This is a genomic window from Flavobacterium piscis (assembly GCF_031457575.1).
Lineage (GTDB): Bacteria > Bacteroidota > Bacteroidia > Flavobacteriales > Flavobacteriaceae > Flavobacterium > Flavobacterium piscis_A.
This window is the reverse complement of record NZ_JAVDWQ010000009.1, coordinates 115343-173013: the sequence shown is the minus strand read 5'-3', so window position 1 is coordinate 173013 and position 57671 is coordinate 115343. Positions and strand designations below refer to the sequence as shown.

General features: G+C 32.8%; 56 protein-coding genes and 2 pseudogenes (2 of these 58 running past the window's edge). 26 read left to right on the top strand and 32 right to left on the bottom strand.

Annotated elements, in window-relative coordinates; genetic code table 11:
- Window positions 1-541 carry the beginning of a RecQ family ATP-dependent DNA helicase gene (locus tag J2W48_RS14315; protein WP_310282317.1) on the bottom strand. It extends 4280 nt beyond the left edge of the window, so 541 of the gene's 4821 nt are visible here — the first part of the coding sequence; it begins with the start codon at window positions 539-541; its stop codon lies off the left edge, out of view.
- Between the two features lie 998 nt (window positions 542-1539).
- On the opposite strand from J2W48_RS14315, the gene J2W48_RS14310 reads away from it, so the two are divergent.
- On the top strand, window positions 1540-2088 hold the full coding sequence (locus tag J2W48_RS14310; protein WP_310282316.1) for a type 1 glutamine amidotransferase domain-containing protein: 549 nt from the start codon (window positions 1540-1542) through the stop codon (window positions 2086-2088).
- Window positions 2089-2200: 112 nt separating this feature from the next.
- On the opposite strand, the gene J2W48_RS14305 is transcribed toward J2W48_RS14310, so the two are convergent.
- Both J2W48_RS14305 and J2W48_RS14300 read right to left on the bottom strand, forming a co-directional pair.
- A complete protein-coding gene (locus J2W48_RS14305; RefSeq protein ID WP_310282315.1) occupies window positions 2201-2347 on the bottom strand; it encodes a hypothetical protein in 147 nt (48 codons plus the stop codon).
- Between the two features lie 186 nt (window positions 2348-2533).
- Window positions 2534-3586, bottom strand: a complete 1053-nt coding sequence (locus tag J2W48_RS14300; RefSeq protein ID WP_310282314.1) for a DUF5694 domain-containing protein — start codon at window positions 3584-3586, stop codon at window positions 2534-2536.
- A gap of 342 nt (window positions 3587-3928) precedes the next feature.
- On the opposite strand from J2W48_RS14300, the gene J2W48_RS14295 reads away from it, so the two are divergent.
- The 4 genes from J2W48_RS14295 (at window position 3929) to J2W48_RS14280 (ending at window position 5260) form a co-directional block, all read left to right on the top strand.
- Entirely contained in the window at window positions 3929-4075 is a 147-nt protein-coding gene (locus J2W48_RS14295; RefSeq protein ID WP_310282360.1) for a hypothetical protein, read from the top strand.
- 20 nt (window positions 4076-4095) lie between these two features.
- Window positions 4096-4167, top strand: coding sequence for a hypothetical protein (locus J2W48_RS14290; RefSeq protein WP_310282359.1), 72 nt, complete (start codon window positions 4096-4098; stop codon window positions 4165-4167).
- A 71-nt stretch (window positions 4168-4238) separates the two neighbouring features.
- Complete coding sequence (locus J2W48_RS14285; RefSeq protein WP_310282313.1) at window positions 4239-4493, top strand: hypothetical protein; 255 nt, start codon at window positions 4239-4241, stop codon at window positions 4491-4493.
- Between the two features lie 221 nt (window positions 4494-4714).
- The gene (locus J2W48_RS14280; protein WP_310282312.1) at window positions 4715-5260 is read left to right on the top strand and encodes a hypothetical protein; all 546 of its coding nucleotides are present in this window, start codon (window positions 4715-4717) and stop codon (window positions 5258-5260) included.
- A 328-nt stretch (window positions 5261-5588) separates the two neighbouring features.
- Here the strand turns inward: J2W48_RS14280 and J2W48_RS14275 are convergent, their stop codons facing one another.
- Window positions 5589-5798 (bottom strand): helix-turn-helix transcriptional regulator, encoded by a 210-nt coding sequence (locus J2W48_RS14275; RefSeq protein WP_310282311.1) that lies wholly within the window; start codon window positions 5796-5798, stop codon window positions 5589-5591.
- Between the two features lie 143 nt (window positions 5799-5941).
- Here J2W48_RS14275 and J2W48_RS14270 point away from each other — a divergent pair, with 143 nt between their 5' ends.
- Window positions 5942-6139, top strand: a complete 198-nt coding sequence (locus J2W48_RS14270; protein WP_310282310.1) for a hypothetical protein — start codon at window positions 5942-5944, stop codon at window positions 6137-6139.
- 525 nt (window positions 6140-6664) lie between these two features.
- On the opposite strand, the gene J2W48_RS14265 is transcribed toward J2W48_RS14270, so the two are convergent.
- The 5 genes from J2W48_RS14265 to J2W48_RS14245 all read right to left on the bottom strand — a co-directional run bounded on the left by J2W48_RS14265 (window position 6665) and on the right by J2W48_RS14245 (window position 15123).
- Window positions 6665-7768, bottom strand: a complete 1104-nt coding sequence (locus J2W48_RS14265; RefSeq protein WP_310282309.1) for a hypothetical protein — start codon at window positions 7766-7768, stop codon at window positions 6665-6667.
- Window positions 7769-7916: 148 nt separating this feature from the next.
- The gene (locus J2W48_RS14260) at window positions 7917-8891 is read right to left on the bottom strand and encodes a hypothetical protein (protein WP_310282308.1); all 975 of its coding nucleotides are present in this window, start codon (window positions 8889-8891) and stop codon (window positions 7917-7919) included.
- Between the two features lie 482 nt (window positions 8892-9373).
- Window positions 9374-10453, bottom strand: coding sequence for an efflux RND transporter periplasmic adaptor subunit (locus J2W48_RS14255; RefSeq protein WP_310282307.1), 1080 nt, complete (start codon window positions 10451-10453; stop codon window positions 9374-9376).
- Entirely contained in the window at window positions 10443-13727 is a 3285-nt protein-coding gene (locus J2W48_RS14250) for an efflux RND transporter permease subunit (protein ID WP_310282306.1), read from the bottom strand. Before J2W48_RS14250 ends, J2W48_RS14255 begins: the two co-directional genes overlap by 11 nt.
- 10 nt (window positions 13728-13737) lie before the next feature.
- The gene (locus tag J2W48_RS14245; protein ID WP_310282305.1) at window positions 13738-15123 is read right to left on the bottom strand and encodes a TolC family protein; all 1386 of its coding nucleotides are present in this window, start codon (window positions 15121-15123) and stop codon (window positions 13738-13740) included.
- Between the two features lie 163 nt (window positions 15124-15286).
- Between J2W48_RS14245 and J2W48_RS14240 the strand changes: the two genes are divergently transcribed.
- Both J2W48_RS14240 and J2W48_RS14235 read left to right on the top strand, forming a co-directional pair.
- On the top strand, window positions 15287-16321 hold the full coding sequence (locus J2W48_RS14240) for a sensor histidine kinase (RefSeq protein WP_310282304.1): 1035 nt from the start codon (window positions 15287-15289) through the stop codon (window positions 16319-16321).
- Window positions 16321-17031 (top strand): LytR/AlgR family response regulator transcription factor, encoded by a 711-nt coding sequence (locus J2W48_RS14235; RefSeq protein WP_310282303.1) that lies wholly within the window; start codon window positions 16321-16323, stop codon window positions 17029-17031. Before J2W48_RS14240 ends, J2W48_RS14235 begins: the two co-directional genes overlap by 1 nt.
- 90 nt (window positions 17032-17121) lie before the next feature.
- Here J2W48_RS14235 and J2W48_RS14230 read toward each other — a convergent pair whose 3' ends face one another.
- From J2W48_RS14230 to J2W48_RS14210, 5 genes are all read right to left on the bottom strand, one after another.
- Window positions 17122-17853 (bottom strand): DUF4386 domain-containing protein, encoded by a 732-nt coding sequence (locus tag J2W48_RS14230; protein ID WP_310282302.1) that lies wholly within the window; start codon window positions 17851-17853, stop codon window positions 17122-17124.
- Between the two features lie 127 nt (window positions 17854-17980).
- A complete protein-coding gene (locus J2W48_RS14225) occupies window positions 17981-18745 on the bottom strand; it encodes an SDR family oxidoreductase (RefSeq protein WP_310282301.1) in 765 nt (254 codons plus the stop codon).
- Between the two features lie 99 nt (window positions 18746-18844).
- A complete protein-coding gene (locus J2W48_RS14220) occupies window positions 18845-19768 on the bottom strand; it encodes a helix-turn-helix domain-containing protein (protein ID WP_310282300.1) in 924 nt (307 codons plus the stop codon).
- A gap of 378 nt (window positions 19769-20146) precedes the next feature.
- Entirely contained in the window at window positions 20147-20710 is a 564-nt protein-coding gene (locus J2W48_RS14215) for a 2'-5' RNA ligase family protein (protein WP_310282299.1), read from the bottom strand.
- A gap of 1 nt (window position 20711) precedes the next feature.
- Entirely contained in the window at window positions 20712-21026 is a 315-nt protein-coding gene (locus tag J2W48_RS14210) for a hypothetical protein (protein WP_310282298.1), read from the bottom strand.
- A 179-nt stretch (window positions 21027-21205) separates the two neighbouring features.
- On the opposite strand from J2W48_RS14210, the gene J2W48_RS14205 reads away from it, so the two are divergent.
- Together J2W48_RS14205 and J2W48_RS14200 are read left to right on the top strand one after the other, a co-directional pair.
- Window positions 21206-21367: a DUF1328 domain-containing protein gene (locus J2W48_RS14205; protein ID WP_310282297.1), complete on the top strand. Its 162-nt coding sequence runs from the start codon at window positions 21206-21208 to the stop codon at window positions 21365-21367.
- Between the two features lie 79 nt (window positions 21368-21446).
- On the top strand, window positions 21447-22094 hold the full coding sequence (locus J2W48_RS14200) for a DUF5661 family protein (RefSeq protein ID WP_310282296.1): 648 nt from the start codon (window positions 21447-21449) through the stop codon (window positions 22092-22094).
- A 231-nt stretch (window positions 22095-22325) separates the two neighbouring features.
- On the opposite strand, the gene J2W48_RS14195 is transcribed toward J2W48_RS14200, so the two are convergent.
- Window positions 22326-22982 (bottom strand): endonuclease III domain-containing protein, encoded by a 657-nt coding sequence (locus tag J2W48_RS14195; RefSeq protein ID WP_310282295.1) that lies wholly within the window; start codon window positions 22980-22982, stop codon window positions 22326-22328.
- A 438-nt stretch (window positions 22983-23420) separates the two neighbouring features.
- Between J2W48_RS14195 and bcp the strand changes: the two genes are divergently transcribed.
- Window positions 23421-23873 carry a thioredoxin-dependent thiol peroxidase gene (gene bcp / locus J2W48_RS14190; protein WP_310282294.1) on the top strand — a complete coding sequence of 151 codons (453 nt, stop codon included), beginning with the start codon at window positions 23421-23423 and terminating at the stop codon, window positions 23871-23873.
- Between the two features lie 133 nt (window positions 23874-24006).
- Here bcp and J2W48_RS14185 read toward each other — a convergent pair whose 3' ends face one another.
- The 7 genes from J2W48_RS14185 to J2W48_RS14155 all read right to left on the bottom strand — a co-directional run bounded on the left by J2W48_RS14185 (window position 24007) and on the right by J2W48_RS14155 (window position 33470).
- Window positions 24007-26730: a DNA gyrase/topoisomerase IV subunit A gene (locus J2W48_RS14185; RefSeq protein WP_310282293.1), complete on the bottom strand. Its 2724-nt coding sequence runs from the start codon at window positions 26728-26730 to the stop codon at window positions 24007-24009.
- Window positions 26731-26751: 21 nt separating this feature from the next.
- Complete coding sequence (locus tag J2W48_RS14180; RefSeq protein ID WP_310282292.1) at window positions 26752-26874, bottom strand: hypothetical protein; 123 nt, start codon at window positions 26872-26874, stop codon at window positions 26752-26754.
- A gap of 3 nt (window positions 26875-26877) precedes the next feature.
- Complete coding sequence (locus tag J2W48_RS14175; RefSeq protein WP_310282291.1) at window positions 26878-28746, bottom strand: DNA topoisomerase IV subunit B; 1869 nt, start codon at window positions 28744-28746, stop codon at window positions 26878-26880.
- A 161-nt stretch (window positions 28747-28907) separates the two neighbouring features.
- Complete coding sequence (pncB, locus tag J2W48_RS14170; RefSeq protein WP_310282290.1) at window positions 28908-30083, bottom strand: nicotinate phosphoribosyltransferase; 1176 nt, start codon at window positions 30081-30083, stop codon at window positions 28908-28910.
- A 110-nt stretch (window positions 30084-30193) separates the two neighbouring features.
- A complete protein-coding gene (locus J2W48_RS14165) occupies window positions 30194-31180 on the bottom strand; it encodes a transglutaminase domain-containing protein (RefSeq protein WP_310282289.1) in 987 nt (328 codons plus the stop codon).
- Window positions 31181-31183: 3 nt separating this feature from the next.
- Window positions 31184-31708, bottom strand: coding sequence for an NADPH-dependent FMN reductase (locus tag J2W48_RS14160; protein ID WP_310282288.1), 525 nt, complete (start codon window positions 31706-31708; stop codon window positions 31184-31186).
- Window positions 31709-32012: 304 nt separating this feature from the next.
- The gene (locus J2W48_RS14155; RefSeq protein WP_310282287.1) at window positions 32013-33470 is read right to left on the bottom strand and encodes a TonB-dependent receptor; all 1458 of its coding nucleotides are present in this window, start codon (window positions 33468-33470) and stop codon (window positions 32013-32015) included.
- 91 nt (window positions 33471-33561) lie between these two features.
- On the opposite strand from J2W48_RS14155, the gene J2W48_RS14150 reads away from it, so the two are divergent.
- On the top strand, window positions 33562-34326 hold the full coding sequence (locus J2W48_RS14150; protein ID WP_310282286.1) for an MBL fold metallo-hydrolase: 765 nt from the start codon (window positions 33562-33564) through the stop codon (window positions 34324-34326).
- A 12-nt stretch (window positions 34327-34338) separates the two neighbouring features.
- Window positions 34339-34842: a hypothetical protein gene (locus tag J2W48_RS14145; protein WP_310282285.1), complete on the top strand. Its 504-nt coding sequence runs from the start codon at window positions 34339-34341 to the stop codon at window positions 34840-34842.
- A 68-nt stretch (window positions 34843-34910) separates the two neighbouring features.
- Here J2W48_RS14145 and J2W48_RS14140 read toward each other — a convergent pair whose 3' ends face one another.
- The 4 genes from J2W48_RS14140 to J2W48_RS14125 all read right to left on the bottom strand — a co-directional run bounded on the left by J2W48_RS14140 (window position 34911) and on the right by J2W48_RS14125 (window position 39306).
- Window positions 34911-35552, bottom strand: a complete 642-nt coding sequence (locus J2W48_RS14140; RefSeq protein WP_310282284.1) for an alpha/beta hydrolase — start codon at window positions 35550-35552, stop codon at window positions 34911-34913.
- Between the two features lie 175 nt (window positions 35553-35727).
- On the bottom strand, window positions 35728-36054 hold the full coding sequence (locus tag J2W48_RS14135; protein ID WP_310282283.1) for a hypothetical protein: 327 nt from the start codon (window positions 36052-36054) through the stop codon (window positions 35728-35730).
- 5 nt (window positions 36055-36059) lie between these two features.
- A complete protein-coding gene (locus J2W48_RS14130) occupies window positions 36060-37313 on the bottom strand; it encodes a dihydroorotase (protein ID WP_310282282.1) in 1254 nt (417 codons plus the stop codon).
- 64 nt (window positions 37314-37377) lie between these two features.
- Window positions 37378-39306 carry a BatA domain-containing protein gene (locus J2W48_RS14125; protein WP_310282281.1) on the bottom strand — a complete coding sequence of 643 codons (1929 nt, stop codon included), beginning with the start codon at window positions 39304-39306 and terminating at the stop codon, window positions 37378-37380.
- A 270-nt stretch (window positions 39307-39576) separates the two neighbouring features.
- On the opposite strand from J2W48_RS14125, the gene J2W48_RS14120 reads away from it, so the two are divergent.
- The gene (locus J2W48_RS14120; protein WP_310282280.1) at window positions 39577-40689 is read left to right on the top strand and encodes a lactonase family protein; all 1113 of its coding nucleotides are present in this window, start codon (window positions 39577-39579) and stop codon (window positions 40687-40689) included.
- Between the two features lie 119 nt (window positions 40690-40808).
- On the opposite strand, the gene J2W48_RS14115 is transcribed toward J2W48_RS14120, so the two are convergent.
- From J2W48_RS14115 to J2W48_RS14105, 3 genes and pseudogenes are all read right to left on the bottom strand, one after another.
- On the bottom strand, window positions 40809-42161 hold the full coding sequence (locus J2W48_RS14115) for a DEAD/DEAH box helicase (RefSeq protein WP_310282279.1): 1353 nt from the start codon (window positions 42159-42161) through the stop codon (window positions 40809-40811).
- 324 nt (window positions 42162-42485) lie between these two features.
- Window positions 42486-42701 carry a glycosyltransferase gene (locus J2W48_RS14110; RefSeq protein WP_310282278.1) on the bottom strand — a complete coding sequence of 72 codons (216 nt, stop codon included), beginning with the start codon at window positions 42699-42701 and terminating at the stop codon, window positions 42486-42488.
- Window positions 42658-42918: pseudogene (locus J2W48_RS14105) on the bottom strand (DUF2400 family protein); the annotation flags it as partial. The gene J2W48_RS14110 and the pseudogene J2W48_RS14105, both read right to left, overlap by 44 nt.
- 92 nt (window positions 42919-43010) lie before the next feature.
- Between J2W48_RS14105 and J2W48_RS14100 the strand changes: the two are divergent.
- The 4 genes from J2W48_RS14100 (at window position 43011) to J2W48_RS14085 (ending at window position 48371) form a co-directional block, all read left to right on the top strand.
- Window positions 43011-43775: a TIGR02757 family protein gene (locus tag J2W48_RS14100; protein WP_310282358.1), complete on the top strand. Its 765-nt coding sequence runs from the start codon at window positions 43011-43013 to the stop codon at window positions 43773-43775.
- An 86-nt stretch (window positions 43776-43861) separates the two neighbouring features.
- A complete protein-coding gene (locus J2W48_RS14095) occupies window positions 43862-44617 on the top strand; it encodes a LytR/AlgR family response regulator transcription factor (protein ID WP_310282277.1) in 756 nt (251 codons plus the stop codon).
- The gene (locus J2W48_RS14090; RefSeq protein ID WP_310282276.1) at window positions 44595-47621 is read left to right on the top strand and encodes a histidine kinase; all 3027 of its coding nucleotides are present in this window, start codon (window positions 44595-44597) and stop codon (window positions 47619-47621) included. The genes J2W48_RS14095 and J2W48_RS14090 overlap by 23 nt, the downstream gene beginning before the upstream one ends.
- A 102-nt stretch (window positions 47622-47723) precedes the next feature.
- Entirely contained in the window at window positions 47724-48371 is a 648-nt protein-coding gene (locus J2W48_RS14085) for a hypothetical protein (RefSeq protein ID WP_310282275.1), read from the top strand.
- Window positions 48372-48503: 132 nt separating this feature from the next.
- Here the strand turns inward: J2W48_RS14085 and J2W48_RS14080 are convergent, their stop codons facing one another.
- Window positions 48504-48719, bottom strand: coding sequence for a helix-turn-helix domain-containing protein (locus J2W48_RS14080; RefSeq protein ID WP_310282274.1), 216 nt, complete (start codon window positions 48717-48719; stop codon window positions 48504-48506).
- A 635-nt stretch (window positions 48720-49354) separates the two neighbouring features.
- On the opposite strand from J2W48_RS14080, the gene J2W48_RS14075 reads away from it, so the two are divergent.
- The 5 genes from J2W48_RS14075 to J2W48_RS14055 all read left to right on the top strand — a co-directional run bounded on the left by J2W48_RS14075 (window position 49355) and on the right by J2W48_RS14055 (window position 52461).
- Entirely contained in the window at window positions 49355-49876 is a 522-nt protein-coding gene (locus J2W48_RS14075; RefSeq protein WP_073243755.1) for a hypothetical protein, read from the top strand.
- A gap of 120 nt (window positions 49877-49996) precedes the next feature.
- Window positions 49997-50449 carry a hypothetical protein gene (locus J2W48_RS14070; protein WP_310282273.1) on the top strand — a complete coding sequence of 151 codons (453 nt, stop codon included), beginning with the start codon at window positions 49997-49999 and terminating at the stop codon, window positions 50447-50449.
- Window positions 50442-51017 carry a hypothetical protein gene (locus J2W48_RS14065; RefSeq protein ID WP_310282272.1) on the top strand — a complete coding sequence of 192 codons (576 nt, stop codon included), beginning with the start codon at window positions 50442-50444 and terminating at the stop codon, window positions 51015-51017. The genes J2W48_RS14070 and J2W48_RS14065 overlap by 8 nt, the downstream gene beginning before the upstream one ends.
- 17 nt (window positions 51018-51034) lie before the next feature.
- Complete coding sequence (locus J2W48_RS14060; RefSeq protein WP_310282271.1) at window positions 51035-51280, top strand: hypothetical protein; 246 nt, start codon at window positions 51035-51037, stop codon at window positions 51278-51280.
- Window positions 51277-52461, top strand: a complete 1185-nt coding sequence (locus J2W48_RS14055) for an FISUMP domain-containing protein (RefSeq protein WP_310282270.1) — start codon at window positions 51277-51279, stop codon at window positions 52459-52461. Before J2W48_RS14060 ends, J2W48_RS14055 begins: the two co-directional genes overlap by 4 nt.
- Window positions 52462-52549: 88 nt before the next feature.
- On the opposite strand, the gene J2W48_RS14050 is transcribed toward J2W48_RS14055, so the two are convergent.
- On the bottom strand, window positions 52550-53179 hold the full coding sequence (locus J2W48_RS14050) for a recombinase family protein (protein ID WP_310282269.1): 630 nt from the start codon (window positions 53177-53179) through the stop codon (window positions 52550-52552).
- Window positions 53180-53380: 201 nt separating this feature from the next.
- Between J2W48_RS14050 and J2W48_RS14045 the strand changes: the two genes are divergently transcribed.
- From J2W48_RS14045 to J2W48_RS14035, 3 genes are all read left to right on the top strand, one after another.
- A complete protein-coding gene (locus J2W48_RS14045) occupies window positions 53381-53770 on the top strand; it encodes a hypothetical protein (RefSeq protein WP_310282268.1) in 390 nt (129 codons plus the stop codon).
- Window positions 53771-54408: 638 nt separating this feature from the next.
- Window positions 54409-55815, top strand: coding sequence for a hypothetical protein (locus J2W48_RS14040; RefSeq protein ID WP_310282267.1), 1407 nt, complete (start codon window positions 54409-54411; stop codon window positions 55813-55815).
- A gap of 67 nt (window positions 55816-55882) precedes the next feature.
- Window positions 55883-57634 carry a recombinase family protein gene (locus J2W48_RS14035; protein ID WP_310282266.1) on the top strand — a complete coding sequence of 584 codons (1752 nt, stop codon included), beginning with the start codon at window positions 55883-55885 and terminating at the stop codon, window positions 57632-57634.
- 31 nt (window positions 57635-57665) lie between these two features.
- Here J2W48_RS14035 and J2W48_RS14030 read toward each other — a convergent pair.
- Window positions 57666-57671: pseudogene (locus J2W48_RS14030) on the bottom strand (DUF2400 domain-containing protein) (its annotated part continues 501 nt past the right edge of the window); the annotation flags it as partial.

The following is a 57671-nucleotide window of genomic DNA, read 5'->3' as shown; positions in this document are numbered from 1 at the left end:
CAACTTGTTTACAAATTTCATTTTCAAATTTTTGGTGAATCAGTTTTTCCAGGTCAGTATTTTCACTTGTATATGATATAAAACGGAAAAAGGAGTGGAATTCCTTTTTGTCATTCAGTAGCAAAAAGAAAATTTGTTTAAGTGTTTCATCAGATTGTTTGAACGCTGCAATTTCATCATTAAACAAGTCTTTTGTTTTGATGGAATCATTCAAAGGATTGTTTGTGTCTTCTGATTGTAGCTTGTCATCTTTTAATAAGGCATGATAAGGCTTGGTCGGAAAAAGCAACGGAGAAAGAAACAACGTATCAATAATGTTTGAAGAATTTATTTCAGCATCAGTGAGTGCTTTACCGATATACTTTATGTCGTGATTGAAAATGTTGTGTCCGCAAATAAATTGCGTTCCGTTCAAAAACTGGATGAAGTCAGCAACCGAAGTTTTGTGAAAGGAACTTCCATCACCCTTGACACTCCCAATGTCAAGAATCTTTTGGCTCTTTGGCTCAATCTCGGTATCAATGAATGCAATTGACTTCACGCTCAGTTATTCAGATTTTATTTGTTGTCATTTTTGATGTTTCCATTGCCTTTTTTGTATTTGCCTAACGTTTGGCAACTAAGAAGCTGCGGCGATCGGAGATGAATATTCTCTGTTACCGTAGACGAAGTTATGAAAAATACTGGTTCTATTCACTGAAAGCCAGCAGTTTTGATTAGATGCGGTTATAGCAAGGCCATTATCTTTTCAGCCATTTCTTCCAGTCTTCAGTGACTTTGTCCCATAATTCTCTGGAAATTTTCCGTTTTTGTCATGGTAAGTAAAGTCTTTTCCTAAATCGTTTACGTTACATATGAGTGGAATTGACGGTTTGCTAATAATTACAATATGATATTCATTGGTAAACGTATCAGCATTAAAAGGAAATACGTTGTAAGGACCTGATTCATCAATTTTGATTAAGGGTTGAGGCAAACTTCCCTGACAAAAAAGGAATAACGGTTTGGCGATATTTTCCTCTCCGATTTTCGATTTAATTAAATGTCGACATTTTCATTATTAAATACGATTTGAAAATGTCTGTAACCGTAATTTTCTGCTTCGCGTTGTGCAAGGGCAGAAATAGATAAAAAAATAAAAAAGATTTTCGAAGCAAACTTCATATTAAATAATTTTATCGGAGTATTTATGTGTAGTGTTTCCAATAACGTTTCGCTGGTAGGCGACGTTGCGGAAATATAGTATTCAAAGTTATTCTCTTTTTACTTTCATAGGTGATATTTCTCGTTTTCCTGGAATGCCTTTTTATTTTCGTACTCACTAATTTATACAATTATTTTCTTGGCTTTCATACTATAAAATACTAAACTAAATTGATATCAATCTTATATAATTTCAATTTAATTTTTAATAAAAATTTGAAATCCAATTAATTAACTTTTGTTAAAGAAAGGTTTAACATGGTATGTTTTCGCTGGCTGTTTGAAATAACTAATTTTAGATAAATCAAATTAATAACGTTTTAAATACTTAAAATTATGGAAAAGAATATAGCCATATTAGCCACAGACGGTTTTGAAGAAACAGAATTATCATCGCCTAAAGCCTATCTGGAAGAGCAAGGCTGGAATGCAGATATCATCAGTTTGAAATCGGGAACTATCAAATCCTGGAAAGACGGTAATTGGAGCAAGGAATATAATGTTGATGTAGTATTAGATCAGGCAAATGAAGCAGATTACGATGCTTTGGTTCTTCCAGGAGGAGTTATAAATCCTGATTTATTGAGAAGAGAAGAGGCTGCAGTAAATTTTGTACGTTCCTTTTTTAAAAGTAAAAAACCAGTAGCGGCTATTTGTCATGGCCCTCAAATTCTGGTAGATGCTGATGTTTTGGAAGGTCGAAAAGTAACTTCATTCTTCTCTGTTAAAAACGATTTGAAAAATGCCGGAGCACAGTGGGAAGACTCAGAAGTAGTCGTAGACAATGGATTGGTGACCAGCCGAAACCCTAATGATTTGCCCGCTTTTAATAAAAAAATGGTGGAAGAAATTAAAGAAGGAAAACACGAGCGTCAGACAGTGTAAAAGATGTTTTTTAATTAGATTTATCAAGTTACAAAAAATGCAAGATCAATTTTGGTCTTGCATTTTTTGTAATTGCCAGTTTAATTACTCATAATTACATAACTATATAAAATCATTCATTTGTTTTGATGCAATAATCTAAACTTTCAATCACGATATCTCTATAAGTCTGCCTTGTAAAAACATCAATCCAGTCTACGACTGTAGCAGTTATAAAATGTGGTAAAGTTTGGTCACGAATTACGTATCCTTCTTTCATTTTTAAGTTTTTTTATAAATATAATGTATTTGTGTTTATTGCCGTTTAAAACGTTTTGTAAAAAAGTCGGGAGACTTTGAGAGATTTAGAATTATAATAGCATTAAAAAAATTGCGCAAAGTCAGAGACATTTGCGCAGCTTTTCATAAGTAACTCTTCGGAGAGCGGGGCATTTGAAGACAAGTTCTATTCAATTTCATTTATATTTCTTACTGTTACATTCGGCATTTTCTCGAATATATCCTGCATATATTTTCTATGATTAGCGCCAGCAACAACAACCACTTTTTTCGTGCCCAAAGCTCTGGCTCGATTTAAAACATTCTCACACATTCCTTTATTTCTCATTAACCACCAATGTATTTGGGATAATATTTCTTCTTTGGGAAAGTTTTTTATCTCATACATTTCTGGAAAATAAAAATCTCCTGAGGCAAAAATGGCAGATGCTTCATCGGTGTTAAACCATTCCGTTATAGTTTTTGAATTTTTTTCAACGCTGGCATTTTTTTCAAACCCTTTATCTCTTTGAGTTAGTATTACTTTTAACTCATTTGCATAAGAGGCAAGGGTATCTTTTTTGAAAGGTTCAAATTTGTTATAGAATGCCAAAGCAGATGCAGACCAATTCAAATCAAAATCTTGACAATCCATAGGAAGCAATTCCTGAATTTTCATTTCCTGCATCATTGGAAATGCGATTAGTGCATACTCAGAAGTTTTGAGTCTTTTCATACTTCGCCCTGTAACATCTAATTGTGGACTAAGTAATTTATTGACATAGTTTTCAAGTTCAATATTAGGTGTTTTCTGTAGATGGCTGAAAACTTGCCAAAATTGATAATGACCATTTGAAACATCTTGATTAAGATAATAAGCGTGAGCTAAATCTGCTTTTAACTGATAGTCTTTAGGATTTAGGAATGATAATTTTCTTAGACTATCAATTGTCTTTGGAAGTGCCTCTGTTGTTATAGTTCTATTTTTTCTAAGTATTTCCAGGCGTTTTAAATTGTCCTGTTTACACCAATAATCCATAACAAGCCGCTCATCTTCTTTGCTCAAAAATTCTCCGAAAAAAGCAGTCGGATTAAATTTTCTGATTTTACTATGAATACTTGAAAAATCTTGCTGAGGATAATTACCGTAGTTATGTGAAACACCTATCAGTAATATGTCAACCTTTTGAGCATATACGTTAATCGATATTAAGAGAAATAGAAAAAAAGAATACTTCATATTTTGTCCGTCTTATTTGTTATGGTCATTTGTCAGTTCTTTTGCATTGCCACCAACTTGTATATACCAGCCATAAAATAGCTCCAATTCACCCAATTTGGGTTCGCTTTGTGCCATAAAGCTGCGGGGTGTTTATTTAGCTAATATAGGAAAAACTTTTACAAATTATCAGAAGAATTTTATTTGTGAGATAGAGTAAATCCGATCGCCCAAGCTCCCGCACGAATCCTTTCGTGTGGCTTTTGAAATCTAATTTTCTTGCTTACCTCTCAATTAATTAGTCTGATAATTAAAAAGTAAATAATTCTATATATTTACAGAATAATCTTATTTTTTTTCATAATGAGTAGAAATTACAAATTTCATAATCCTGAAGGATTGTATTTTATAAGTTTTGCAGTAGTTGGCTGGCTGGATGTGTTTACCCGGAATGAATATAAAGATTTGTTTATTGAAAGCATTCTTTATTGTCAAAAAACAAAGGATTAAAAATTCATGCATGGTGTATCATGAGTAATCATGTGCATTTAGTTTTCCGTAGTATAAATGGCCAAAAACCTAAATTATTAGTAGTGACTTAAAAAGGTTTACAAGTAATTCAATAGTAAAAAGCATACAGGAAAATCCGAAAGAGAGTCGAAAAGAATTTCTGTTGGATTTTTTTAGAAAAGAAGCTGAAAAAAGTTCAAATGTAAAACATTACCAATTTTGGCGTTATGATAACAAACCAATAGAATTGTGGAGCAATAAAGTAATTCAGCAAAAAATAGACTATGTTCATAACAATCCAGTAGAAGCTGGCTTAGTATATAAATCTGAAGACTATATATACAGCAGTGCTATTGATTATTCCGGAAAGAAAGGACTTATTGAGGATATAGTTGTATTTAGAATGTTTGAATTATAAGAGATTCTAAAATTACTACTGGTTCTTTAAAGTGTTCTTCTCGTACGCTGCCGCACGAATCCTTTCGTGTGGCTTTTTGTCTTTTTATACTATGAATGTTTGGGTCATAAAGGTCTTATTGATGATATAGTTTAGAATGTTTGAGGTATAAGAAATTCTGTTTTCATAAGCCCACACGAAAGGATTCGTGCGGGAGCGGGGGAGGTTTTGGTAATTCAAAGGTGTTACATTTTAAATTTGCTACTGTTGGTAAAAAAACTGTTTACATTAGATTAATTAAGACTGGTAATATTGAAAGTGAAACAAAAGCTATTACTGTTAATGTTGAAAAAGGAAATAGTGTCAGAATTACGGGACTTAAAATTATTTCTTTTGACGGTATAAATACTGCCTGGGATCCAGAATATCAAATATCGGATCCTAATAATCTAGCAGATGTTCGTTTTTCTTTCAGCAAAAGTATGTCAGTAAATCCTTTTGATGGTAATGGTAATTGGGATGTATGGTATATTAGTTCAACAAAAGAAAATCAAGGAGATCTTACATGGTCATTTCTTACAGAAGATTTATACATAGATCCTAACGGATATATTTCATTTTCTATTTATGATCAGGATCAATCTAATTTAGTTCAGATACTGAATTACTCTGTTAATGTGCCTCATATTTATTTAAGTCCATATATTTCAACAAAGCCTAGTTCAATAAATGTATCTTTTCCAGAGAGTAAAGTAGAATTTATTCTCAATTTGGAATGGTCTAATTAAAGTTAATAAATGTAGTTTAAAACATTCCTTTGTTTTCGATACAATCTAAACTTTCTATAACTATATCTCTATAGGCTTGCCTTGTAATAATATCAATCCAGTCTACGGCTGTAGCAGTTATAAAATGTGGTAAAGTTTGGTCACGAATTACATATCCGATAGCGCAGAATTATATTCTGTGTCCGCACAGTAAAGAAAAATAGTTACCTTTTAATTCTGAAAATAATCAAACAATTTTACAATACTACATCTAAATGATTTTCTAAACCTGCATAATTTTGTATTGAATTATGACATTCGTATTAGACAATTCAACATGCTTTGTTTGCTATTTGTCCTTATTTGAAATTAATAGGTCACAAATATCCACTTCTAAAAACCCGGCAATCTTTTGTAGGTCTTTAAGATGGGGTTGGGATTTATTAATACACCAATTTGAAACAGTATGCTCATTCTTTTCAAGTTGAGCAGCCAGTTCCTTTTGACTTACACCTTTTCGTACCAACACCTCTTTTATTTTGTTAATTTTCTCGTCCATAGTTCAAAAATAGTGAATGCATGTCAGTTATACACTAATGAAAGGATAGATTTCATTAATGAAATAATAAAATGTAAATTTGCTTTGCATTAATGTAATTTTGTTTTACATTTACCTTGTCGTTTAATAACAAAAATATAACTATGAGTACTCAATACACAAAAGCAGATTTAGAAAGGATTGTAATGGTTCAATTGGAAAATTTGAACGCAATACACGATCTCTTAAGCATTATGAAAGTTCAGAATGAATTATTGCATAATGCCAATAAAAAATTGAAGGATGAAACAGCTGATTTTAAGACAAAACAATATCAACATTCAGCAAGAGGTCGTAAATGATAACATTATTTGATTTGCCTTTTGGTTTTTATTTTTTTGCTTATTTTATTATTTACGTTTCTGCCATTCTTTGTGTTCACGAGCGAGACGTCCGATAGCGCAGAATTGTATTCTGTGCCCGCACAGTAAAGAAAAATAGTTACCTTTTAATTCTGAAATATCAAACAATTTAGCAATACTACATCTAAATCATTTTCTAAACCTGCATAATTTTGTATTGAATTATGACATTAGTATTAGACAATTCAACATGCTTTGTTTGCCATACCTTGTGGGCACAGAATACAATTCTGCGCTAACGTTGTGCAGATCTGCGCGATCGGGTTGGTCACGAATTACGTATCCTTCTTTCATTTTAAGTTTTTTATAAATATAATGTATTTGTGTTTATTGCTGTTTAAAAATGTTTTGTAAAAAGTCGGAGACTTTTTAGAGATTTAGGATATAATGACTTAAAAAAATTGCGCAAAGTCAGAGACATTTGCGCAGCTTTTCATGAGAACACTTCGTAGAGCTGGGCGCCGCTTAGTTTTTATGAAACGTCATTAATTTACCATCCTTGTCGATGCGGAATGAATAATAATCACCATCAAAATAAATTCCTCTTTCGCCTTGTCGCTTAAACTCAATTCCTGGTTTAGTATCAAAATGTCGATTAATTTCTTTTTCAGCTATTCCTAGGACAATTTTAATCAAGCTTTTAATATCTTTTAATCTATATTGAAAAACTGTTTTTATTTCAAATCTTTCGCCAATTTTTGTTTCATTAACATGTCTCATGAAAATGTGGACAAATCTTTCAAAATCCCACCAAATCGGAATTTTTCCGCTAGTTAATCTATGAGTTTCAAAATGTATCGCAAATTGAACAAGAATTGAAAGTGCAGCTTTTTGATCGATTCCCATTTTTTTCCATTTTTCGGAACTTTTTTCAAGTTCTTGCTTAATAATTTGAATTTTATCTACCGCATTTTGATCAATTAACTTTTTTAACTCTTCAAGTTCTTCATCGGTTATTGTTCCGTGTTCAAGTTTGCTATTCAAATAATAATAGTTAAGTTCGGGTTTTATTTGGCTAGTTTTAGAATCTCTAAATAAAGCAATTTCTTCAGGCTTAATAATTCTATTTTCATATTTTCTATATAAAATAGCATTATGTTGATTCATTTCTTCTTTAATTAATTTATAGCCGTTTTTAAGACGTTGATTATTTAACCACAACATCATATCATCAGCATCGTCTTCTTTTGTAAACGAAGAATTAATAGTCATTGGTGTTGGTAAATCGCGTAATTCAGTTTTGATGAATTTATTCTCTGCAGGGGCATTAAATCCTAAAATTTCAATTATGTTTGAAGTTTCTAGACCATCAAATTTTAAATACTCTTTGTTTTCATGTGATATTTCTGGAGAGTCGGAAGCAATAAATTTAATTAAACCGTGAGTATGTTCATGATTTGGATTATTGACAATATGCTGGTTTTCAGCACGCTCTTTAGGGGTGTAATAAAATTTTCCCACGATATATGGACCATATTTTTTATGTGAATCCGAATTAAATCGAAATGTCACCGAAACTATTTTGTCAAATTGCCCAGTATTTTTGTAAATATTTTCTTTTGAGTACATAGTTCAATAAATGTGTAGTGGCCGTTAGGGCTGCTTTTTAATTTTAAGAATCATTTATAATTTGGTTAAAACTAATTAATTTTAGTCCTCCAGCTTGCGCTCGCGCCAGCAGAGGGGAACTATGCTTTTATTTATTTAGTATTTAATATTATGATTTCCTCTGGGTTTCTATTGTTTTGTGAGTATGGGTTTCTTCTGATTTTAGATTTTTAGTTCGGCTAACACATTCATTATATTTAGAAATCCAGTTTGATAATATTCTACCGAAAATTAACAAAACACTATCTATATCACTTTGGCACCCTTCATTTCCTTTATAAATGGCAAAAATAATTCCTTCAGGAGGACAACTTTCACATACATTAGGGATTGGCGAACAAACAATTGAATGTACTTCTGAATCAATATTAATTTGTCTGCAAATAAATTTATCAAAATTTAAAACTTCGAGTAATGCTGTTTGAATTTGAAAACCTTCTATTTCAGTTGAATTAATTTCAAATAAAGATTCAGGTAAATAATCATTAATTGATAAATCATCACGGAATAAAAAAGTTTTTTCATTATTTACAGTAAAATCGCGTTCGGATTTTGGGTCTAAAATATCTTTTAAATACACTCCAACAGTAAACTTGGTCTTATCAACTTCTAAAAAATAATTTGGACTTTCAACTAAATCATTTAAAACATTTTTTAGTCCCAAATTTAAATCTTGACGACATAGTAAATTATCAGATGTAGCAAATAAAACTGGACAAGTGTTTGAATTAAGTGATTGTATTGAAAGATCTATATATTCATAAATCTTACTTTTACGATTATATTTTTCTTTTAATTCTTTTAACTCTTCTGTAGCGGTTAAATGATTTAGTATTGAAATAGGAAAATTCTTTTCTTTTGTAAGTCTTCGAAATTCAATGTATATGAATATTGAAATTCCAAAAACAAATATTCCAATATGCTTATAATCGATTATTTGAGGTGTTGAATTAATTTCTTTGATTGAAAGCCCGAAATAACCACCACTTACTAATAGAATAAGTGATTTGACTAAAGCAATAAAGACAGAATCACTTTTTTCATACCTGAAATATTTGTCGAGTTTTGAATAAAGGTCATTCATTTTTAAATATATTTTAGTTTTCTAATTCGATGAAAGAATAGCTACTAACTTGTATACATATGTAACAAACCTTCGACAATCTACCCAAAATTAGATGTAAACACACAGGTTTATTTCGTATTATTCTTTTTCAAATATATTTCTTTTTTCTTATTAATTACTAGGCAAGGCTTATTTACAAAATCTTAGTAGTATTTTTTTAGATTCCCGTGAACGCAATCTTGTCAAAAAAACAAATTCATTTTCGTAAAAATATCAATTTCCCATTTTAAACAACCAAGTACTTATACCTGATTTATTCCTCATAAACCCTAAATCCCTAGCCCTGATCGCAGCGGCATCCTTTTATGGTCTCGTTTTTTTCTAACGAGACCATAAAAGATATAGCGGAGAGCAGGAATCAGCTCCTAAAAAAAAATGCTGCAAAACCTAAGTCTCACAGCACTTTCGAACAAATCAATAATTAATTAAATGAGTACAGGTTATTCCTTTATAATATCACCTTCCTTAATTTCTTCGCTGGCGATTTTTACCAGTATGTCTTTGCGGTTCAAATCACCGAATATTTCAATTTTATCGTCAATTTCCCTTCCTTTTTTGACATCGATTCTTGTTGCTTTATGATTGACTACCTTAATTACAAAAGTCCCTTCGGCAGAATTCACCAATGCCGATTTCGGAATTACAAACGTGCTGTCTTTTGCGTTAAGCGGCAGTAAAACTTCGGCTACCATTCCGGGTAATAAATCTCCTTTTGTGTTGTGTACGTCCATTTCTACACGCTCAGAGCGCAGTTTCAAATCCAATGCCCCGGACATTCTCGTGATGGTTGCTTTAAAAGTTTCCGGCAATGATTTTACGTTAAAACTCATTTCATCTCCATTATGTAAATATCCCGTATACAATTCGGGAACGGAAACCGCCAAACGCAATTTGTTTTGCTGCTGAATCGTCAACAATGGCGAACTTGAAGCAGGACCCACAAAGGTTCCTAAATTCACGTTTCTGGATGCCACAACACCATCAAAAGGAGCACGGATTTCTAGATAACCTTTCATGATCGACACTTCTTTATGTGCTGCAACTGCTGCCTGATATTGTGCGTAATCCGAATTTTTCTTTCCGCTTGCCATTTCGAGATCGTTTTTAGAAATCGTTCCTTCGACCTTGCTCGTTTCGTACAAACGGTTGTAGGTGCTTTTGCTAGTGGCATGAATCGCTTCCATCGATCTTAATCTTGATTCGGCAGCAGCCAGCTGTGAACTGATTTCCGGTGCTTCTAAAACGATCAAAAGCTGTCCTTTAGTGACTTTCGAACCAATATCTACTTTTAATATTTTTACGAAACTGCTCACTTTTGCATATAAATCTACTTGCTGAAAACCGGTTAATTCGGCAGGCAAACGTAATTCAGTTGTCAGTTTTTCTTTTTGCAAAAGAAACGTTTCTGTTTTAGGTTCAATTTCGGTTGTAACAGTTTCTTCTTTTTTAGAATTACAACTGTTAAGGAAAAATAGTGCTGCAAAAAACAGCGTGGTCGATTGTATAATTTTATTTTGCATTTTTCGGATTTAATGATGAAATATAATGGATACTTTCTTCGTCTTCAGGATCTAAAGAAACAGATTGTGTGGTGGTATGTTCCTGTGCCCAGGCAAAAATCAATGGTAAGATCAGCAATACGGCAAAGGTCGAAAATAATAACCCGCCAATAACGGCTCTTCCTAATGGTGAAACCTGATCACCGCCTTCGCCATGACCAATCGCCATGGGTAACATTCCAGCAATCATCGCCACAGAAGTCATAATAATGGGACGAAGCCTTAAAGCTGCAGCTTCACGTGCTGATTCCAAGGCATTACCATTTATTTTTCGCAATTGCTCAGCATTGGTTATTAATAAAACGGCATTGGCAATCGAAACCCCAACCGACATAATAATTCCCATATACGATTGTAAATTTAGCGTTGAACCGGTAATAGTAAGCATTAATAACGCTCCTAAAACTACCGCAGGAACCGTTGTTAAAATGACCAAAGAAACTTTGAACGACTGAAAATTAGCGGCCAACATTAAGAAGATTACAAAGATGGCGACCAATAACCCAACTTGTAAACTGCTTAATGTTTCGCTTAATACTTTACTCATTCCAATAGGTTCAACGAATAGTCCGCGTGGTAACTTGCCCAATGAACTTATTGTTTTAGAAACGTCTTCTGTCGCCGTACCCAAATCGGTTTGGTGAATGTTTGCAGTAACCGTAATATAAGGCATCGCTCCTAAATTGTCATTTTCACCGCTAACAAAACCGGGTGTAATTTTAGCTACGTCACTCAAAACAGGACGCAACGAATTTTTCAATACCGGAATTTCTCCCATATCCGTTTTGCTTTTCATTTGATTCAAAGGAACCTGCACCTGCACCGAAACTGATAACCCCGTTTTTTCATCAATCCATGTATTTTTTTCGGTGTACCTTGAAGATGAGGTAGAGGCAATTAACGAACGTGAAATATCATTCATATCCACACCCAATTCGGCAGCACGGGTTCGGTCAATATCAATATTCATAGCCGGATAATGAATTGGCTGCCCAATTTGCACATCCCTGAAATAATCTATTTTCTTTAGTTTCCCGACAATTTGATTAGCGTAAGTTTCATTTCGTTTTTTGTCTTTTCCTGCAATTCGAATTTCAACAGGAGTAGGAGAGCCCTGACTCAATACTTTATCCGTCAATTCAATCGGTTCAAAAGTAACTTTTACATCAGGAAGGATTTTTTTGATTCTGGCCCTAAAATCATCTTTAAAGTCATCCATATCTACGTGATACTCTTTCAGGCTTACCTGAAAAACCGCTTCGTGCGATCCCGCCATAAACAAATAAATTGGGTTAATGGAGAACAAAGAAGGGTGCTGGCCTACATAAACAGAGGATATTCCGATGTGTTCATTACCTACCATTTTCTTCAATTCTTTTAATATCAGTATAGCTTCTTCTTCGGTACGTTCCAAACGTGTCCCGTCGGGAGCGCGCATTCGCAATTGAAACTGAGTTGAATTTACTTTAGGGAAAACATCTTTTCCAATGAAAGTAAGAAATAGCACAGCCAAAAGTGTAATTCCAATCAGATAAGTTAAACCAGCTGCTTTTTTGTATGGAAATAAACGATCGAGGGTTTTCATAAATCGGATTCGGAATTTTTCAAAATGACTTATTTTTCCATCATTATTAAAATCTTCTCGTTCCACCATTACTTTTTTCTGGCGGATTAAATCTTTTTCCGATTCAGGAGTTAATCCGCAGGCATTAAATTCTGCTTCATCATCTGTAATATTTAGTGTGTGTTCGTGTTTTGGATGCTCTTTCATCAGCCAGTTCGCCATTACAGGTACAAAAGTCTGAGAAAGTAAAAATGAAATTACCATCGAGAATCCAATGGCTAATGCCAATGGTAAAAACAAAGCCCCCGGAATTCCAACCATGGTAAAAGCGGGTGCAAAAACCGCCAAAATACAAAGCAGGATCAATAATTTAGGCAAAGCAATTTCCTGACAGGCATCCCAAATGGCGAGTGCCTTGGGTTTTCCCATATCAAGATGCTGATGAATATTTTCGATAGTTACCGTACTTTCATCTACTAAAATTCCAATCGCCAAAGCCAGTCCGCTCAACGACATTAAGTTGATGGTTTGCCCGAATAATTTCAGGAATAAAACGCCCGAAATAATCGAAATCGGAATCGTTAAAATTACAATTAAAGCGGCACGTCTGTCCCCAAGGAAAAGTAAAACCATTAATCCTGTCAGAACTGCTCCAATAATTCCTTCGGTAATCAAACTTTTAACCGAATTGATAACATAAACCGACTGGTCAAATTCATAAGATAATTGTACGTCTTCAGGAAGTGTACTCTGAATTTTAGGCAATTCCGATTTTAATTTCTGAACAACATCCCAGGTCGAAGCATCTCCCGCTTTGGCTATACTGATATAAACCGAGCGTTTTCCATTAACCAAAGCATAGCCTTGCGTAATATCGGCACCGTCTTTTACACTCGCTACATCGCCTAAAGTCAGGTTTTGAACACTTCCTTTAAATAACGGAATCTTCTCGAAATCCTTAATATCCTTAATCGTATTATTGGTTGGCGTAATGTAATTTTTATCGCCAATTCGAACATTTCCGGAAGGAGCGGTTTGGTTGTTCACACGAATCGCTTCCACAATTTGATCGGGTGTCATATTGTGCGAACGCAATAAATCAGGATCTACGTTAATCTCTACCGTTCTTGGGCTTCCGCCAAAAGGAGCCGGTGATAATAAACCGGGAATAGAAGTAAACGAGGCACGAACATAAACATTCGCTAAATCCTGTAATTCATTGTTAGAACGTATTTTACTGCTTAAAACCAATTGTCCGATTGGCAATGACGAAGCATCAAAACGAATGATAAACGGCGGTTGTGTTCCCGGAGGAAAAACGGCCTGAATTCTATTGGACAAAGCACTCAATTCGGCAGCTGCCTGAGCCATATTCGTGTTTTCATAGTAGGTTAATTTCATAATCATTAACCCCTGGATATTCTTGGTTTCTACCGATTTTACGCCATTGGCAAAAGGCAGGATATTGACATAATTCTTGGCAAAATAAGCCTCCATCTGATCAGGGGTATACCCTCCAAAAGGATGCGCAATATAGATTACCGGCAAATTCATTTTCGGAAGAATATCAACCTTGATGTCCTTGATAGCGCCAATTCCGAAGAAAAATAAACCTGCCACCAATACCAATATGGAGATGGGTTTGCGAAGTGCAAAACGTATTAAATTCATCTGGTTTTAATTAAAATTCATTTATAAATAAGTCAAAATTGCCCGTTGCTGCCGCTTTCAGCAAAAAAGACTGCCATACATTATTGTTGACAATATCACGATCGATTTCGGCGCGGTTCAACGTGTAAATCGTTTGGGTCAAATCTGTCAGGTCGGTTAAGCCGTTTTTGTATAAAGTCGATTTCTGGAGATACGCTCTTTCTGCTGCATCAACCTGAATGGGCGCTTCGGCAAAATTCTCCAAAGTGATTTTGATTTTATCTTCGGCAAAATTCAGTTGCGATTTCAATTCCCTGTCCGCCTGATTATATTCTTCCCGCAAAGCTTGCGAAACAAATTTCTGAGCGCTTACTTGTTTGCTCATTCTAAACGGAGTTGTCAGATTCCAGCTGATTCCAATTCCAACCAAATAATTAGATCGGTCCGGATTTACGCCATCCCGGTAATTTCTGGTAAAAGCAGTCTGATCTGTCGCATACGATGAATCAAATCCAGACGCCCTGGTTTGCAAAACACCAAAAGCAGTCATCGTTGGATAATAAAAACGCTTATACAATGTGACTTGCTGATTGCTGTACTCAATTTTTGTTTTATAAAATTGAAGCAGGGGATGCAAACTGTCAGTAGTTTTTTCAGCCAGTAAAAGTGCTTTCGGAATGTCATTTACAAACAGCGTGTCAGTCATAAAATCCTGAGGTGCAACGCCCATCAAATCAACTAATTTGTTGTTTTGTTCTTTGACGAAATTCTTCGCCAGGTTCAATGCAATTTTTGCCTTAGAAACTTCGGCAGTAGCCAGTGTAGAATCGACTCCGGCTAATAATCCATTTTTTACACGAACAACGGCAGTTCTTTTAAAAACCTCGGCACGGCTTAAATTTTTTTGTTGTGAAATCAGTAATCTTTGGCTTGCCAATAAATTAAGATAAGCAGCAGAAATTTTGATTTGCTGTTGAAATTGTTCCTGTTTCAAATCATTTTCACGGCTTTGCACATCAATTTTTGCCAGATTAATTTTCTTCTGGATTTTTCCGAAAGTAAAAAAATCCCAGTTCATATTGATTAAATACAATGCCCCAAAAGCTGAATTCCAGTTTTGTTCCGGAAGCGGCAATCCAGATGAAGCAACCCCAAGGCCTCCAAAACCGTAAAGTGGGCCATTTTGCCCGTTGACAGTTCCATAATCCTGCTGTGCTGACAAATTAAGATTAGGTAAATAATCGCGTTTGGATTGTTTGAGAGTCTCCCGCGAAGCATTATTGTAGCTGTTTTTTGCTTTGATGAAACCATAGTTTTCCAATCCTGTTTTTACAGCTTCTTTTAAAGACAGGGTTTGTGAAAAACCAAAGCGGGCAAAAATCAGGAAGAATAATAAAGTAATTTTTTTAAAATACATAAAACTCAAAGTATGAAATTATGTACCAAAATTATTGCTCCTGAGTCGATATAAGCTTTCTTAAATGATGTACTGCAATGATAAATGACCAATTGAATTTGTCATTTATTGGGAATGAAAATTAAAAAATTGTGGTTAATTTGTACACTATTTAAGTAGTAAAATGAATAAAAAAAGGGACAACATATTGGATAACAAATGGTGGCAGGAAATTGCTGTTGTTGCCTTTTCATTTACGATCTACACCCTGAAAAATGACTGGATGTTATTTAGTTCTTTTATTTCCATTTTGATGGGTGTTTTTTTCTACTTTATATTGTATTTGCATGCTCAGTTCAATCGTTTCTTTCTATTGCCAATATTGTTTAAACAGCAAAGACCATTAACCTATATTTTTTTGACGCTTATTGCAGTATTGCTATTTTCGATTGCTTTATATCAAATTACGACTTTAGATCTGTTTGCGAAATGTTATTTGTATCAAAACTCGCATCAACGGAGTTATGTCTATCAATTGGCGAGCGTTTTGGGGACATTGGTTTGTATTTTGAGTCCGATAATTGTTTTCAAATTCTATCGGATCCATAAAAAACAAACAGACGAGACTTTGTTGTTCAGCCAAATGCAGTTGAATTCACTGAAAGGGCAATTGAATCCTCATTTTTTATTCAATACGTTTAATACACTTTACGGAATCAGTTTAGAATTTCCGGAAAGAACGCCTGATTTGATTATGAAAGTATCAAAGTTAATGCGTTATCAATTGGAAAGCAACAGGAAACAATGCGTTTCATTAGAAGAGGAACTGGAATTTATAAACAGTTATGTGCAACTCGAAAAAGAGAGGGTTGGTTATCGATGTGATATTACGTATGATTGTAAAATTGACAATGAAAACGCCTATAAAGTGTCGCCAATGCTATTGATTGCTTTTATCGAAAATGCTTTCAAACACGGAACTTGCGCTATAGAAAAATGTTACGTTCGTATTTTTATTACGGTAGAAAATGGTTTGTTGCATTTGCACGTCGTCAATTCTATTCCGAAGAAAACCGATGTTGTTTCGACAAAAATTGGCTTAAAAAATACCATAGAACGTTTGAATCTGATTTACGGTAAAGAATATAAATTGGATATCAAAGATGATAAGAATACCTATATAGTAGATTTGAAACTGCAACTGAAAAAGTTCGTGTAATGAAAGAATCTAAAAAATGTATTATTGTGGATGATGAGCCGGCAGCACATTATGTTTTGGCGAATTACATCAAACAAAATCCGCAGTTAGAACTTGTTTTTCAAGGCTATAATGGTATTGAAGCAATGGATTATCTGCGTGAAAATAAAGTTGATCTGATGTTTTTGGATATCAATATGCCGGAAATATCAGGAATGGAGCTATTGAAAATTATCCCAACACATCCAAAAACGATTCTAACAACCGCTTATTCAGAATTTGCATTGGAAAGTTATGATTATGGTGTGATAGATTATTTACTAAAACCTATTTATTTCCCCAGGTTTTTAAAGGCAATTGAACGTTTTTTCTCCACCGAAATCATAAAACCGGAACCCGAAGAAGTTATTCCGGATACTATAAGCCTAAAAATTGATGGGTATTTGATTGATATAGAATTAAATCAGCTTTTGTATGCACAGAGTTTTGGTAATTATGTGAAACTGCATACCATAAAAAGAACCTATCTGGCCTCTGTTACCACAATTGAATTGGAAAAATGCCTGCCTGAAAAAAACTTTATGCGTATTCATAAATCGTATATCGTTGCTTTGGATAAAATTGAAGAGAGCGATAAAGATTTTGTGCTGATAAAAAAAGAAAAACTTCCTATTGGAATTACTTACAGAAGAGAACTGACTGACCATCTGAAGAATAAAAATAATGTATAAGAGTTCAGAAATAAGTGCTTACTAATTCAATTTATTTCAAAAAAGAAGCCTGCTAAGATTCATTTCCTGCAGGCTTTTTTGATTCTGGTTTTATTTACGATTTGAAACGGCAAACTTTTGTTTCCAGACGGTGAGATTTACACCCTTAAAAATCAGCCATAGACTAAGTGCTAATTCTGCAATAACGCGGGGCATTAATAATAGGATACTGGAAAGTTGTGGAGCCAGAATCAATGTGAAACTATTTGCCAAATAACATAATCCGGCGATTGACATCAGAACTCCAAATACTTTTGGAAAATAACCTGATTTGTAAAGTAAATAACCTTCGATTAGGCATACAAACCCAAAAAAGATTAATCCGGCACCAAACCCAAAGTTATGCAGTTTGATGGAAAGATAGGATAATGTATGCAGTTGATCCGGACTAAAGGATTTTAAATATTCAGCATCTCCCAGAAAAAATAAAGCAGCTAACAAGTTTAATTTGTTGGCAACTAAAACGGCAGTTTGTATCAAATTAAAAGACAAGTTAAGCAGGGCAAGTTTTTTGTTAACAGGTCTAAGCAGGAAATAAAGTATGACCATTACCGGAAGATCACAAACCTGCATAATCAAATCGGCGGTAATACCAATTTTCCATAAAAAATCCGAATGAATAATATTATTTGCTGTAGCTGTTGCATCTCCGGAAACAACTAATTTATTCCGGACAAAAGTTTCAGCAAAGAAACCTGCAATTATAATAATCAAATACAGTAGCCCGGCTATTCTGGCATAGAGCTGTGGTGAAGTTTCAAAATTCTTAAGGTTAAGTTTCATGTAGGTTGGTTTAGCTATTTTGTTAAGACGTCTAAAACGGCAAATTGTTACCTGAATTTTAAAATTTTAAAAACAATAAACCCGACAGACTTAAAAATCTGCCGGGTTCAATTTATAAAAGGAAAGATTATAAATTTATTCCGCCTGAAACTTCAATACGCTGTGCATTTACCCAGCGTGCATCCTCAGTACATAAAAAAGCAACTACTCCGCCTATATCATCAGGTAAACCAACTCTTCCCAAAGCAGTCAATGAAGCTATGTTTTTATTTAATTGCTCATTATCACGAACAACACCACCACCAAAATCAGTTTCGATTGCACCGGGAGCCACTACATTGGCTTTGATTTTTCTTTCTCCTAATTCTTTTGCCTGATATTTTGTAAGTGTTTCAATAGCGCCTTTCATAGAAGCATAGGCTGAATATCCGGGAAATGAAAATCTTGCCAAACCTGTAGAGATATTAATGATTCCTCCGCCATCATTCATTATATTCAATGCTTTTTGAGTTAAGAAAAAAGGACCTTTAAGATGAATATTAGTCAATTGGTCAAACTCTTCTTCAGTTGTTCCGATGAACGAATTATGAATTCCGATGCCGGCGTTGTTAACCAGAAAATCAAATTTATCAGTTTTAAATGTATTTTTTAAAGCCGATGAAACTCCTTCAAAAAAAGAATCAAACGTACTGGAATCCGCTACATTCAATTGGATAGATGCAGCTTTCTGACCTAAAGCTTCAATTTCTTGTACGATATTATCAGCCTCGTCTTTTTTACTGTTGTAGGTAATGATCACGTCAATTCCTTTTTTTGCAATCGCAATTGCCATATTTTTCCCCAAACCTCTGCTTCCGCCTGTTACCAGGGCGATTTTTGTATTTACTTCCATCTTAAATTTTGTTTTAAATTGATAAGACAAAGATAGGAGTAGGGCAGTTTGGGAGAATTGTAAATATCAAACCGAAGTTTGCGAAATTCAAATCCAAAATTAATTCCGGAAAGCCAATGGGGTAAAGGAGGTTTGTTTTTTAAAGAAATTGGAAAAATGCGCCAATTCTTCAAAACCTAAAGAATAGGCAATCTCAGAGATATTCCAGTCGGTTTGTTTTAAAAGGATTTTAGCTTCATTTGTTAATCTGCAGGAGATTAATTCGGTTGTTGTTTTTCCGGTATTTTCTTTTAAAACTTTGTTTAAATGATTGACATGAACTGATAATCTTTCAGCGAAATCTTTGGCCGTTCTGAGTTCTAATCGCTGATTTGGCGAGTTAATAGGGAATTGTCTTTCTAATAATTCTGCAAATAAAGAAGAGACTCTGGCAGCCGAATTATGTTTGGAATATAATGCCGTGACAGGCTGTAGTTTTTGCCCAAAGTGAATAAGTTCCGATACAAAGTTCCGAATCAAATCATATTTATAAATATAATCTGAGTTGATTTCTTTTTGTATTTTGTTGAAAATCAACTCCACTTCAATAACTTCATCATCAGTAAGCTGAAAAATCGGATAACCGTCAGAAGCAAAAATAGGAAGCCCGTCCAAATCAATTCCACTCTTGTTTTTGGATAAAAAATCACTGGTAAAAACACAAAACTGCCCAGATTGATTAGTGTTTTGAGGAATATAATTGTACGGGATTTTTGGCGTAGCAAATAAAAGCCCCTGCTTTTCAATTTCTATAATTTTATCAGCATATTCGGCTCTGTTTTTACCTTTAATCAAACTTATTTTGTAGTAGGCTCTTCGGTCATAAGGCATTGCAGGTTTGTCTTTCATTTTTTTTAAAAGTTCTTTAATATCGAATACATTAAAATGGCCAATTTCTTTTTTAATGCCATTGGGTAATAAAGAACCCGGCTCTATTGATGAACCTTCGGTAATATCCTGATAAAAGGAGTCTAATGATTTCATAAGTATGAATTGTAAAATTCAAATATACAAAATCAAATCAGAGTTTCAGGATTCGGGGTTTCTAAGTTTCAGGGTCACTAATTTGGCTTTCATCCGCAGCTCAGGTTTCACGTTTCAGGTGTTTGCGTTTTTTGTACGCAGATTTATGCAGATTTTTATTTATCATTTTTTTCTCATTTTCAACGAAAGGAGAAATTACTGGAAACTCCGTAAAGACAATCGCCAATCTTTGTCGAGTTACGAGTGAGATTTCTCCCAAAAGGCGAAGATGATATACTTAATAGTGATAAAATGATAAAAAACTTTGCGGCCTTGGGTTTATGCTAAAAATAAATATAAATATTTTTGAAAAAATGAGCCTGATAAAAAAGACTGCTGTTAAAACAAACTTCCCTGAACAAACTCCGGCTGGGCATTTCCATTAAACGAAAAAGTACCAATTATAAAAAACTGCTTTTTAGTAGGATCAAGTTCCCTTAAAACAATTTCTTTACAGGAAAAACTAATAGCAATTGTTGTAAATAGCTGCGATGCTATTTTAAGGTTTTCAGGGGTTAATTTTCGACCAATAGACAAATGTGGATCGTCACTTTTTTTAAGATTTAAAGGTTTCAAAGACTGTTGTGTTTTTTTTAGAACAGGCTTTAAATTGATTTTGGAATCTTCATCAGGGGCAATAAAGAAAGCACCACTGTTTTCATAAGATCCAAAATGGTCTAAATAAACCTGAAATGGCGTAAAAGTATCACAGATTTTATAAAGCTTTTGTTTGAACTTGTCAATTTGTGATTCATCAATCGTGAATTCACAAATCGTAATATGCGCCACAGAATTGCAGCTGTTATACCAATCTATTTTGCTTTTTAAAAAATCCTTCATTATTTTGACAGAATCAATAACATCCTGCGAAGGATAAATGGCAACTGAATATTTTTTTTCCATTTTAAAGCTTTCCTTTTTTATGCAAACGATCGTATATTTCAGATTGGAGCAATCCGCTTCCACCACCAAAATGTTCTATAACTTCTGTATCTGGCTGTGCTTCTAAACAAAATGCAGTAAATTCTTTTTCCACAGTATTTTCAATTCCGGAACTCAACAAAACAAAATCCAGCTTGTTTTCCAGAAAGTAATCCTGAGCCAGTTTTTCATCATTAAAAGCAACAGCATTCCAATTTTCTTTAGCATTCACTAGTCGGAGTAAAATTTCAAGTATCGGCTGATTTTTACCCAATAATAAAAATTCGTATTTTTTCATGAAAGTGATATTTACAATACAAAAATAGTTTATAAAATACAGATGCAGCTTAATCCAGATTAAGATAATTACTATTCGATTGAGATAAAAAAATAATGTTTTGAGTTAATTAATTGCTTATAAATGTAGGAAATTTGATTAGCAAACAAAATCAATTAATCAACTAAAATAACAAAATTATGTTACGTTGGACAGTCATTTTCATAATTCTTGCCATTGTGGCCGGGATTTTCGGTTTCGGAGGTATTGCCTCCGGAGCAGCAAGTATAGCTAAAATTTTATTCTTTATATTTATAATATTATTCATATTATCCCTTATTAGCGGAAGAAGAAAAATTTAGAAAACATAAAAGTAAACGAACTAAACGACACATATATCCAGGTAGATGTGTCGTTTAATATTTTAAATCAATATGGATTATGGGAACTAAGAGCGGTACATATCAGGATACATATATTAGAAGGAATGATGAATTTGTAAGTTTAAAAGAAGATGTGACAGATTTTTGTGAAAAATATATTAAACCAATACATCCTGATAATTGGGACTGGTCAGTACGTGATTTTGAAAATCCTGAAAACGAACCTACTGTTGCTGAAGCCAGGGCTATCGCAAATGTTGTTTTTAGGGATTTGAACGAAAAAACCAATACAGAAGTCGATCTTTCGACAATGAATAATGTGGAAGTTATTAAGGCTTATTTAAATCCGGAAAGCAAATATGAAGAGTTTAACATGGAGGAGTTTGCTTTTGCCTTAAAAGTCGAATTGGAGCATGGAAAAATTAAGGATGTAAATGTGACCAATAATCATCCGTTTTTAACAGCTATGATTGCATTGTCCCACATGACCGAAACCCTCACTTATTATAAAAGATTAAAAATCATGGAAGCGGAAGGGGAAATCTATGAAATTATGCGTAAAATTGAGCTTTCAACTTCAGGAAAAGAAGAATTGTATGAGGAATTAATAAAAGCAAATGAGGAGTTAAAAGAAGCAAAAGAAGGGCTTGCTGAGCGTTTGGATAAAATGGATGATTTTCCACCATTAGAAAAAATAGGGGACTAGAAAAAAAATAAAAACCGTTTAATTTAACGGTTTTATTGGTCTCAGATATAGATTACAACTATATACTTTAGTGCATTTGCTTTAGCTTCTAAAAAATTATTAGCCACAAATTACACAAATTAAGTGCTAATTCGTGTAATTTGTGGCTAATAAATAGTGTTACAATCTTGCAGATTTTCAGCCTGCCAAACAAATCTATGGGCTGAAAGCCTATAAGTGGTTTAGGTTTTTTTAAATTTTATTTTTAACAGCTTCTTCTATCAACAATTTTTTTCCAATCGTCCTTGTAATAATATCTTTCTCCAGACTCCAGCCTCTTGCGGGCGAATATTCACGTCCGTACCAAATAATCTGCAAGTGCAAATCATTCCATAATTCCTTCGGAAACAGCCTTTTCGCATCTTTTTCTGTCTGAACCACATTTTTTCCGTTAGAGAGGTTCCATCTGTACATCAATCTATGAATATGGGTGTCAACAGGAAATGCAGGAACTCCAAATGCTTGCGACATAACAACACTAGCGGTTTTATGCCCAACAGCTGGTAAAGCTTCAAGAGCCTCAAAACTCTGCGGAACTTTTCCATCATGTTTGTCAATCAGAATGTGCGATAAACCATGAATTCCTTTCGATTTCATCGGTGATAACCCACATGGCCGAATAATTTCCTTGATTTCTTCTACTGACATTTTAATCATATCATAAGGATTATCAGCTTTTGCAAAAAGCAACGGTGTAATCTGGTTCACACGAACGTCCGTACACTGTGCCGAAAGTAAAACAGCTATTAATAAAGTATATGGGTCTTGGTGATCAAGTGGTATAGGTATAGTAGGGTAGAGTTCTTTTAACGTATTTATAACAAATGCAACGCGGGCTTCTTTATTCATTTCCGTATTTTTAATGCTGCAAAAATAGTATAATTTTAATGATGTGCCTAATCCGGTTTTCCGTTGCAACTCCTCATTATGGCAGTAGGATTTTTAAGCATTCGCAAGAGCTTCTTCCGCCGGTCGCTTGACCAATGCAAAAAATACAGACTGCTACAACTCCGGGGTTTTCACTGCAAACATTTATGTTCATCCAACACTGATTAAAATAAATATTAAGTGAGATTATCTGGGGCATTTGGGTTGTAAGATGCGAGTTTTCAGTCTCCGTTGCAGTTTTCAGCATTAAGCTTTGCGGACTTTGCGTTTTCTATAGACAATAAAATATAAACTTTGCAAACTCTTTTTGGTTGAATTTTTACAGCATTTTTAAGCATTTTTTAATATTTCCAAAATCTAAAACCCATATTCTAAAATAAAAAATAAAAAATAAAAAATATGACAACACTACAAAAAGGGGATAAAGCTCCCAATTTCTCGGGAACAGATCAAGACGGAAAAACACATAAACTGGCAGATTATGCCGGAAAAAAATTAGTGGTTTTCTTTTATCCAAAAGCCAGTACGCCTGGCTGTACTGCAGAGGCCTGTGATTTAAGGGATAATTTTGAACGTTTCAAAGCTAATAATTATGAGCTTTTAGGTGTAAGCGCAGATAGTGCAAAAGCACAGTTAAAATTCAAAGACAAATACGAATTTCCTTTTCCACTACTGGCTGATGAAGATAAATCAGTCATTAACGCATTTGGTGTTTGGGGACCAAAGAAATTCATGGGAAAAGAATACGACGGAATTCACAGAACAACTTTTGTAATAGATGAAAATGGAATAATTGATGAGGTTATTTCCCAGGTTAAAACAAAGGAACACGCAGCACAAATTTTGAAATAATGCAGTATTCTAAAATGTTATTAAGTAAAAATGCCCTTTCAAAAAGGGCATTTTGTGTTAAAAAGATTAATTTAATCTTTTTGGGTAATTCGTATTTTTTTTAAATAGCTCACTTATGTGTTTTTAAAAGGTCTTATTCTAAAACCAAACCAATTTGCCCGTCATCGTCCAATTCAGTTTCAACAGCTTCATCTTCTGGTGATTCTGTTTTTTCGGGAATTTCCTCGATCGGTTCTTCGTAAGGTAAAGGTTCCAGCAAATTCACTTGTTTTAATTTATCTGTTGTCAGTTGATTTCCTAACGCTTTGAAGCCTTTTATAGCAATAAAGTCTTCTATATCAATATGTAGGTCTTCTTTTTGAACTCCTTTTACTTTTGCAAAAACCAATTGTGCGACCGGGCGATAATCTGTTGATACAATTTCAAGTTGTGAATTGGGATGTTCAGTAATAAAACTTTCTTCTTTATTTTCGCTTTCAATCAGGAATCGTTTTACATAATAACGTTCTTTTTCTCCATCAAAATAAATAGCTGAAATAGGTTTCTTAGGGTTCCATTTTTCCAGAACAATCATATCTTCATCAAAATGAGTAGACAATTCCGGAATAATTACCTTCAATTTACCACTTTGATTAATGATTAAGATTTTATCACTTGGTTTAAACTCGCCCAGTAATTCACCTCTGGCATCTACATTTAAACGTTTCACCGTATCATCAAACCAAACTTTTCTTGGTAATAAGGTCGAAATTCCTTTCTCTTTTAATTCGATTTTCTTGATTGGATATTTTGTAACCAGATTTCCTTTTGAAGCACGTCCTTTAATAGCTAAATTGGCAAAATCAATGTCAAATTTCAGTTTTTTGATAGTTCCAATCTGACGTAATAAAATGGTAATAACTTCGGCCTCCCCGTTTGGATTATGCGAAAAATAAACGACCTGAGAACCTGCTTTTTCATTCGTCAAATCATACGCTTTATCTCGCGTTATACCGGTAACATTGAAACGCTTGATATACGATGGCCCTGATTTTCCGTCACGATAAATCATATTGTAAATCGTACGCTTATCACTCTTATCAAAAATAGCAATATGAATAATGTCTTTACCAATGAAAGTTTTGGCATCTACTTTGGTAATCATCATTTTACCATCTCTTAGAAATACAATTACATCATCAATATCAGAACAATCAGTAACATATTCGTCTTTTTTGAGGCTGGTACCAACAAAACCTTCTTCCCGGTTTACATATAGTTTTGTATTTCTTAAAACTACTTTTGTAGCTTCGACATTATCAAAAACGCGAAGTTCTGTCTGGCGTTCACGGCCTTTTCCGTATTTCTCTTTTAATTTGGTGAAATAAGCAATTGCAAAATCTGTCAAATTTGCTAAGTTATGCTCAACTTCCTTCATTTCGTCTTCCAGCTTAGCAATAAAATCATCTGCTTTATCAGAGTCAAAACGGGTAATACGAATCATCGGAATCTGAGTCAGTCGCTGTAAATCATCATCATTAATTTCTCTGACAAATGATTTTTTGAAAGGCGCAAACCGATCATACATATATTTGTAAAGCGCTTCTCTGTCCGAATATAATTTGAAATCAATATACATTTCTTCACGAATGAAGATTTTCTCTAAAGTAGAAAAATGCCATTTGTTTTTTAATTCTTCTAATTGAATTTCTAATTCCTGTTTAAGCAAATCAACGGTTCTGTGCGTTGAAATTTTCAACATTTCAGAAACACCAATAAACAACGGTTTGTTATCTTCAATAACACAACCTAAAGGAGCAACAGATGTTTCGCAGGCTGTAAAAGCAAATAATGCATCAATGGTTTTGTCCGGGGAAACGCCCGGGAAAAGATGAATTAAAATCTCAACATCGGCGGCTGTATTGTCTTCAATTTTCTTGATTTTGATTTTACCTTTATCGTTGGCTTTCAAAATACTGTCAATCAAAGTTGTTGTATTAGTAGAAAACGGAATCTGCGTAATCACCAATGTGTTTTTGTCTAATTGCGCAATTTTTGCACGTACACGTACGCGTCCGCCACGAAGTCCGTCATTATAATTCGATACATCGGCAATACCCTGCGTCATAAAATCAGGATATAGTGTAAAGGCTTTTCCTTTTAAAATTTTAATAGAAGCATCGATTAATTCATTGAAGTTATGAGGAAGAACTTTTGTTGAAAGTCCAACTGCAATTCCCTCAGCTCCTTGTGCCAAAAGCAACGGAAACTTTACCGGAAGGTTGTTGGGTTCTGCACGACGACCATCATACGAAACGCCCCAATCGGTGATTTTTGGAGAATACAAAACCTCCAGAGCAAATTTAGATAAACGTGCCTCAATGTATCGCGAAGCTGCAGCACCGTCACCGGTTAAGATATTTCCCCAGTTTCCCTGGCAGTCGATCAATAAATCCTTCTGACCAATTTGTACCATTGCATCTCCAATACTGGCATCTCCGTGTGGGTGATACTGCATCGTGTGACCAACAACATTGGCAACCTTATTATAACGGCCGTCATCCAGCTCTTTTAAAGAGTGCATGATACGACGCTGAACGGGTTTAAAACCATCTTCGATAGCCGGAACTGCACGCTCCAGAATTACATAGGAAGCATAATCCAGAAACCAGTCCTTGTACATTCCCGTTACTTTCGTGATAACGTCTTCGCCTTCTTCTTCCTGATTTTCGTAAAAATGCTGTCCTTCAAAATGTTTTGCATCTACGTCGATAATTTCTTCTGAATCATCTCCTTCCTGATTTTCGTCAAGCGGATTTTCATCTGAATTATTTTCGTCGTTGTCTGGAATTATGTTATCGTCTTCTTCGTCTTTCATTTATTTTGATTCCGATATTATTTATTTAATCTTTTCAATTGTTTCCTTGTTTTGCTGCTTTTTATATTTTTTAATGAGCGTATAAGTCAAAGCAAAACTTACAATAAATACAACTGCGGCATACATCAATTTTTTCTTGTCCATTTTTTATATTTCTTCAACAGCATCCAATTCCACTTTCAAATTCTTGATAATAAACTCTTGTCTGTCCGGTGTATTTTTTCCCATATAGAAAGACAATAATTGTTCAATCGAAGTGTTTTTATCCATCATAATCGGGTCAAGTCGAATTGTTTCTCCAATAAAATTTTTAAACTCATCCGGTGAAATTTCTCCTAAACCTTTAAATCGGGTGATTTCCGGTTTTGGTTTTAATTTTTCGATAGCCTCTCTTCTTTCTTCTTCAGAATAACAATAGATAGTTTCTTTTTTATTTCGAACCCTGAAAAGTGGTGTCTGTAAAATATACAAATGTCCTTCTTTAATTAATTCCGGGAAAAATTGCAGGAAAAAAGTAATCAGTAACAAACGAATATGCATTCCGTCGACATCGGCGTCGGTTGCGATTACGATGTTGTTGTAACGCAGTTTTTCCAATCCGTCTTCGATATCTAAAGCGGCTTGCAATAAATTGAATTCTTCATTTTCATACACAATTTTTTTACTCATTCCGTACGAATTCAAAGGCTTACCACGTAAACTGAAAACTGCCTGTGTATTTACATCACGGGACTTTGTAATCGATCCGGAAGCCGAATCCCCCTCGGTAATAAAAAGAGTGCTTTCTAAATTTCGTGGATTTTTTGTATCCGGAAGATGTGCTCGGCAGTCTCTTAATTTTTTATTGTGAAGATTGGCTTTCTTGGCACGATCTGTAGCCAGTTTTCTAATTCCTGATAACTCTTTTCTTTCGCGTTCCGCCTGTAGAATTTTCCGTAATAAAGCTTCTGCCGTTGGCGTATTTTTATGTAAATAATTATCCAGTTTGTTTTTCACAAAGTCATTTACAAAAGTACGAACAGATACTGCCGGCGTTCCGTCATCAGACCCCATATCTGTTGAACCCAATTTGGTTTTCGTCTGAGATTCAAAAACAGGCTCCATTACCTTAATACTAATGGCACTCACGATGGATTTTCGAACATCTGATGCTTCGAAATTCTTGTTGTAAAATTCACGAATAGTTTTTACAATCGCTTCTCTGTAAGCCGCTAAGTGTGTTCCGCCTTGTGTGGTATTCTGACCGTTGACAAAAGAGTGATATTCTTCGCTGTATTGTGTTTTACTGTGTGTTAAAGCGATTTCAATATCATGATCCTTCAAATGGATAATGGGATATTCTAAGTCATCTTCACTAATGGTTTCTTCTAATAAATCGCGAAGACCATTCTCTGAAATGTATTTTTCGCCATTGAAAATAATCGTTAAACCATTGTTTAGGTAACAATAATTCTTAACCATTTTAATGACGTATTCCATACGGAATTTGTAATTTTTAAAGATAGATTCATCCGGCGTAAAAGTTACTTTTGTTCCTTTTCGCTTTGTTGTTTCAATTATATCTTCTTCTAAAACCAGATTTCCTGCAGAAAATTCAGCCCCCTTTTGTTTATCGTCACGAACCGATTCTACACGAAAATAATTCGACAAAGCATTAACCGCTTTTGTTCCGACACCATTCAAACCAACCGATTTCTGGAAAGCTTTAGAATCGTACTTTCCCCCTGTATTCATTTTTGAAACTACATCAACGACTTTTCCTAACGGAATTCCGCGTCCGTAATCACGAACCGAAACCGTTTTGTCCTTGATGGTTACTTCAATAGTTTTTCCGGATCCCATTACAAACTCATCGATACAGTTGTCCAATACTTCTTTTAGAAGAATATAAATACCATCATCCGGCGAAGATCCATCACCTAATTTTCCAATATACATCCCCGGACGCATACGGATATGTTCTTTCCAATCGAGTGATCGGATATTATCTTCGGTATATTGATTTTGCTCTGGCATAAATGACTTGGATTTTTGGCTAATGTACCATTTCTCAATAAAAAATGAAAGCGTATTTTTTTAAAGTTATCAATAAAAAACAGGTTTAAACCTATTTAATTTGATTTTAAAAAAATACGGCCGTTAAAAATATAAAAAATCCGCTATCAAACAAAAAAAGACTATTTGATTCCCAGAACTTGTTTCGACAAAGCGATCATTTCGGGCGTTCCCGTATTCTTGTTTTTTTCGTCAGAAAGTTTTACCACCCCTTGCCAATAGGTGTGTTCAGGTTTAGTTTCGGTTAATTTTATAACCATGTTCATAGATGGCAAACCAACATCATTGGTAAAATTGGTTCCTATGCCAAAAGACATTTTGATTTTATCTTTACAAAAATCGGCAATGATTTTCACCTTATCAAAATTCAAAGAATCGGAAAAAACAATCACCTTTGATTTTGGATCAATTCCCATTTTGTTATAATGTGTAATTACTTTTTGGGCAAAATTAACGGGGTCACCACTATCATGCCGTACACCATCAAAAAGTTTAGAGTATTTTTTATCAAATTGACTAAAAAATATGTCTGTAGTATAAGTGTCTGTCAGGGCAATTCCCAGATCTCCTCCGTAAACTTGTGTCCAGTGTTCTAAACTGATTAAATTAGCCATTTTAAAACCGTATTGTGCCGCATGAAACATAAACCATTCGTGTGCATGAGTACCAAGGGGGCGCTTATTATTGAGCATTGCAAAATGGACATTACTGGTTCCGATGAAACTCTCTTTCCCAAAGGTTCGTAATGTCTCATTTACTAAATTATGTACATCGTAAGAATGACGGCGTCTTGTACCGAATTCCAAAACAGAAACTCCGAGGTTATTATAGTTCTCAATTTTAGATTTTGTGTGGCTTTTTATGGCATCATCATTTAAACGTATTAAATGATTAGATTTATAAAAAAGTTCGGACAGCAAAGACATAAGCGGTACTTCCCACAAAATTGTGCGATACCAGAATCCCTCAATGATAACTTTTATTTCAGGACCTTCCTGAATAATTTGAACTTCAGAAGGATCGTAACTATAGCCTTGAAGAAAATCTAAATAAGTCGGGTCAAGATAAGGGCAATGTTTTGCCAGGTAATGCTTTTCGTCTTTTGTTAACTTCAAATTGGACATGGCATCAACAGACTCACGAAGCAAATTGGCAAAACCGGAAGGAAAAGCATGTTTTCCACGATTGATAAAGGCATAACGAACCTTCGCCTTTGGAAAAAGCTTTATTACGGCATGCTGCATCGTAAATTTATAGAAATCATTATCTAAAATGGATTTTAGAAAAATTGTTTCCATCTGTTTTGGAATTGTTTCTTAGAAGATCAATTAGTAGTATTGTTATGATATCCAATACATTGCTAATATACGGAGATTTAATAAGACTTAAAAATGGGAAGAAACTGTAATTATTTTGATTTTGAAATTATTTTAAAGGAAGCAATACTATTTGTATCTACGAAAATTGTAATATACTCGCCAATGTTTTTATCGTGAGCAATTTGAAATTCTAACCCACTGCGTTTTTCTTTTGGATTTTGAACTTTAACAGGCTGATTGTTTTTATTCAGGTAAAAAACCAAATCCGATTTTGAAACGTTTTTTATTTCAAAAGTGATTTTATCTCCATTATTGGCTACAATAATTCCAGATTCCGGCGATTTGATTCTATAATCTTGCTCAATAGTTTTATTGTAAATTAAAGGACCATTTAGAAAATCACTTTTATTTAATTTATTACCTAAATAAGAACCAGAATCAGGAAAATGTTTGGCGAAGAAATAATCAGGATCGGTATCGAAATAAATTGGCGTAAAATCGTTTACCATTCTGCCTTTGCTATAATCATAATAACCTTGTGCCCATGTAACATCAATCAGGCGCCATTTTTTATCAATTAGGACAATATTCCAGGCATGATTTGACGATGTGTTTTTTCGGCCGATATCTGTTAATCCAATTTTTGAATCCCCTTCAATTATTTCTGATTTTAATCCTGTCAGACCAGCTAAATGTTGATATAGAGCTGTAAAACCTTCACAAACCCCTTTTTTGGATTTGAAGGTTTTTTGAGTCAATTTATCATTCAGATCTTGTATTTTTCTTTGTTTTTCAGCTTCAGTAGAATAGGTGAAGCCCTGAACCTTTGTAGGTTTCAGGAAAAGAGCATAATCGTATTGTATATTTAATGCAATCCAGCTGTAAATAGCTCTTGCTTTGTTATAATCAGAGTCAAAATCTTTTTGAATTCTTTCTGCTAATTTTTCTGTTGAATTAAAATTTTTTGGGTATTTTAAAATAATATTATCAACTGCATTATACTTTTGCCCAAAAGCAGCATTTAGAACAATTACATTCAGTAAAACAAAAATGTAAGTAATTTTTTTTAATGTCATTGATTAGAAACTGGATTTGATTATGTCTTTCAGTTCTTTATCTAACACAATATTCGAGATTTTATTTTCTTCTAAATCGAAATTAGCATTGAAAGATGGTAACGAAAAAGTAGCTTTTATTTCAGTTCCAAATCTAGGAAAAGCATTTTTTGCTATTTCCAAAACCAAAGCACCACCTCTGGGTCCAGGTGAAGTTGCCATTAATAACATTGGTTTTTGATGGAAAACTTCTTTAGTTATTCTGGAACACCAATCGAATACATTTTTAAAGGCAACCGAATAATTTCCGTTATTTTCTGCTAATGAAACTACCAAAATATCGGCATTTTCTATTTTTTTTAAAAACGATTTTGCTTTTTCATGCTGGCCAATTTCTTTTTCAATGTCTACACTAAATAGGGGCATTTCGAAATCGTTAAGGTCTAAAACTTCAACTTGTGCATTTTCAAATAAACTAGCGGCATAGGAGGCTAAACGTTTATTGATAGATTGTTGGCTGTTACTACCGGCAAAGGCTATGATTTTCATATTTTTTATTTTTTTAAAGTAACTACTTGTCGGGTGAATTATTAAAAACGTCAGTTCGAGTGTTTTTTGTCCAGAGAAACAGAACAAAAAATGTATCGAGAACCTTTTTTAATGATAATTTTTCTGTTTTGATACAATTTTCTATTGAAAATCACTCGAACAGACGAAAAATTATCATCAAAAACTAATTACACCCAACGGGTTAAAAGTAATAAAAATTAAAAAAAGATTCTGCAAATAAATACAAAAAGTCCGAAAAGAGTAATTCTATTTTGGACTTTTTAATTTTTGAAAAGCATAATGTTTAGTTGTTTTCTAATTCTTTTTCAGGGTGATATCCAAAAAGGTGGTGTTCTTTTATGATTTCTGCAACTCCGGATGGAAGCATAGGTTCCCAACCGGTTTTTCCCTGACCAATCATTTTTAAAACCTCTCGGGAGAATACATTTAAAATTCCCGGATCGTAGTCTACAATATCAACTACTTTTCCGTTGAATTTAAAGAACTTATAGAGTTCTTTCATTCTAGGATGCACTTTTAAATTGTCAGAAGTGATAATTTCACCATTGTCACCCAGCATCGGATATAAAAATACTTTCATATCACGATAGAATAACTTACCAAAAGCTTCAAGGATTCCGCCACTTAAATGGCGATAGTATTTTTCATCAAAGATATCTACTAAATTATTTACTCCCATTGCCAATCCCATTCTGGCTTTGGTATAATTAGAAAAATATTCAACCACTTTATAATATTCCTGGAAGTTCGAAATCATTACAGTCTGACCTAAAGAGCAAAGTAATTCGGCCCTGTCCATAAAATCACGTTCATCAATTTCTCCATCAGAACGCAGATTGGAGAGTGTAATTTCAAAAACCACAAGGGTGTTTTCTTTTTCTACTTTATTTTCTTCAAGAAACATTTTTAAGGATTTCCTGTACATGTCTACGTTTACATTTGTAACCGGACGAAAACTTCCTCTAAAAGCAAGAAGATTTTTTTTGTATAAAACAGCAGCCGGTAAAACGTTTTTTCCATCAGGATTAAACATTACAGCGTCAGTCATACCATTTTTTACCAATTGTAAGCTCATCAATCGATTATCAACATCGGCAAAACGAGGTCCTGAAAAGTTAATAGTATCAATTTCGAGTTGATCCTTATCTAAGTGATCATATAAATAACGAAGTAATCGTTTAGGATCATTGTATTTGTAGAATGCCCCGTAAATTAAGTTAACACCTAAAATTCCCAGTGTTTCCTGTTGCAGTCGAGCATCTGTTTCTTTAAAACGAATATGTAGAATAATTTCGTTGTAAGCCTCATCAGGTTCAATCTGGTATCTGATTCCAACCCAGCCGTGACCTTTGAATTGTTTTGCAAAATCTATCGTGGCAACCGTATTGGCGTAACTGAAAAAAAGTTTATTTGGGTGTTTTTCCCTGCTTAAACGTTCTTCGATCAGTTCTCCTTCAAAGGTTAACATTTTCTTGAGTCGGTTCTCGGTTACGTATCGACCGTCGCCCTCAATTCCGTAAACAGCATCACTAAAATCTTTATCATAGGCAGACATGGCTTTTGCAATTGTTCCCGATGAACCTCCAGATCTGAAAAAATGCCTGACTGTTTCTTGTCCAGCTCCAATTTCAGCAAAAGTACCGTAAATATTCTCGTTTAAATTAATGCGTAGCGCTTTGTCTTTTATGGAAGGAATCTGAGCGATGACCTTGTCACCTTTGAGTTTTATTTCTGTACCCATTTTATTTTAAATAGATTTGTTACAAAGTTAGCAAATTAGGTTTCTAATGAAAGAGAAATAATCCCTATTTTTGTAAAAAAATCAAGTTCAATTGAAGGTCTATTTTTTAGGTACTGGTACTTCTCAAGGCATCCCAATTATAGGGATTGATCATCCTGTTTGCAAAAGCACTGATCTTAAAGACAAAAGGCTTCGCGTTTCTGTCTGGATAACATGGGAAGATCATTCTTATGTTATTGATTGTGGTCCTGATTTCAGACAACAAATGCTTTCCTGTGGCTGCAAACGCGTTGATGCAATTTTGTTTACACACGAACATGCCGATCACACCGCCGGGTTGGATGATATTCGACCGTTTAACTTCAGACAGGGTGAGATACCTGTCTATGCACATCAGCGTGTGATTGATAATCTCAAGCGCCGTTTTGATTATGTTTTTGAAACAGTTAATAAATATCCTGGTGCACCAAGTGTAAAAACCATCGAAGTAAGGAATAATAAACCTTTTGCGATTGGAAATAAAATAGCAATTCCGATTAACGTTATGCATGGTGACTTACAGGTTTTTGGGTACCGAATTGATGATTTTGCCTATTTAACCGATGTAAAAACCGTTGCTGCACCTGAAATTAAAAAATTAAAAAACCTGAAAGTTTTAGTTGTAAATGCTTTACGCGTTGAACCGCATGATACCCATTTTAATTTGCAGGAAGCCCTTGATTTTATAAATTTGATTCAGCCAGAAGTGGCTTACTTAACCCACATTAGCCATGTTTTAGGTTTTCATGAGGAGGTACAGCAAAAACTCCCTGAAAATGTTTTCCTTGCCTACGACAATTTAGAAATTACAATTTAATTATACCACAAAATGAAAAAATCCTTAATGCTTTACCTTTTTATCTTAGCAATATTAATGAATGTTTTTACTTATATGTTTTACAGCAAAGAAGTAAAGTTTGAGCAGGAAAGATATGATAAAACTGCTAAAAAGCTAAGGGACAGTATTAATTTGGTATCAGGCAAATTAGCCGAAGCTGATTATTTTTCTTTGGAAAATAATCAAAATGCACAAAATTATTTTGACAACAGTGCTTCTGGAGGAAAAGTAATTTTATATGAAAAATTGATTCCGGTTGTAACCGAAAAATTATTGGATTTAAATGCGAACCCAAATGGAAATCCTTACACAGGGCAGGACAAAATAGGCCCGAACAAATTCATCATCAACAAAGTAAAAGTCCTAAACCACAGATGGATCATTGCAGATTATAGCAATGGTGAAATTTGGGGAGAAGTTTTATTAAAGTATTTTGTAAACGGTGATGAGACGATTGATTTTGAAGTGAATCAGTCGTTATTGTATCAAAAATAAATGTTATGTTATCTCAGTCGCAGTTTTTAGTCTCAGTATGAACTGAAAACTGCGACCGAAAACGAAAACTACTCAAGCCAATTCTTAAAATCAAAGAAATTCTGAGGTGCAACTCCATGTCCAACAGGATATTCTTTATACGTAACCGGAATATTTAGCTTTTCTAAAATGGCAGGGGTTTTTCTTGCCCACTCAATTGGAATAACCTGATCTACTGTTCCGTGCGATGCAAATATTTTAAGGTTTTTGAAATCATTTTTCTCAAAACCTTCTGTGATGATTTCTTTATTAAAATATCCACTCATTGCGACAACCCGCTGAATTTTTTCAGGATATGAAAGGGCTACTGAATAGCTCAGGATAGATCCCTGGCTAAAACCTACCAAAGTTACATTGTTAGCGTCAATAGGATAACTGGCAACTAATTCATCTACAAATTTTGCAATTTTATCACGCGAGATTTTAGCTTGTTCGTTATCTGAAAATTTATTCTGGTCGGCGTCAAAATTAATGGCGTACCAGGCATAAGCGCCATATTGCAAATCATAAGGGGCTCTTGCCGAAATAATGTAATAATTGTCTGGAAGTTCAGTTGCAAACGAAAATAAATCAGCTTCGTTGCTGCCGTATCCGTGTAATAAAAGCAATACAGGATTTTTTTCTAAGATGACTTTGGGTTCTTGTATTTTATATTCTAAAGATAAGTTCATTTTTTAGTTGGATTATAATTTATAAAAAATCGGTTTTTATCCGCATTTTTGCTTAGCAAATCAGCGTCATCCGTGTTCAAAATTAATCCGCTGATAAAACAGATTCGCTAAGCAAAAACACGAATTTTAACGGATTTCTTTTTTTGGAATTTGAAATTTAATTTTTTGGAATTTATTATCCTATCGATTTAAACCACTTTTGGAAAAGTTCTCCCACTAATGGAATTGGCCTTGACTGCCCTTGGATAGCGCTGAAAATCCCATACGTCCATAAGACAGAAATACAAATCCACATAGGAAAAGTGATAAAAAAACTGTCGAAGTTACTGATAATAGCCCCAAAGGAAATAAAAGCCAGCGATAACCCCAGTGACTGACGAATATGAAAAGAAGCAAAACTATTTTTATTTTCAGAATTCATTGACATCGCAATTAATACTCCAATAATTAAAATATAACTGGTAATGGCAATTGATTTTCCTTCTTCGATTGAATTGTTCATTTTAATTATTTTGTAACAAGTTGATTTTGATTTAAAATACCGTAAACAGAACCTTTAATTTCTGTTCCTAAAAAAGCAGAATTTTTAGATTTGGAAAGTATATTTTCTTTTTTAAAAGTTGATTTTCCTTCTGGATTAAAGAAAGTAAAATTAGCTTTAGAACCTTCAGCAATTGAATTATTTTCTATTCCAAATATTGTTTTTCCTAAAGTTAATTTTTCGATTACAGTTTCCAAAGGCAAAACGGTAAGCAAAGCCCCAAAGGCACTTTCAAGTCCAATAGTTCCATTTTTGGCAGTATCAAACTCCATTTTTTTGAATTCAATATCAATCGGGTTATGATCTGAAGTAATTATATCAATTGTTCCGTCTGTAATTCCGTTTAATAAAGCTTGCCTGTCTGTTTCAGTACGCAATGGCGGTGTAACTTTAAAACGGGTATCAAAACCTTCCAGTTTTTCATCGGTTAAAACTAAATGATGTACAGCAGCACTTGCAGTTACCTGTAGTCCTTTTGCTTTTGCCTCTCTGATTAAGTCAACTGATTTTGCAGTTGAAACAGTTGGAATGTGTAATTTTCCACCCGTATATTCTAATAAATATAAGTTTCTGGCAGCCTGTAGTTCTTCCGCTAGATTCGGTATGCCTTTTAATCCTAATCTTGTCGATACGATTCCTTCATTGGCAACTCCGTTTCCTTTTATATTTTGATCCTGCGAATATGCTATCACCAAACCATCAAAATCCTGAACGTATTGTAAAGCAATTTTTAAAAGATTGGCGTTGTCTGTACTTTTATTATAATCTCCAAAAGCAATTGCTCCGGATTTTTTCATATCGAACAACTCGGCCATATCTTTTCCTTCGCTGGCTTTGGTTAAAGCTCCGATTGGAAAAATTTCTGTGGCAAAACCGTTTGCTTTATTTTTTACAAAATTTACCTGAGATTGATTGTCGATAACAGGGTAGGAGTTGGGTTGTAATGCGATTGCTGTAAAGCCGCTTCTTGCTGCAACATTCAATCCGTTTGCAATAGTTTCACGGTCTTCATAACCTGGTTCTCCAAGCGAAACGCTGCTGTCAAACCAACCTTGTGAAACGTGTAGGTTATTAAATTTGACTTCGGTTGAATCCTCGATATCAAGAATTGAAGTTCCTATTTTTTCTATAATACCATCTGCAATTAAAAGATCAACGGTCTGATTATGAAACGGACTTTTTGAATCGATAATTTTGGCGCTTCTGATGATTATTTTCATATGTAGAATAATTTATTTTTGTATTTACAGATTCTTGTTTATCAGAAATGACAGGCAGAATCAATTACTTCACGAATTTTATAATCGCCATTTCTAATGCTAAAAATAACAGGGCAAAGATAACAAACCATTTCCAAATTTCGTTGTCAGTCCGTTCAGTTTGTAAGGTGTTGAAAATCGTCGAAATCGTATCAGCAGTTTTAAAATCAGAAACTACGTTTGTGTTTACCTGACTCAAATCGCTTTCACTTCTTTTATAATTGAAACTCAGGTTTTCAACTGATTCTTTTTTGTCAAAAATGCTGTAATTCCCTGCTCTTTCAGGGAAATCATTAAATGTTAATTTGACTTTGTTATTCAATATCTGCTGAATTGGAATAAAAGAGTCTTCGTTTCCTTTTACTTCTAAAATGGCATCTTTACTCAATAAAACATCCACAAAATAAGGTTGATTATTGCCAATTGTTAATGCATTTACACCTGTTTTTTGATTGTTTTGCCCCATTTTATAAAACAAGGGAACAATTATGGGAGATTGCTGAAAATTCGAATTTATTGAATTAATTGGTGCAGAGAATACTGAAACCCCGGAAACCGGATTTGGAATCATCGTTACAAATACACTTTGGTCTTCATAAGATAAAACGGCAGGATATGGGCTTGAAATATCAAATGAATTATTTGTTTTTGGATATTGAAAATTGGTAATTTTATTTTCAAAAACAGCAGAAAACAGCGGATGATCGAAATTAATTTTTGTAATTAGTCTGCTTTCAGTTTTCATACTATTAAACTGAACTTTTCCAAAGTTTCCTAAAAAAGAGTTTAAATTTGAAATTGAACTTTTTTCAGATGGAATTACCACTAAATTCCCGCCTTTTGAAACAAATGCTTTTAACGTTGTCTGCAGGGCCTGAGGAATTTCGGTTAATTCATTTAAAATTATAGTATTTTGTTTTTCCAGGCTATTGTAATCTAAACTGCTGATAGGATAATTATTATAATTGAATTCGGCAGAAGTGTAAATTCTAGACAGGAAATTACTTTTTTCAGGTTCTCCTATACTGATAATATTTGTTTTTTTAGTTTTTGAAATGCTGAAATAAAGTCTGTTATCGTAAGCCAGACCATTATCTTCAATAGTTACATATCCGTGAAATGCTTCTTTTGGAATGGTAAAATTGATTTTCTTTTTCTTCGCATCAAAATTGATTATCGTTTTGGCAATCAGTTTATTTTGATTGTATAAAGCGGTCGAAACAGGTTTGAAATTCTCTCCGTAAGCCAATAAATTTACGCTTATTTCATAAAAATTCTCCAGGGTTTGATTAATAAAAACACTGTCAATGGAAATATTATTTTTTTGTTCTGCTTCTGGAATAATAAAATATGGTTTCTCTTCAACATTGATATTTTTTATATCCTTTTCGGCTAAGCCAATAGCATCAGTAATAATGACAATATCTTTTTTATGTACCGATTTATGTGCTTTGATTTTTGCCATGATAGACGAAAGTTCAAAAGGAGATGCGCTGTATTTGAGATTTTGCAAAGCACTTTTAGATGATTTTATATCGGTGTTCCAGTAATTCTCGGTATTGGTTAACAATGAAAACTGAGCTGTCTCGGGAGTGTTTTCCAATAATTCCTGAACGGCACGTTTTAGCAATTCGCCTTTTTTGCCTTTTGCCTGCATACTGAATGAATTATCCAGAATGATATACATTTCGTTTGCAGCGTTTTTACTGTCTTTTGCTTCAAAAAAGGGTTGGGCAAAAGCAATGATGATACAAGTCAGTAGTAGTAAACGTGTAGCTAATAATAATCTTTTTTTGATTTTGGAACTTTTCCGTGTTTGGATTGAAAGCTCTTTTAAAAAGCGAACATTGGTAAAATAAGAAATCTTAAAACGTCTCAATTGAAACAAATGAACCAAAATTGGAACAATCAATAAAAACAGAAAGTATAGAATTTCGGGATTTTTAATATGCATTCTGGCTTTGATTTACTTCACTAGGTTATGTTTTTTAGCAAAGATACTGGTCAAAAATACAAATTTTTAGTTAAACAATATAAGTAATATAAGAGATTATAAGTAAGGTTTTGATTTAGGGAAAATTAAATATACTTATATACGCTATATGGTTTAAATTATGTTTTTTAATGTGAAAAATGTAACTTTTGAAAAGGCATTTGTAACAAAATCAAATTTTTTAAAGATATAATTGTCTAATTTAGCTTAATCAAAAAACTACTTTAAAATATGAAAAAAATATATTTAATACTATTTTCGGCTTTAGCAGTCACTACTTCAAAAGCCCAGAATAAATTTAATTTATTAGTTGGAACTTACACCAACACTTGCGAGAGCGACGGAATATACGTTTATGAATTTAATGCTGATTCCGGTGAATTTAAATTAAAAAATTCTTCTGAAGGCGTTTTGAGTCCAAGTTACTTATCAGTTTCAGCAGATAATAAGTTTATTTATACAGTGAATGAAAATGGGACACAAAGTACTGTAAGTGCATTTGGTTATGATTCTGAATCAGGTAAAATAAAATTAATAAATAAAAATGATGCTTTAGGTGCTGATCCCTGTCATTTAATTAATGATAATAAAAATGTAATTACTGCTAATTATTCTGGAGGAAATATTGCTGTATTTAAGAAAAATGCTGACGGGAGTATTACTGAAGGGCAACAATTAATTCAGCACGAAGGTAAAGGAACAAATGAAGCACGTCAGGAAAAAGCGCATGTACACATGGTTGTTTTTTCACCTGATAAAAAATTTGTTTTAGCAAATGATTTAGGCCTGGATAAAGTTTTTATCTATAAATACAATCCGGGTGCGGCACATGAAGTTTTAACATTGAAAGAAAGTGTTGATGTTAAAAAGGGAAGTGGCCCAAGGCATTTAACTTTTAGCAAAGATGGCAAGTTCGTATACCTGATTCAGGAATTGGATGCTACTTTGACAACTTTTAGTTTTGATAAAAATGGAAGCTTGAAAGTGCTTTCTGAAATCAGCATTCTTGCAAAAGAATTTACCGGAGGAACAGGCGCGGCAGCTATTAAAATTTCGCCAGATGGAAAATTTTTATACGTAACAGATCGTGTAGATGCCAATAATATTACAGTTTACAAAATTCTTAAAAATGGGGGTTTGGAATTAGTTGAACAAGTAAGCACATTAGGAAAAGGCCCAAGAGATTTTGCAATTGATCCAACAGGCAATTATCTTTTAGTAGGGCATCAGCATACCAATGAAGTTGTTATTTTTAAAAGAGATAAAACTACTGGAAAACTTAAAGCAACTGGGAAGAAGATAGAATTGTGTTCTCCTGTAGGATTGGTCTTTACTAAAATTTAGTTTATTGAGGTTATACAGAGTTCTGTCTGGATTTATAAATTTAAAGGCTCAAAGATGTAAAGTTTATTACTTAAACTACAATCTTTGAGTCTTTTGAGCCTTTGTTCCTGTAAAAAAAACTATTTTTTCTTATCTTTTCTCTTCTTATCCCTCGTTTTTAACATATTTCTATTTACTGAACCATGCGTTTTTTTCTTGGTTACACCAGGTCCGCCCAAATTGACTTTTTTGTTCTTTTTGCTTTTTTCCTGAAAAGCACCATCGCCATCCAGTTTTTGTTTTTTCATCAAAAACTTAACCGGCTGTCTGTCTTTTTCCGGTTCAATTAGTTTCGCTGAAATTTCTACTTCTTCCGGGAAAGCTTCAACAGCTAATTCGGTATTCATTAACACTTCAATAGCCACTTTTGACTCTTCTTCACGAGGAGTAATAAGGCTTATGGCTGTTCCGGTAGCATCGGCACGACCCGTCCTGCCAATACGGTGCATGTATAGTTCCGGTAATTCCGGCATCTCAAAATTGATTACGTGAGTAATATTCGAAATATCCAAACCTCTCGCCATAATATCAGTTGTAATCAAACCCCGAAGATTTCCTTCCTGAAACGAAGCCATAGTGCTCAAACGGTAATTTTGGGATTTATTGGAGTGAATTACACCAAACTGACCTTCAAAATCTTCCTCGATACGTTCGTGAACCATATCTGATATCTTCTTGTTATTTACAAAAACCAGCACACGACTCATGTCTTCGTTGGTTTGTAATAAATGTTTAAGAAGATTGATTTTGGTATTAAAGTTTGGTACTTGATATGTAATTTGAGTAATATTTTCCAAAGGTGTTCCTGATGCAGAAAGTGTAACTTCTTCCGGATAATCAAAATAGTCATTCAAAATTGCATCTACTTCATCGGTCATTGTGGCTGAAAATAAGATATTCTGACGTTTTTTTGGCATCATAGCCAGAATAGCTGTCAACTGAGTACGGAACCCTAAATTCAGCATTTCGTCAAATTCATCGATAACCAATTTTTGCATTTCTTCAAAACGGATAACATTATCTAATGTTAAATCCATGATTCTTCCTGGAGTTCCCACCAGAATATCGCAACCTTGATAAACAGTTGTTTTTTGTGTATTGATGTTTACGCCACCAAAAATCCCAACGGTACGAACGGACATGTATTTTGTCAATTTCTCTACTTCTTCAACAACCTGAACTACAAGTTCACGAGTAGGAACAAGAATTACTATTTTTGGAGTATGTCCGGGAGTAAATTTATATAATTTTAATAAAGGCAATAAATAGGCAAATGTTTTACCAGTACCTGTTTGCGCAATTCCCATCATATCCCTTCCAGACATAATCACAGAAAAGGATTTTTCCTGAATAGGAGTAGGCGTAACAAATCCTAATTCGTCGATTGCTTTTTGTACTGATTTTGGAAGATTGAATTTTTCGAAAGTGCTCATTTGCATTATATTTTGTGCAAATATAGCTATAAATAGCTGAAAAATTGGTGTTTGTTAGAAATTAGGATAGTTTAGTATTTTCGCATTTCTTAAAAATGACTATTTAAATCCTATAAAAATCGTTTAATTCGCAACAAAAGTTTATTTGGATCAAATGGTTTGGCAATAAAATCATCAGCTCCCATTCTAAAAGTTTCCTCGACTGGTTTTTTCTTTTTCTCCACTCCGGCACTTCTTTTTGATTTTCTATAAGAATCTTTATCTTTACAGGATTTTTACAAATAAAGCAGAGTTTTCAGCAGTAATTGCTTACCCTCTGACAGGTTACGTTATTATTTTTCCCTGATAATAAAAATCAATTTTAATGAGATCAAATTCGCTGATTAATTTAGCTAAAGTATTATCGGTGTTACCATCATTTACAATTATAATCTCAAATTTTGGATAGGTTAACGAAAGTAATGATTTTACATTATAAATAATATTCACACCTTCATTAAAAGCCTTCAAAAACACCAAGGCCAAATAATGCGAAATCATATTTTACAGGATCTGAAGAATCCATCTCTCGTAATTTAAGGTCAAGCTCATTTAATGCTTTTGCATCATTTTGCCTGCGGTTCAGCAACCCTAATTTTCGCGCCACATTTCCCGAATGAACATCTAAAGGGCAGGATAAAACAGATGGAGAAATATTTTTCCAGATACCTAAATCTACTCCTTTGTTATCCTGACGGATCATCCATCTAAGGTACATGTAAGTAAGGGTAATTAAGGTAGTATATTTTTGAAATGATAAAGAACTATATTTGCGTAAATATAAAGCCTTAAAACCAATAAAATATGGTTATCCCTGAAAATGAACTAAAAGATTTCCTTGATGCCAAAGTATTACAATATAATACAATTGACTTTATTGAACCAGACCCAATAAGTGTACCACATAGATATTCTTTAAAAGAAGATATTGAAATTGCAGGCTTTCTGGCTTCGACAATAGCTTGGGGAAATCGTAAAATGATTACCAAAAATGGTCACCGTATGATGAATTTACTCGGTAATTCTCCTTATGATTTTGTTATGAATTATAACGATAGTCAATTGGAAAAACTAGATGGTTTTGTTCATAGAACTTTTAATTCGAATGATTTTACATATTTTATAAAAGCACTCAACCATATTTATTCAAACCATGGAGGCTTGGAAACAATTTTCAATAATAATCAAACTGAGGACTCACTCCAACCAGCAATTCATGCACTAAATGAGGCTTTCTTTGAAATTCCACATTTGACTAGAACCAGGAAGCATGTTGCTGACCCTTTTAAAGGCTCAGTTGCAAAACGAATTAACATGTGCCTTAGGTGGTTCGTTAGAAATGACAATGCTGGAGTCGATTTAGGTATTTGGAAAAACATTTCCCCTTCAAAACTTTCTTGTCCGTTAGATGTGCATTCTGGTAACGTGGCTCGAAAACTAGGCTTGCTTACCCGAAAACAAAATGATTCCAAAGCTCTATGTGAACTTGATAGTTCGTTAAGATTACTTGACTCTACCGACCCTGTTAAGTATGATTTTGCTTTATTTGGTTTAGGAATTTTTGAAGGTTTTTAATAAAACTTGTTTTCGTTAACTTCCAATAATCCTACGTTTACTAATTCAATCTTCTGGATTAAGTAAAATATTTCTACATTTATCAAATGATTAGAACCATTATAATTGATGACGAATACAACGCTAGAGAGTTTTTAGAAAAACTTTTGACTCGCTACTTTCCTGATAAATTTTTAATTCTTGATAAATGTGAAAACGTTGATGAGGCAATTATATCTATTGAAAAATATAATCCAGAGTTAGTTTTTCTTGATGTGCAAATGCCTAATAAAAATGGTTTTCAACTTTTTAAAGAATTAAATAAAGTAAAATTTGAAGTTATTTTCACAACGGCACATTCTGAGTTTGCCATTGATGCTATAAAGTGTAGTGCATTAGATTATTTGCTAAAACCAATTAATTATATTGATTTGTTGGAAACCATCAAAAAGTATGATGAAAAACAAAATAAAGCATTTCAAGAAGACAAATTAAGATTACTTTTAGAGAATATTGATACTGGTGGCTCAGAATTTAATAGGATTGCATTACCAACCGAAAATGGATTTGAACTACTCAAAACGAATGCAATCTTGTATTGTGAAGCTGACAGTAACTACTGTAAAATTGTTTGCCTAGACGGCAGAAATATTGTTTTGTCTAAAACTTTAAAATACATTGAGGAACTGCTTCCAACTTCTATTTTTCAAAGAATCCATAAATCCTATTTAGTAAATCTAAACTACATTACTCGATTCAATAAAACCAATGAATTACTTGTAGAACTTAGCAATGGGGAAACTTTGCCTGTATCTGTTAGAAAAAAAGAAGAATTTATAAATGCTATCATCCAAAAAAAATAATCTATTTTTTATACTGTTTCTTTTTGTTGAGATGGTATTTTCACAACAATTTCCGTCAACCAATTTTTCTACAATTGATGGACTGCCAAATAATAGCGTTTATTCGATATACAAAGACAGTCGAGGTATTCTTTGGGTCGGAACAGCAAATGGATTATCGGCTATCCAAAACGGAGAAGTAAAAAATTATTATACTTCAGACGGATTGGCACACAATAGTTGTTGGGCTATTGTAGAAGATAGTAATCATAATATGTGGTTTGGCAGTCATGGCGGAGGTTTGAGCTTTTATAACGGTAAAAAGTTTGAGGTCATAAATCAAAAGAACGGGCTGATTCATAATAAAATCAGACGGTTATTCATCCACGAAAATCTTCTTTACATAGGAACTGAATTCGGAATTTCTGTTTTGGATATTAAAACCCATAAAATCATTCTGAGCAAGAAAATTATAGGTTGCAGAAAGCTATTTCAAGTCATGGATTTTGTTGAGATAAATTCTAAAATCTATTTTGGAACTTTTAATGATGGCTTTTGGCGAATTGATTTAGCAACAAAAAGTATGAAGCTTATAAGTCACAAGCAACCCGATATATTTTCGATTCATAAGAATAATGATAGTCTTTACATCTGTCATAGTGACCATATAAACAACTCAATAAGTAAAATTAGCATAAAAGATTACTTATCGAATAATGATTCTAAAATCCATTTTGGAAGTAGTGTTTTCTGGAACTTTGTAACTGATAAACGAGGTATAACTTATGTTGCTGGTAATGGAATTAATTTTGCTACAGGTGGAATCTGTAAAATAAACAACAATAAAACTATCAGTCTTAATGATGTATTTGGAGTTGATAGTACAGACGTTTGGAGTTTATATTATGATTCGAAAACAGATATTTTATATGTTGGCACTCTGAATAAAGGATTCTTTAAAATTGATTTAAAACAGCAGATTAAATATTATCCTCCATCATTTTATAATAAATCAAAATTAGATATTGTTTCAATTTCCAATTTCCAAAATCAAAATTTAATTTTGCATAAAGCAGGATTGCTATTTCTGAAAGAAAACAAAATCAAGACTGAAATATCAAACGAAAAGTTCTATGATTTTGCTCGTTACAGTTTTAGAACAAATCCAAAATTGCAGGAGTATGGCTATTTTGCTGTCTTTTCAAAAACGAATTTAGAAGCATTTGAATTTCGAAGTTTAAAAATTGTTAATTCTATTATTTGGGTAAACTCAACAATAGGTTTGTTCGGAGTGAATAGTGATGGAACAATTAAAGAATATTATCCTTATTCTGTTAGTGCTTTCGAATTTGAGAATCCAAATAAAATTATATTTCAGGTCGCTTATGGAATTTTCAAAACTACTAATGACTTTAGAAATAATACAGCTTCTAAAGAATTTGAAACAAGTAATTTAAACAACCCTAAAGATGCTTTTGCTATTTTTCCGTTAGAAGATAAGTATTATGTAGCTTCATTAACTAATGGATTGTATAGTTATGGCAATGGTAAATTTTATTCATACTCTTTTAATAATATCTGGAAAGAAAATGAATTAGTTCAAGTCAAAATCAATGATAAAAAAGAACTAGTAATTGCAAATTCATTTGGAGATATTTTTATTGCGGATGTGTCGAAAGGTTTTAAAATAATCAAGAAAATTGACCGAAAACAATTAATAGGTAATTCCATTTCATTTTTGGAATGTTATAAAGACTATATGTTTATCGGAACAGAGAAAGGATTGAATATTTATAAAAACGGTATAGTACGATTGATTGATGAAGAGCAAGGATTAACTTGTAAAGCTTTTACTTCTTCAAATCTCATCGGTACAGTATTGACAATGGGAACACAAAACGGTTATTTTGAGTTTGATTTTAAAAACTATATTTCGACACAAAACACAGCTCGGAATATTAAAATTACGGGAATAGATGTCAATTTTGAAGCTATCAATCAAAATCATTTTAAATGGTTTGGTTATGATTCTGACCGTATTATACTTCCATATAATGAAAATACAATTGCTATTAGTTTCGAACCTCAAAATGCTCAATATCCAAATAAGTTAGAATACCGCTACAGAGTAATAGGATTGACAAATTCGAATTGGAGCAAATGGACAAAAGATGAAAATGTTAATCTTACCTATTTGCCAAATGGGAACTATAAAATAAGATTAGAAACTAAAGATTTATTTTCAGGAGCAATATCTTCAAATGATATTTTAAAGATTCAAATCACACCTCCTTTCTGGAAAACATGGTGGTTTTTGTTAGGTAGTTTTATTTTGATTTTCCTTTGTGTGTACTTGATTTACAGGAATCGTATTCAAAAAATTAAAAGCGAGGAACGTGCAAAATCAGAAGTTCAAAAACGTTTACCTGAAACCAAAATGGAAGCGTTACAAAGCCAAATGAACCCTCATTTTATATTTAACGCTATGAATTCTATTCAGAACTATATCATCGATAATAACACCGATGATGCGTTAATGTATATGGGAGAGTTTTCAAAAATAATTCGTCAAACACTTAATAATTCATCAGCACAAAGAATAGCATTATCCAATGAAATTGAATACTTGCAGTCGTATATTAAACTAGAAAATATGCGTTTTAAAAATCACGTTGAATTTGAGTTGATTATTGATGAAGAACTGGATTTGTTTGAAATAGAAATTCCTCCAATGCTGATTCAGCCCTTTATCGAAAATGTATTTGTTCATGCCTTTGATTCTCATTCTGTAAATCCAAAATTGGTACTATCATTTACACAAAGTGACAATTACCTCTTTTGTAAAATTATTGATAACGGAAAAGGAATACAGTCCCGAAATCTAAATAAACTTCATGCTTCAAAAGGGATAGATTTAGCTAAAGAACGTATTGCTTTGTTTCAAGTAAATAATGAGAATCCAATAACTATTTCTTCAAATCCAAATAAAGGAACTACAGTAGTTTTGAAACTTCAAATTGGCTAATTTTTAGCGGTTAATTATTAAATCTTTACGGAAACTAATTCACTGTTTTTAAAGAATTCATTTACTATACTTTTGATTGGTATTAATTAAAAACAATAATAAATGAAAAATTTTAGATTTTTGAAAAGCTTTTGTCTTGTAGCTTTAGTAGTCACATCCTTTACCAATTGTAGTAATGATAATTCAGATAATTCAAATCCAGACAATTCAAATCCAGATTTAAAAGTAAAATTTACTTTAGATGGATTAAATGATTATGACGGTCAATATGATGTACTTAATTATTGGGAGAGTACTTTACAAAAAAATGGAACTACACAATACACTTTGAATACAATGTTGAATAGAACAGGTGTTGATTCTGATGAAAAAGCTCATATTTCAGTTCCTTTTAATTTGTCATTCATTGCGACTGAATCATTGAAAACTGGTCAAATTTATAATATTTCTAAAATAAATACTTCTGGAGTTTTTTCTTTAAAAAATGACAAACCCAATAGCTGGACTGCGGTTTGTGGTTATATAAGCATTGAGATAGACAATAGTACAACTGGTCAAATTAAAATTACATCTATTTCTGGAAAAAGAATAAGTGGAGAATTTTATCTCACTAATTTGCATAATGAATATTATAATTTAGTAGCCTATTCAACCAAAAATCGTTATGAGTATTCGGGCTGTTTTGATTCATCAATACCCAAATTCGTAAATATTTCTAAAGGGCAGTTTTTTAATGTTGAAGTACAATAATTATTCAAAATAAATTTAAACATCAAGTCTATTTTTAACCACAGAGAAGTCTGTGGTTTTTTTTATAATATTTAATAAGTTCTATTGAAACGATGTTCCGCTAATATTCTTTGATATTGTGATTATGGTTTATCAAAAATCAAGCAATTCACTCATGGTTATATCAAGTCCTTTGCATATTTCAAGTAGGTAGAGGTATGTAGGATTAAATTCGCCAGTTTCAACTTTGTGAATAGATTGCTGGTCTTTAAATATAAGTAAACCAAGCTTTGCTTGTGACAATCCACGAGTCGTTCTTAATTGCTTAATACGCAATCCCAAACGTTTCAATTCACGAGTATTATCCATGGCTAATATTTCACGCCAATTTGAGGATAATGCTTAATTTTTTTAACATACTATAATATGTTAATTGAAATTTTAAATTATGTTTGTGGAAACTTAAAAAGTAAACGTTAAATCAAGAAAATAGTACGGTAACTAATTCTTAATTTTTTGAAAATTAATTTGCTGTAGGTTTGGGATGAATTATAAAATTTCATCATGGGAAAAATATCAATGTGTCCTAGTTGCGGTAATAGCCGTAATGGAGATAACGCTAAAAGATGCTCAATGTGTAAAAAAATAACATGCAGTAAATGTTCATTTACAGGATGCACGTGCGGAAGTAAATCCTATGACAAGAATTATACTATTTCAAATTAATTTTAAAAAAAAACCTTTCACCCCATTACTTGCATTCTTTAATAATTGCAAGTTGCATCTATGAAATAAACTAATACAATTTAAAATTATAAACAATGAAGAATGTATCAAAAGAAACTACGAAACCAAAAAAGGTTAAGTGTGATAAGTGTAATGGCACTGGAAAAATTAAAAGTTTAATTTGTACAACTTGTAGCGGAACAGGAAAAAGAGACTTGTTATTAGACTAATAAAATGCAGGCAAACAAGTATAAACAATAAACCTAATTAAATAAAATATGAAAATTCAACTATCATTCCTAATTGTTCTTATTCTTGTTAGCTGTCAAAAAAATGACAATAAAAAAGACATTAATGAAAAACCTTTAACTAAATCAATCGAATATTTGGATTTTGAAAATCTAAGCAGTGAAGCTAAAGTAGAGTTTTCAAAAAATTATTGGTTAGGAAGTGGCAAAATAACTCACGTAAGTTTAGAAAATGGTGGCGTACTTGTTGGATTAACGGATGATAATGACCTATACAAAAATCTAATTGTCACTGAAAATTACATAGTGGTTTCATCTAGTTTTGGGCAAAATTCCCAGACGATAATTTACAATAAAAAGCAATCAAAACTAATTCCACAAATTAACTCAAGCATGTTTGTAACAGGATTATTAGGTCAAGATGTTTTATCTGTTCAAAAAGATTATTATGATTCATTAGATGCCCAAGACCCAAATTACAGAGGACACATTTTCGAAAATGGAAAATTTGATTTAAGAACTAGTAAATATTCATTTATAAGTAATGAGTAAGTTTTAATGTCGTAAAAAATATTTAATTACTCTTTTGTGTAGTTATGATGAATATTAAAACAGTTATTAAATAGACATGCTTATTTACTCATAATTGCCACTCTATAAATTAAAAATACTATGGATAAACTTGAAAACTTAAAAAAACTAAAACAGTTATTAGATGATGGTGCACTTTCTGAAAAAGAATTTGTTGAAATGAAAATTCAAATTTTATCAAAGACAAATAATGAAAAAGAATCAATACAAAATTTAAATGTTACGAAAAAAGGAACTGAACAAAATGGAATATTAACTATTAGTTTTAGTGGACAGTGGTTTCTATTTGATGCGAAAACAAAATTGTTTGTAAACGATGACTTGCATTCTACTCATTCCACAAAACAAGGATTTAATGTTAGAATACCTATCATAACAGATAAAATATCAATTAAAGTTGTACTGGCATCTATTAAATCAACGCTTTATGAGTTACAAGAACTCGATAAATCAAAAAATTACACATTAGGTTTGATTTACGATACAGCTTGGGGAAAATACAGCAATAAATTTAATATCACAGAAAATGGTTAAAGTAAAAGTAAAACAGGAAATATCAAATAAATGGAAATATTTCTTAATGCTTGTTTGTTTTGCAATTTTACTAGCATTTTTAAATATTGGGACAGATAAAATTTTCGAAATTTTTCGTAATCCAAATGATAGTTCAAACAATAATTCTTCTCAAAAGGAACGAGAAGATGTTGATTCTGTGAGCAATTCAATTGAATCAACTTCCAACATTTGTTCAATTTGTGGCAAAAAATTTAACAATAGAGGTTACGAGGAAGTTTCAGAAGGAGTTTGGAGAGAGCTGGCAGAAGGGAATCAAGGTCAAATTTGCAGTCCTGCTTGTGGTAGAATTCATACCCAACAATTTAATGATGTTCCAAAAAAGTATGGCGTTGATTTAGAGAATTCTGAAACAAACACTAGCAGTGAAGCCGAATATAAGATGGGTAATGATGGCAGAGTTTATGAACAAAATAAATGCCCATTATGCAAAGGAACAGGTATTGAAACAGGGCGCAATGTCGCTACTGGAGAAACTGAAGGAAGGATTTGTCCTATGTGTGAAGGTAGAGGTGTTAGGAGTTATTAAATCTTAAAAAAAACAATATGAACAAATTAATAGTAATAATATTTTTTATGTTTTTGTTGGTATCAGCAGTTGCCCAAACAAAAAACAACACTTATAAAAACAAAAGTGGTAATCCTGCTGGTTATTCAAAACAAACAGGAAACAAAACAGTTTATTATGATAAATCTTATAATAAAACTAGCACTTCTAAAGAATCTAAAAACGGTACAACAACATTTTACAACAAACAAGGAAGCAAAACTTCAACAAAAAAGACCAAATGAAAATAATCAAGCCAATATTATATTGCTTATTTTTTTTAGCAATTCTATTTTCTTCTTGTAAAAAAAGAGCCGAAATATTAGATGAATCAAATCAACAAAATTTAAATATTACTGATACCGTTACCGTTGCCCACGAAAATAACATAAATTCAATTTCAACTGTCACAATAGGCAATCAAATTTGGATGACGAAAAATTTAGATGTAATTACTTTTAGAAATGGCGATACCATTTTTGAGGCAAAATCGGAAGAAGATTGGAAGAGAGCTTCAAAACTTCATATTCCAGCATGGTGCTACTATAATAATGATGATGAAAATGGCAAAAAGTATGGATGTCTTTATAATTGGTATGCCGTAATGGACGAAAGAGGTTTAGCTCCTTTGGGGTTTCATATTCCTAACAATCTTGAATATGATATGCTTCTTTTAAACTTGGGGTTGGGTCATCACGGTAATCAACAAGATAGACACAATACAGCGACTAAATTAAAATCAACAAGCAACTTGTGGTCGTCCATTATGGATAGGAAGAATGAAACTGCAACAAATAGCAGTGGTTTTACCGCTTTACCTGCTGGATTAAGATATGAAAGTAGTGGTAGTTTTAATGACATCAATGAACAAGGTCATTGGTGGACATCTGAAAATGTTTGGAATTCAAGTTTTAATCAAGTAAATTCAAATAAAAGGAATCCAAGTGAGTTATCTATTGATGATTGGGTATCGGGTACGGGAGCTGGAAGTTTTGATGCAGGAACAGGACTTTCCGTAAGATGTATTAAAGGCGAAATAAAAAGAACTACTAAAATTCCAATATTAGAAAATGAAGTCTTAGAATTAGATAAAGACGGAAAACCAAGAGAAGGTACATGGACTTTTGATGATAGTAGTCATGGTGTTGGTGGCTCGGTAACTAAAACATTTGTTAATGGCGTAGAAAATGGAATTAGGTTAACCTATGATAGATATAATCAGTTATTATCACGTCAAAGATACAAGGACGGTTTGTTAAATGGAGAAAGTAACGAGGTTAATGGTTACGGTGAAATTACTGAATCAGGCAATTATTACAATGGCAAAAAAGTTGGAGTTTGGACTAAATATAAATGGTCGAATAGAAGAATGGACGGAAGAGGAGCAACAATGGAAATTGAAAGCACTGAAAATTTTGATGAGTGATGATAATCATAAACCACAAGAAGAAGATAGTGAGTATACTAAGTAAAAACGTTTTTTTTAAGAGTAAATATTGGCAAAAATAGGAAATTTACAAATTTCCCAATTTCTTAACCTTTGCAACTGTTCCAAGAGAAACATCATATAATTTTACGCATTCTCTTACACTATACCTTTTTTTTAGACCAATAATAACTTTTGGATATTTTGATAAGAATTGGTCATTTTTTTCTGAACTGTTTTTCGGTCTACCGCAATGGATATTGTTTGCTTTCGCCTGTTGCATCCCTGAACGAATTCTTGAAATTAAGGTTTGTCGTTCGTTCTTCGAAAATAAGCTTAGCAAGTTAGTCAAAATTTCAGTTTGGAAAGATACCTCTCCTTTTTCGTTTAAAGTTTCAGAATTTAGGTCTTGGAAGTAAATGCTAATTCCAAGTTGATGAAGTTCATCAAGCAAACAGAGCGTTTGAGTGTTCGACCTTCCTAATCTCGAAATTTCGGTGCAAAGGATTTTTTTGAATTTTCCTTGTCTTGCCTGCTCTAGGAGTTGTTGAATTCCTAAACGTTCATCATTTTTCTTTGCGCCAGATATTTTTTCTGTAATTATGCTCACAACTTCATAGTCGAGTTTATCGGCTACTTTTTTTAAATCACTAATTTGTCTTTGGAAATCCATCGAATCTAAACTTACTCTTCCGAAGATTGCAACTGGTGTTTTCATGGTTTACTGTTATAAAAAAAGGGTTACTGAATTTTGAGGCTAGTTTACTGACCTCAATGGTCATTTTTTACTTATTTACTGTTATACAAAAAGGTAAACCTTTATTTATAACACTTATGCAAAGATTCCAGGGATTTTTTTAATATGCAAGTAAAAGCTTGATTTTCCTGGATTTATGATATTTATTATTAAACGATAGATATGGAAATTAAATTAAAAACAGGAAGAATAGTTGAGGTTGAAGCATTCAATATGAGCAGAACATACGGAGGACTATTAATAGGAGAACCAGACGAAGCCATGAATGATAGCATTATTGGTTTAATAAGTTATTCTAAAGACTGGGGGAATCGAAAAGCCCTATTAAATAAGGAAGATATGTATGTTTCAAAAAATGTTTTGAAACCAATAATCTGCTCTGTTTGGCTTACTTCTGATGTAGTACCAGAAGAATCAGAAATAAATGATGCTAGTTCCATTGTGTTATTATGGTTTGGTGTTGAGTCAGAAAATAAATCAATTCGAGATATTATTATAGATGGTATTAGTAATATTGACTGGGATAAAAATGCTGAAAATATTCAATATTAGTAGTTTTTAAAAGAATTACTAGAAAGGTAGCGAATAAATGCGTGTCACATTAATGAAAATAAGCAATTCCTTTTCGGAACATTTGGATTAATGTTACTACATATAGGAACATATTTTTTGGCTGAAAAAATTAAAAAAAATATTTTTTCAAATATGTGTCATCTTGAATATTATATCCAATTTTTGGCTGGGAAATTTTTACCGAAAGCCACCGTATGCTACTTCTGAGGGGGTACGGGGGGCTTAATACTAGCGGAGGTAACGGAGGAGGGGGTGGAATTGAAAATTTATTAATTTTTTCATTCTCAATTTTGTTAAATTGTTTTTGAATCAATCGATAGATTTCTTTGATTTTAGCATAAAAAAGAGGTTTATACCAATTAGGTTGCCTAGTAAATACAGGAGCATCTGGTACATTTTGGTACGTCATAAAAACAGAGTTTTTTATGTACGAAAAAACCTTAAAAAAAAACAAAATAAGAAGTTTTAAATTTAGCACTTGACTAATTTTCTTTTTTAGTTATATTTATTAAAAGACAATTAAATTGTCTTTGCTGGGTTCCAGATATTAGCTATATCTGGTTCTCTCCCCAGCTCAAACAAATGAGAGAGAATAACAAAGAGAGAATAATATATTTATGAGTGTTAAATACACAAAATACAGAAGTTTTTTACTTCCTAAAGAAGTAGTTGAAGTACTATTTCTAACAGCGCATCACATACCATTGCAAGACAATAAAGAATCTGAAATCATTGTTGGATTGTCAGTTATCAATGATATACTATCAAAATCAAATCAAAATAGAAATTTAGATGCTTATCCTCTTCATTGCATACCAATGGATTCAAGATTTCTTCAAACAAAGTATGGGAATGATTATAATAATTACATGACATGGTTAATTATTCATAATGTTATTTGGCATGACTTTTATTTTGAAGGAAGAACAACTCATTATTATTTACAATCAAATGAAACCTATTTATCTAAAATAAATTTTCTATGTAGAGAAAATGATATTCCAGTAGAGTCTATAGGAGCGGTTATAGATACCTATTGTTTAAGAGATAACATTAAAATATCACTGGAAAGTCATGACTCTAAAGGGATTGATGTTAATCAAAAAAATAGGATTTTCAATTCATGGTACAAAATTAAAGTCCCGATTACAAAAACAAATAAGAAGTTTTTGACGAAGGATTATGAGACGGACTCTACTTATATCAATAATGCTCCAAAATATATAAAAAAAATGGGAAGCCATTATCGTAAAGGATTAAAAATACAATATGAAGAAGCACTTGTACATAGTGAAAATCGTTATTTAAACGAGTTATCCGAAGCTAAAACCAATAAAGAAGAAGTTTCTGCATTCAAACGCTATTCCTCCCGTATTTCAAGCATAAATGCTATTCATAATGGGAGTCTAAATAAAACGCTCCGTTTCAAGCGTAATTCTACAAACAAAAGATTGGATACTAATCTAACCAACATGGCTTCAGATTTGAGACCCTTTATTGTTGGTTACGAGAATATGAGTTATTTAGACCTTTCTAATTCCCAACCAGTATTGTTTAATATTCTGCTTCAGTCATATCGCAAAAATGCTTCAGAAGGCTTATTGAACGAAATTGACAACTATTTCTCAATCACCACTTCTGGAAAATGGTATGAATGGTTACAGGGTCTTTATGGTCTAAGTCGAAATGAATGTAAAGAAATTTGGATGAAAATAGCCTACTCTGAAAATCCTCATAATAAAGAGGTAAAGAAAGTGTTTCAAAAAGAATTCCCCCTTGTTTACGGCATCATAGCAGAAATAAAAAAAGAAAATCATGCAAATTTTGCTATTGAACTTCAAAAAATTGAGAGTAAAATTTTTATTGATGAAATTTGTAAAGAGTTGGTTGGTCATGATATTATACCTTATACTATGCATGATGGATTATTAGTTCCAAGTGAACATGAGATAGAAACACTAAACATTATGCAGTCAATATTAAAAGATAGACTTGGAACCATACCACTTATAAAAGTTGAATAAATAAATAATATTTTTAAACTACCTTAATTACCCTTGTTAATTAATTGAATATATTTGTAAAAAAAGCATGTTAGGTATTTACACTCGTATTTCTGGAAATAAAGCAACTGGAAAAGATACTTCTATTGAAATTCAGACTTCTGAAGGAATTAAAGTTGCTATTAGACTTGGAATGAAATATAAGATTTATTCGGATGTTGGAATCTCTGGAACCACTGAAGAGATTGAAGGAAGACCATCATTTGCAGAAATGATGAAAGATATTGATAAAGACAAAATAACAGCTGTTTACGTGTTTGACCAATCAAGACTTGAAAGAAATTCCAAAATTTGGCAAATATTCCAGTATCAAGTTAATAAAAAAGATGTAAAATTTTATCCTAAAGGCGTTGAAACAGATTTAACTGACCCAGCTATAAAATTTGTTACTGGTATTCAATCTTTAGCCAATCAGTTATTTGCTGAACAAACAAGAGAAAAAGTTAATCTTACATTTGATAAACGAGCTTCTGAAGGCAAAACACATGGTGCTTTACCTTATGGATATGAAAAAGGTGCTGATGGGATGTATCAAATTATTGAAACGGAAGCAGATGTTGTCCGTAGAATATTTGATTTAAGTCTTGCTGGTAATGGAACATATACAATTGCTAATATCTTGAATGCTGACAATATACCTACCAAGTTTCAAAATGTCAGTAAAAAAGATTCCTTTGTTCGTTACGATGCTTATACAGGCGAAAGAATTGTATTTAATAAAGCTTCAATACAATGGCGTGGGAACGTGATATATGATATGTTGAAGAATACAGTGTATAAGGGAATTCGTGTTTGGAATCGTAAGCCAAAGGGAAACAAACAAAGGATTGAAGCAAATGTTCCACCAATTGTAACTGAAGATTTATTTGATAAGGTCAATCGAAATCTTGTAAACAACAAACAAAAGGTAGGCAAACGGAGCGAATTTAAATATCTTTTAAATGGTTTGATTGTTTGTGGACATTGTGGAAAAGAATACCGTGGTAAAAAAAGAATTGTTAATAAAGATTCAGCATATAAATGCATCCGACAAGGAAAGTGTCCAGAGTCACGAGGTATTTCAATTACAAGATTTGAAAACTTCATTATTCAACATTTATTTATAAACAAAAACTTGAAAGATTTGTTGCTAGACCTACCCATTAATAACAGCAATGGAGTTGTTTTAAAGGACAAATTATGCAAGTATGAAGAAGAACTTAAAAAGAAAATTAAGTTAAAAGAAAAGCATTTAAACTGGTTGGATGATGAAGAGTTAGAAAATGATGAATCAATTAGAGAGCAGTATAAAAAAAATTTAAAGGTTATTGATAATTTAAAAAACAATATTGAAATTTTAAAATTAGAAATACTAGAATCTGATTCAAATTTTGCTAGAATGAAAGTAGAAAGTGCTGTTAATGAATATAAACTTACAGCTGGTTTTGATGACACTAAACGGTTAATACATAGTTTAGTAGAAAGAATAACAATTAATCATACTAAGCTAGAAAAAGGAGGGTATTTCTATATATTTATCAAGTATAAAGGTTTCGAGGAATACTCAGCCTTTATTACTGACTGGTTTTCTGTAAAATGGGACTGGATGTATTATGCACGTGGAAAAGCGACTAATGAAGCGCAACGATTACAAGACATTGAAGACCAAAAGGCGGTTTACGATTTCAAAGGAATTGAATATACTGATGAAGATTTTATTGATTATGAGGCAAGTGAATCAGTTACTAGAAGAGTAGATGAAATAATTCTTGATAATAATAATCTAGTTACGTTCAATTAAAAACACAGGCTACCTTAATTAACTGCTTAGATATGTT

Excerpts from the sequence above, each read along its gene's own strand:
- J2W48_RS14230 (WP_310282302.1), bottom strand. The coding sequence starts at position 17,853 with ATGAAACTTAACCTTAAGAATTTTGAAACTTCACCACAGCTCTATGCC.
- J2W48_RS14040 (WP_310282267.1), top strand. The coding sequence starts at position 54,409 with ATGAGTGTTAAATACACAAAATACAGAAGTTTTTTACTTCCTAAAGAA.
- J2W48_RS14075 (WP_073243755.1), top strand. The coding sequence starts at position 49,355 with ATGAAAATTCAACTATCATTCCTAATTGTTCTTATTCTTGTTAGCTGT.
- J2W48_RS14045 (WP_310282268.1), top strand. The coding sequence starts at position 53,381 with ATGGAAATTAAATTAAAAACAGGAAGAATAGTTGAGGTTGAAGCATTC.
- J2W48_RS14115 (WP_310282279.1), bottom strand. The coding sequence starts at position 42,161 with ATGAGCACTTTCGAAAAATTCAATCTTCCAAAATCAGTACAAAAAGCA.
- J2W48_RS14145 (WP_310282285.1), top strand. The coding sequence starts at position 34,339 with ATGAAAAAATCCTTAATGCTTTACCTTTTTATCTTAGCAATATTAATG.
- J2W48_RS14050 (WP_310282269.1), bottom strand. The coding sequence starts at position 53,179 with ATGAAAACACCAGTTGCAATCTTCGGAAGAGTAAGTTTAGATTCGATG.
- J2W48_RS14195 (WP_310282295.1), bottom strand. The coding sequence starts at position 22,982 with ATGAATAAAGAAGCCCGCGTTGCATTTGTTATAAATACGTTAAAAGAA.
- J2W48_RS14160 (WP_310282288.1), bottom strand. The coding sequence starts at position 31,708 with ATGAAAATCATAGCCTTTGCCGGTAGTAACAGCCAACAATCTATCAAT.
- J2W48_RS14090 (WP_310282276.1), top strand. The coding sequence starts at position 44,595 with ATGCTATCATCCAAAAAAAATAATCTATTTTTTATACTGTTTCTTTTT.
- J2W48_RS14095 (WP_310282277.1), top strand. The coding sequence starts at position 43,862 with ATGATTAGAACCATTATAATTGATGACGAATACAACGCTAGAGAGTTT.
- J2W48_RS14200 (WP_310282296.1), top strand. The coding sequence starts at position 21,447 with ATGGGAACTAAGAGCGGTACATATCAGGATACATATATTAGAAGGAAT.
- J2W48_RS14185 (WP_310282293.1), bottom strand. The coding sequence starts at position 26,730 with ATGAAAGACGAAGAAGACGATAACATAATTCCAGACAACGACGAAAAT.
- J2W48_RS14215 (WP_310282299.1), bottom strand. The coding sequence starts at position 20,710 with ATGGAAAAAAAATATTCAGTTGCCATTTATCCTTCGCAGGATGTTATT.
- J2W48_RS14120 (WP_310282280.1), top strand. The coding sequence starts at position 39,577 with ATGAAAAAAATATATTTAATACTATTTTCGGCTTTAGCAGTCACTACT.
- J2W48_RS14300 (WP_310282314.1), bottom strand. The coding sequence starts at position 3,586 with ATGAAGTATTCTTTTTTTCTATTTCTCTTAATATCGATTAACGTATAT.
- J2W48_RS14080 (WP_310282274.1), bottom strand. The coding sequence starts at position 48,719 with ATGGATAATACTCGTGAATTGAAACGTTTGGGATTGCGTATTAAGCAA.
- J2W48_RS14295 (WP_310282360.1), top strand. The coding sequence starts at position 3,929 with ATGAGTAGAAATTACAAATTTCATAATCCTGAAGGATTGTATTTTATA.
- pncB (WP_310282290.1), bottom strand. The coding sequence starts at position 30,083 with ATGGAAACAATTTTTCTAAAATCCATTTTAGATAATGATTTCTATAAA.
- J2W48_RS14260 (WP_310282308.1), bottom strand. The coding sequence starts at position 8,891 with ATGAATGACCTTTATTCAAAACTCGACAAATATTTCAGGTATGAAAAA.
- J2W48_RS14270 (WP_310282310.1), top strand. The coding sequence starts at position 5,942 with ATGAGTACTCAATACACAAAAGCAGATTTAGAAAGGATTGTAATGGTT.
- J2W48_RS14205 (WP_310282297.1), top strand. The coding sequence starts at position 21,206 with ATGTTACGTTGGACAGTCATTTTCATAATTCTTGCCATTGTGGCCGGG.
- J2W48_RS14250 (WP_310282306.1), bottom strand. The coding sequence starts at position 13,727 with ATGAATTTAATACGTTTTGCACTTCGCAAACCCATCTCCATATTGGTA.
- J2W48_RS14060 (WP_310282271.1), top strand. The coding sequence starts at position 51,035 with ATGAACAAATTAATAGTAATAATATTTTTTATGTTTTTGTTGGTATCA.
- J2W48_RS14110 (WP_310282278.1), bottom strand. The coding sequence starts at position 42,701 with ATGATTTCGCATTATTTGGCCTTGGTGTTTTTGAAGGCTTTTAATGAA.
- J2W48_RS14210 (WP_310282298.1), bottom strand. The coding sequence starts at position 21,026 with ATGAAAAAATACGAATTTTTATTATTGGGTAAAAATCAGCCGATACTT.
- J2W48_RS14070 (WP_310282273.1), top strand. The coding sequence starts at position 49,997 with ATGGATAAACTTGAAAACTTAAAAAAACTAAAACAGTTATTAGATGAT.
- J2W48_RS14085 (WP_310282275.1), top strand. The coding sequence starts at position 47,724 with ATGAAAAATTTTAGATTTTTGAAAAGCTTTTGTCTTGTAGCTTTAGTA.
- J2W48_RS14155 (WP_310282287.1), bottom strand. The coding sequence starts at position 33,470 with ATGGGTACAGAAATAAAACTCAAAGGTGACAAGGTCATCGCTCAGATT.
- J2W48_RS14275 (WP_310282311.1), bottom strand. The coding sequence starts at position 5,798 with ATGGACGAGAAAATTAACAAAATAAAAGAGGTGTTGGTACGAAAAGGT.
- J2W48_RS14245 (WP_310282305.1), bottom strand. The coding sequence starts at position 15,123 with ATGTATTTTAAAAAAATTACTTTATTATTCTTCCTGATTTTTGCCCGC.
- J2W48_RS14240 (WP_310282304.1), top strand. The coding sequence starts at position 15,287 with ATGAATAAAAAAAGGGACAACATATTGGATAACAAATGGTGGCAGGAA.
- J2W48_RS14180 (WP_310282292.1), bottom strand. The coding sequence starts at position 26,874 with ATGGACAAGAAAAAATTGATGTATGCCGCAGTTGTATTTATTGTAAGT.
- J2W48_RS14065 (WP_310282272.1), top strand. The coding sequence starts at position 50,442 with ATGGTTAAAGTAAAAGTAAAACAGGAAATATCAAATAAATGGAAATAT.
- J2W48_RS14165 (WP_310282289.1), bottom strand. The coding sequence starts at position 31,180 with ATGACATTAAAAAAAATTACTTACATTTTTGTTTTACTGAATGTAATT.
- J2W48_RS14055 (WP_310282270.1), top strand. The coding sequence starts at position 51,277 with ATGAAAATAATCAAGCCAATATTATATTGCTTATTTTTTTTAGCAATT.
- J2W48_RS14035 (WP_310282266.1), top strand. The coding sequence starts at position 55,883 with ATGTTAGGTATTTACACTCGTATTTCTGGAAATAAAGCAACTGGAAAA.
- J2W48_RS14220 (WP_310282300.1), bottom strand. The coding sequence starts at position 19,768 with ATGAAATCATTAGACTCCTTTTATCAGGATATTACCGAAGGTTCATCA.
- J2W48_RS14265 (WP_310282309.1), bottom strand. The coding sequence starts at position 7,768 with ATGTACTCAAAAGAAAATATTTACAAAAATACTGGGCAATTTGACAAA.
- J2W48_RS14135 (WP_310282283.1), bottom strand. The coding sequence starts at position 36,054 with ATGAACAATTCAATCGAAGAAGGAAAATCAATTGCCATTACCAGTTAT.
- J2W48_RS14225 (WP_310282301.1), bottom strand. The coding sequence starts at position 18,745 with ATGGAAGTAAATACAAAAATCGCCCTGGTAACAGGCGGAAGCAGAGGT.
- J2W48_RS14235 (WP_310282303.1), top strand. The coding sequence starts at position 16,321 with ATGAAAGAATCTAAAAAATGTATTATTGTGGATGATGAGCCGGCAGCA.
- J2W48_RS14305 (WP_310282315.1), bottom strand. The coding sequence starts at position 2,347 with ATGAAAGAAGGATACGTAATTCGTGACCAAACTTTACCACATTTTATA.
- J2W48_RS14175 (WP_310282291.1), bottom strand. The coding sequence starts at position 28,746 with ATGCCAGAGCAAAATCAATATACCGAAGATAATATCCGATCACTCGAT.
- J2W48_RS14140 (WP_310282284.1), bottom strand. The coding sequence starts at position 35,552 with ATGAACTTATCTTTAGAATATAAAATACAAGAACCCAAAGTCATCTTA.
- J2W48_RS14310 (WP_310282316.1), top strand. The coding sequence starts at position 1,540 with ATGGAAAAGAATATAGCCATATTAGCCACAGACGGTTTTGAAGAAACA.
- J2W48_RS14130 (WP_310282282.1), bottom strand. The coding sequence starts at position 37,313 with ATGAAAATAATCATCAGAAGCGCCAAAATTATCGATTCAAAAAGTCCG.
- J2W48_RS14125 (WP_310282281.1), bottom strand. The coding sequence starts at position 39,306 with ATGCATATTAAAAATCCCGAAATTCTATACTTTCTGTTTTTATTGATT.
- bcp (WP_310282294.1), top strand. The coding sequence starts at position 23,421 with ATGACAACACTACAAAAAGGGGATAAAGCTCCCAATTTCTCGGGAACA.
- J2W48_RS14255 (WP_310282307.1), bottom strand. The coding sequence starts at position 10,453 with ATGCAAAATAAAATTATACAATCGACCACGCTGTTTTTTGCAGCACTA.